The 55,404-nt window shown below is 53.5% G+C and carries 61 protein-coding genes and 1 tRNA gene (1 of these 62 only partly in view); 49 read left to right on the top strand and 13 right to left on the bottom strand.

The window, feature by feature from the left end; genetic code table 11:
• From H7F11_RS00310 to argH, 4 genes are all read right to left on the bottom strand, one after another.
• Positions 1-211, bottom strand: partial view of a YbhB/YbcL family Raf kinase inhibitor-like protein gene (locus tag H7F11_RS00310; protein ID WP_024893208.1) — the start only. 335 nt of this gene lie to the left of the window's left edge; 211 of the gene's 546 nt are visible here — the first part of the coding sequence; the start codon lies at positions 209-211; the stop codon falls past the left edge of the window.
• 178 nt (positions 212-389) lie between these two features.
• Positions 390-1,625 carry a diaminopimelate decarboxylase gene (lysA, locus tag H7F11_RS00305; RefSeq protein WP_193650371.1) on the bottom strand — a complete coding sequence of 412 codons (1,236 nt, stop codon included), beginning with the start codon at positions 1,623-1,625 and terminating at the stop codon, positions 390-392.
• Positions 1,622-1,804 (bottom strand): LPS translocon maturation chaperone LptM, encoded by a 183-nt coding sequence (lptM, locus tag H7F11_RS00300; RefSeq protein ID WP_193650370.1) that lies wholly within the window; start codon positions 1,802-1,804, stop codon positions 1,622-1,624. The genes lysA and lptM overlap by 4 nt, the downstream gene beginning before the upstream one ends.
• Positions 1,801-3,192 carry an argininosuccinate lyase gene (gene argH / locus H7F11_RS00295; RefSeq protein ID WP_193650369.1) on the bottom strand — a complete coding sequence of 464 codons (1,392 nt, stop codon included), beginning with the start codon at positions 3,190-3,192 and terminating at the stop codon, positions 1,801-1,803. The genes lptM and argH overlap by 4 nt, the downstream gene beginning before the upstream one ends.
• A gap of 174 nt (positions 3,193-3,366) precedes the next feature.
• Between argH and H7F11_RS00290 the strand changes: the two genes are divergently transcribed.
• A complete protein-coding gene (locus H7F11_RS00290; RefSeq protein WP_193650368.1) occupies positions 3,367-3,702 on the top strand; it encodes a hypothetical protein in 336 nt (111 codons plus the stop codon).
• Positions 3,703-3,712: 10 nt separating this feature from the next.
• Here H7F11_RS00290 and H7F11_RS00285 read toward each other — a convergent pair whose 3' ends face one another.
• From H7F11_RS00285 to H7F11_RS00275, 3 genes are all read right to left on the bottom strand, one after another.
• Positions 3,713-4,984 (bottom strand): ATP-binding protein, encoded by a 1,272-nt coding sequence (locus H7F11_RS00285; protein ID WP_193650367.1) that lies wholly within the window; start codon positions 4,982-4,984, stop codon positions 3,713-3,715.
• A gap of 330 nt (positions 4,985-5,314) precedes the next feature.
• Positions 5,315-6,052, bottom strand: a complete 738-nt coding sequence (locus H7F11_RS00280) for a response regulator (protein ID WP_031573823.1) — start codon at positions 6,050-6,052, stop codon at positions 5,315-5,317.
• Position 6,053: 1 nt separating this feature from the next.
• A complete protein-coding gene (locus H7F11_RS00275) occupies positions 6,054-6,599 on the bottom strand; it encodes a hypothetical protein (RefSeq protein ID WP_024893203.1) in 546 nt (181 codons plus the stop codon).
• A 216-nt stretch (positions 6,600-6,815) separates the two neighbouring features.
• Between H7F11_RS00275 and H7F11_RS00270 the strand changes: the two genes are divergently transcribed.
• From H7F11_RS00270 to rmuC, 6 genes are all read left to right on the top strand, one after another.
• Complete coding sequence (locus H7F11_RS00270; RefSeq protein WP_193650366.1) at positions 6,816-8,246, top strand: TolC family protein; 1,431 nt, start codon at positions 6,816-6,818, stop codon at positions 8,244-8,246.
• On the top strand, positions 8,246-9,361 hold the full coding sequence (locus H7F11_RS00265) for an efflux RND transporter periplasmic adaptor subunit (protein WP_193650438.1): 1,116 nt from the start codon (positions 8,246-8,248) through the stop codon (positions 9,359-9,361). Before H7F11_RS00270 ends, H7F11_RS00265 begins: the two co-directional genes overlap by 1 nt.
• Complete coding sequence (locus H7F11_RS00260; RefSeq protein WP_193650365.1) at positions 9,358-12,450, top strand: efflux RND transporter permease subunit; 3,093 nt, start codon at positions 9,358-9,360, stop codon at positions 12,448-12,450. Before H7F11_RS00265 ends, H7F11_RS00260 begins: the two co-directional genes overlap by 4 nt.
• Positions 12,451-12,610: 160 nt before the next feature.
• The gene (locus H7F11_RS00255; RefSeq protein WP_193650364.1) at positions 12,611-13,129 is read left to right on the top strand and encodes a hypothetical protein; all 519 of its coding nucleotides are present in this window, start codon (positions 12,611-12,613) and stop codon (positions 13,127-13,129) included.
• A gap of 140 nt (positions 13,130-13,269) precedes the next feature.
• A complete protein-coding gene (gene mscL / locus H7F11_RS00250) occupies positions 13,270-13,725 on the top strand; it encodes a large conductance mechanosensitive channel protein MscL (RefSeq protein ID WP_024893199.1) in 456 nt (151 codons plus the stop codon).
• 102 nt (positions 13,726-13,827) lie between these two features.
• Complete coding sequence (gene rmuC, locus H7F11_RS00245) at positions 13,828-15,327, top strand: DNA recombination protein RmuC (RefSeq protein WP_193650363.1); 1,500 nt, start codon at positions 13,828-13,830, stop codon at positions 15,325-15,327.
• On the opposite strand, the gene ispH is transcribed toward rmuC, so the two are convergent.
• Positions 15,324-16,298: a 4-hydroxy-3-methylbut-2-enyl diphosphate reductase gene (gene ispH, locus H7F11_RS00240; RefSeq protein ID WP_029316446.1), complete on the bottom strand. Its 975-nt coding sequence runs from the start codon at positions 16,296-16,298 to the stop codon at positions 15,324-15,326. The two genes, rmuC and ispH, sit on opposite strands and share 4 nt — an antisense overlap.
• A gap of 201 nt (positions 16,299-16,499) precedes the next feature.
• Here ispH and ppk2 point away from each other — a divergent pair, with 201 nt between their 5' ends.
• From ppk2 to H7F11_RS00225, 3 genes are all read left to right on the top strand, one after another.
• Positions 16,500-17,678, top strand: a complete 1,179-nt coding sequence (ppk2, locus tag H7F11_RS00235; protein ID WP_142088016.1) for a polyphosphate kinase 2 — start codon at positions 16,500-16,502, stop codon at positions 17,676-17,678.
• Positions 17,679-17,702: 24 nt separating this feature from the next.
• Complete coding sequence (locus H7F11_RS00230; protein ID WP_010642483.1) at positions 17,703-19,184, top strand: MFS transporter; 1,482 nt, start codon at positions 17,703-17,705, stop codon at positions 19,182-19,184.
• A 122-nt stretch (positions 19,185-19,306) separates the two neighbouring features.
• Positions 19,307-20,272 (top strand): magnesium and cobalt transport protein CorA, encoded by a 966-nt coding sequence (locus H7F11_RS00225; protein ID WP_193650362.1) that lies wholly within the window; start codon positions 19,307-19,309, stop codon positions 20,270-20,272.
• 3 nt (positions 20,273-20,275) lie between these two features.
• On the opposite strand, the gene H7F11_RS00220 is transcribed toward H7F11_RS00225, so the two are convergent.
• Positions 20,276-21,004, bottom strand: a complete 729-nt coding sequence (locus H7F11_RS00220; protein ID WP_193650437.1) for a 16S rRNA (uracil(1498)-N(3))-methyltransferase — start codon at positions 21,002-21,004, stop codon at positions 20,276-20,278.
• 79 nt (positions 21,005-21,083) lie between these two features.
• Here H7F11_RS00220 and H7F11_RS00215 point away from each other — a divergent pair, with 79 nt between their 5' ends.
• The 17 genes from H7F11_RS00215 to H7F11_RS00135 all read left to right on the top strand — a co-directional run bounded on the left by H7F11_RS00215 (position 21,084) and on the right by H7F11_RS00135 (position 37,133).
• Entirely contained in the window at positions 21,084-21,917 is an 834-nt protein-coding gene (locus H7F11_RS00215; RefSeq protein ID WP_193650361.1) for an inositol monophosphatase family protein, read from the top strand.
• A gap of 58 nt (positions 21,918-21,975) precedes the next feature.
• Positions 21,976-22,920, top strand: a complete 945-nt coding sequence (gene glpX / locus H7F11_RS00210) for a class II fructose-bisphosphatase (protein ID WP_193650360.1) — start codon at positions 21,976-21,978, stop codon at positions 22,918-22,920.
• A gap of 27 nt (positions 22,921-22,947) precedes the next feature.
• Positions 22,948-24,945: a transketolase gene (gene tkt / locus H7F11_RS00205; protein ID WP_193650359.1), complete on the top strand. Its 1,998-nt coding sequence runs from the start codon at positions 22,948-22,950 to the stop codon at positions 24,943-24,945.
• A gap of 30 nt (positions 24,946-24,975) precedes the next feature.
• On the top strand, positions 24,976-25,983 hold the full coding sequence (gene gap / locus H7F11_RS00200; protein ID WP_193650358.1) for a type I glyceraldehyde-3-phosphate dehydrogenase: 1,008 nt from the start codon (positions 24,976-24,978) through the stop codon (positions 25,981-25,983).
• A gap of 27 nt (positions 25,984-26,010) precedes the next feature.
• Complete coding sequence (locus H7F11_RS00195) at positions 26,011-27,216, top strand: phosphoglycerate kinase (protein ID WP_193650357.1); 1,206 nt, start codon at positions 26,011-26,013, stop codon at positions 27,214-27,216.
• Positions 27,213-28,652: a pyruvate kinase gene (gene pyk, locus H7F11_RS00190; RefSeq protein ID WP_193650356.1), complete on the top strand. Its 1,440-nt coding sequence runs from the start codon at positions 27,213-27,215 to the stop codon at positions 28,650-28,652. Before H7F11_RS00195 ends, pyk begins: the two co-directional genes overlap by 4 nt.
• 106 nt (positions 28,653-28,758) lie before the next feature.
• Complete coding sequence (fba, locus tag H7F11_RS00185) at positions 28,759-29,829, top strand: class II fructose-bisphosphate aldolase (protein ID WP_010642497.1); 1,071 nt, start codon at positions 28,759-28,761, stop codon at positions 29,827-29,829.
• 63 nt (positions 29,830-29,892) lie between these two features.
• The gene (gene rpe / locus H7F11_RS00180) at positions 29,893-30,555 is read left to right on the top strand and encodes a ribulose-phosphate 3-epimerase (RefSeq protein ID WP_193650355.1); all 663 of its coding nucleotides are present in this window, start codon (positions 29,893-29,895) and stop codon (positions 30,553-30,555) included.
• On the top strand, positions 30,556-31,242 hold the full coding sequence (locus H7F11_RS00175; protein WP_193650354.1) for a phosphoglycolate phosphatase: 687 nt from the start codon (positions 30,556-30,558) through the stop codon (positions 31,240-31,242).
• Between the two features lie 105 nt (positions 31,243-31,347).
• On the top strand, positions 31,348-32,868 hold the full coding sequence (gene trpE, locus H7F11_RS00170; RefSeq protein ID WP_193650353.1) for an anthranilate synthase component I: 1,521 nt from the start codon (positions 31,348-31,350) through the stop codon (positions 32,866-32,868).
• Positions 32,869-33,021: 153 nt separating this feature from the next.
• Complete coding sequence (locus H7F11_RS00165) at positions 33,022-33,279, top strand: AbrB/MazE/SpoVT family DNA-binding domain-containing protein (RefSeq protein ID WP_193650352.1); 258 nt, start codon at positions 33,022-33,024, stop codon at positions 33,277-33,279.
• Entirely contained in the window at positions 33,266-33,685 is a 420-nt protein-coding gene (locus tag H7F11_RS00160) for a type II toxin-antitoxin system VapC family toxin (protein WP_193650351.1), read from the top strand. The genes H7F11_RS00165 and H7F11_RS00160 overlap by 14 nt, the downstream gene beginning before the upstream one ends.
• 84 nt (positions 33,686-33,769) lie before the next feature.
• Positions 33,770-34,345: an anthranilate synthase component II gene (locus H7F11_RS00155; protein ID WP_193650350.1), complete on the top strand. Its 576-nt coding sequence runs from the start codon at positions 33,770-33,772 to the stop codon at positions 34,343-34,345.
• Positions 34,342-35,352 carry an anthranilate phosphoribosyltransferase gene (trpD, locus tag H7F11_RS00150; RefSeq protein WP_193650349.1) on the top strand — a complete coding sequence of 337 codons (1,011 nt, stop codon included), beginning with the start codon at positions 34,342-34,344 and terminating at the stop codon, positions 35,350-35,352. Before H7F11_RS00155 ends, trpD begins: the two co-directional genes overlap by 4 nt.
• A gap of 9 nt (positions 35,353-35,361) precedes the next feature.
• Positions 35,362-36,174 carry an indole-3-glycerol phosphate synthase TrpC gene (trpC, locus tag H7F11_RS00145; RefSeq protein WP_193650348.1) on the top strand — a complete coding sequence of 271 codons (813 nt, stop codon included), beginning with the start codon at positions 35,362-35,364 and terminating at the stop codon, positions 36,172-36,174.
• A 37-nt stretch (positions 36,175-36,211) separates the two neighbouring features.
• Positions 36,212-36,637 carry an OsmC family protein gene (locus H7F11_RS00140; protein WP_193650347.1) on the top strand — a complete coding sequence of 142 codons (426 nt, stop codon included), beginning with the start codon at positions 36,212-36,214 and terminating at the stop codon, positions 36,635-36,637.
• A 10-nt stretch (positions 36,638-36,647) separates the two neighbouring features.
• Positions 36,648-37,133: an RrF2 family transcriptional regulator gene (locus tag H7F11_RS00135; protein WP_193650346.1), complete on the top strand. Its 486-nt coding sequence runs from the start codon at positions 36,648-36,650 to the stop codon at positions 37,131-37,133.
• A gap of 13 nt (positions 37,134-37,146) precedes the next feature.
• Here H7F11_RS00135 and coq7 read toward each other — a convergent pair whose 3' ends face one another.
• On the bottom strand, positions 37,147-37,773 hold the full coding sequence (gene coq7, locus H7F11_RS00130) for a 2-polyprenyl-3-methyl-6-methoxy-1,4-benzoquinone monooxygenase (RefSeq protein ID WP_193650345.1): 627 nt from the start codon (positions 37,771-37,773) through the stop codon (positions 37,147-37,149).
• Positions 37,774-37,845: 72 nt separating this feature from the next.
• On the opposite strand from coq7, the gene H7F11_RS00125 reads away from it, so the two are divergent.
• The 12 genes from H7F11_RS00125 to H7F11_RS00070 all read left to right on the top strand — a co-directional run bounded on the left by H7F11_RS00125 (position 37,846) and on the right by H7F11_RS00070 (position 45,076).
• Positions 37,846-38,163: a (2Fe-2S) ferredoxin domain-containing protein gene (locus H7F11_RS00125; RefSeq protein ID WP_193650344.1), complete on the top strand. Its 318-nt coding sequence runs from the start codon at positions 37,846-37,848 to the stop codon at positions 38,161-38,163.
• On the top strand, positions 38,163-38,897 hold the full coding sequence (locus H7F11_RS00120; protein WP_193650343.1) for an alpha/beta hydrolase: 735 nt from the start codon (positions 38,163-38,165) through the stop codon (positions 38,895-38,897). The genes H7F11_RS00125 and H7F11_RS00120 overlap by 1 nt, the downstream gene beginning before the upstream one ends.
• Complete coding sequence (locus H7F11_RS00115; protein WP_319803350.1) at positions 38,875-39,807, top strand: ATP-binding cassette domain-containing protein; 933 nt, start codon at positions 38,875-38,877, stop codon at positions 39,805-39,807. Before H7F11_RS00120 ends, H7F11_RS00115 begins: the two co-directional genes overlap by 23 nt.
• Entirely contained in the window at positions 39,807-40,583 is a 777-nt protein-coding gene (locus H7F11_RS00110; RefSeq protein WP_193650342.1) for an ABC transporter permease, read from the top strand. The genes H7F11_RS00115 and H7F11_RS00110 overlap by 1 nt, the downstream gene beginning before the upstream one ends.
• A 103-nt stretch (positions 40,584-40,686) precedes the next feature.
• Complete coding sequence (locus H7F11_RS00105; protein WP_193650341.1) at positions 40,687-41,550, top strand: MBL fold metallo-hydrolase; 864 nt, start codon at positions 40,687-40,689, stop codon at positions 41,548-41,550.
• A 75-nt stretch (positions 41,551-41,625) separates the two neighbouring features.
• Positions 41,626-41,702, top strand: a tRNA-Met gene (locus H7F11_RS00100).
• Positions 41,703-41,826: 124 nt separating this feature from the next.
• A complete protein-coding gene (locus H7F11_RS00095) occupies positions 41,827-42,825 on the top strand; it encodes a site-specific integrase (protein ID WP_193650340.1) in 999 nt (332 codons plus the stop codon).
• 221 nt (positions 42,826-43,046) lie between these two features.
• Positions 43,047-43,322: an HU family DNA-binding protein gene (locus tag H7F11_RS00090; protein ID WP_142087081.1), complete on the top strand. Its 276-nt coding sequence runs from the start codon at positions 43,047-43,049 to the stop codon at positions 43,320-43,322.
• A gap of 11 nt (positions 43,323-43,333) precedes the next feature.
• Entirely contained in the window at positions 43,334-43,687 is a 354-nt protein-coding gene (locus H7F11_RS00085; protein ID WP_193650339.1) for a hypothetical protein, read from the top strand.
• A gap of 66 nt (positions 43,688-43,753) precedes the next feature.
• Positions 43,754-44,044, top strand: coding sequence for a TraR/DksA C4-type zinc finger protein (locus H7F11_RS00080; protein ID WP_193650338.1), 291 nt, complete (start codon positions 43,754-43,756; stop codon positions 44,042-44,044).
• Positions 44,028-44,381: a YbjQ family protein gene (locus H7F11_RS00075; protein WP_193650337.1), complete on the top strand. Its 354-nt coding sequence runs from the start codon at positions 44,028-44,030 to the stop codon at positions 44,379-44,381. Before H7F11_RS00080 ends, H7F11_RS00075 begins: the two co-directional genes overlap by 17 nt.
• Positions 44,378-45,076, top strand: a complete 699-nt coding sequence (locus H7F11_RS00070) for a hypothetical protein (RefSeq protein WP_193650336.1) — start codon at positions 44,378-44,380, stop codon at positions 45,074-45,076. Before H7F11_RS00075 ends, H7F11_RS00070 begins: the two co-directional genes overlap by 4 nt.
• 200 nt (positions 45,077-45,276) lie before the next feature.
• On the opposite strand, the gene H7F11_RS00065 is transcribed toward H7F11_RS00070, so the two are convergent.
• A complete protein-coding gene (locus H7F11_RS00065; protein WP_193650335.1) occupies positions 45,277-45,828 on the bottom strand; it encodes a hypothetical protein in 552 nt (183 codons plus the stop codon).
• Between the two features lie 503 nt (positions 45,829-46,331).
• On the opposite strand from H7F11_RS00065, the gene H7F11_RS00060 reads away from it, so the two are divergent.
• The 3 genes from H7F11_RS00060 to H7F11_RS00050 all read left to right on the top strand — a co-directional run bounded on the left by H7F11_RS00060 (position 46,332) and on the right by H7F11_RS00050 (position 48,573).
• Positions 46,332-47,165: a lysozyme inhibitor LprI family protein gene (locus tag H7F11_RS00060; RefSeq protein ID WP_193650334.1), complete on the top strand. Its 834-nt coding sequence runs from the start codon at positions 46,332-46,334 to the stop codon at positions 47,163-47,165.
• Positions 47,166-47,242: 77 nt separating this feature from the next.
• The gene (locus H7F11_RS00055) at positions 47,243-48,364 is read left to right on the top strand and encodes a tetratricopeptide repeat protein (RefSeq protein WP_193650333.1); all 1,122 of its coding nucleotides are present in this window, start codon (positions 47,243-47,245) and stop codon (positions 48,362-48,364) included.
• 41 nt (positions 48,365-48,405) lie between these two features.
• On the top strand, positions 48,406-48,573 hold the full coding sequence (locus tag H7F11_RS00050) for a hypothetical protein (RefSeq protein WP_193650332.1): 168 nt from the start codon (positions 48,406-48,408) through the stop codon (positions 48,571-48,573).
• Here H7F11_RS00050 and H7F11_RS00045 read toward each other — a convergent pair.
• Positions 48,540-48,980, bottom strand: coding sequence for a type I restriction-modification system subunit M N-terminal domain-containing protein (locus H7F11_RS00045; protein ID WP_227485137.1), 441 nt, complete (start codon positions 48,978-48,980; stop codon positions 48,540-48,542). The two genes, H7F11_RS00050 and H7F11_RS00045, sit on opposite strands and share 34 nt — an antisense overlap.
• A gap of 140 nt (positions 48,981-49,120) precedes the next feature.
• Between H7F11_RS00045 and H7F11_RS00040 the strand changes: the two genes are divergently transcribed.
• From H7F11_RS00040 to H7F11_RS00010, 7 genes are all read left to right on the top strand, one after another.
• On the top strand, positions 49,121-49,954 hold the full coding sequence (locus tag H7F11_RS00040; protein ID WP_193650331.1) for a TIGR04255 family protein: 834 nt from the start codon (positions 49,121-49,123) through the stop codon (positions 49,952-49,954).
• Between the two features lie 11 nt (positions 49,955-49,965).
• The gene (locus H7F11_RS00035; RefSeq protein WP_193650330.1) at positions 49,966-50,547 is read left to right on the top strand and encodes a hypothetical protein; all 582 of its coding nucleotides are present in this window, start codon (positions 49,966-49,968) and stop codon (positions 50,545-50,547) included.
• A 632-nt stretch (positions 50,548-51,179) separates the two neighbouring features.
• Positions 51,180-51,830 (top strand): hypothetical protein, encoded by a 651-nt coding sequence (locus H7F11_RS00030; RefSeq protein ID WP_193650329.1) that lies wholly within the window; start codon positions 51,180-51,182, stop codon positions 51,828-51,830.
• The gene (locus H7F11_RS00025; RefSeq protein ID WP_193650328.1) at positions 51,827-52,120 is read left to right on the top strand and encodes an integration host factor subunit alpha; all 294 of its coding nucleotides are present in this window, start codon (positions 51,827-51,829) and stop codon (positions 52,118-52,120) included. Before H7F11_RS00030 ends, H7F11_RS00025 begins: the two co-directional genes overlap by 4 nt.
• A gap of 455 nt (positions 52,121-52,575) precedes the next feature.
• Complete coding sequence (locus tag H7F11_RS00020) at positions 52,576-53,118, top strand: hypothetical protein (protein ID WP_193650327.1); 543 nt, start codon at positions 52,576-52,578, stop codon at positions 53,116-53,118.
• A gap of 425 nt (positions 53,119-53,543) precedes the next feature.
• Positions 53,544-54,305 carry a hypothetical protein gene (locus tag H7F11_RS00015; protein ID WP_193650326.1) on the top strand — a complete coding sequence of 254 codons (762 nt, stop codon included), beginning with the start codon at positions 53,544-53,546 and terminating at the stop codon, positions 54,303-54,305.
• 1 nt (position 54,306) lies between these two features.
• A complete protein-coding gene (locus H7F11_RS00010; RefSeq protein ID WP_193650325.1) occupies positions 54,307-55,167 on the top strand; it encodes a DUF3854 domain-containing protein in 861 nt (286 codons plus the stop codon).
• On the opposite strand, the gene H7F11_RS00005 is transcribed toward H7F11_RS00010, so the two are convergent.
• Positions 55,148-55,404, bottom strand: a 257-nt coding sequence (locus H7F11_RS00005) for an ATP-binding protein (RefSeq protein WP_193657961.1), incomplete at its 5' end; no start/stop codon positions are given. The genes H7F11_RS00010 and H7F11_RS00005 overlap by 20 nt on opposite strands.

Here is a 55,404-nt window from a genome sequence, read left to right as displayed (position 1 = left end):
TCGTTGGAGAAATATCGTAGAGCAACCAATGTACCCGTTGCCCCGATTCCGCTTCCCGATGTTCCATGAGCAACACCAGACTCTTGGTGTTGGGGGGAAGATGTTGCCAAAAAATGGACGGGGTCCTGCCTTCACCGGGATGGGCGAAACGTTTGGGAATCCAGTCTTCTGGATCAATTCCGGTACTGAATACTTTCATTTCTGCTGCCATGTCTGCCTCCTCACTGACGTGCGGGCTGCTGGCCAAAACATCGACAAACGGTGCAAGCACTACGCCCGCAAAAAACAACCAATCTCTACAAGGTTAGCAGAAAAAGAGTCTTCGGGATGGCCGCAGGGCAAATCATACTGCCCAGATCAACAGCCAAGCCCTGGACAATGAATTGGGGTCAGGGGAGCTCCATGCCCATCAGATCATCCCAGTTTTCCCGTCGCCGAATGAGGCGATGCTGGTGACCATGGACCAGCACCTCAGGGGGCCGGGGCCGGGTATTGTAGTTGCTGCTCATGGCAAAACCATACGCACCGGCACCCATAATGGCCAGCAACTGCCCAGCCTCCGCCCGAACGGGGCGGTCCTTGGCGATGAAGTCGCCGCTTTCGCAGATCGGCCCAACCACATCCATGACCTGCCCGGCTGCCGCATCCTGGCGGAGTGGCAAAATATCGTGCCAGGCGCCATAAAGAGCGGGGCGCAACAAATCATTCATGGCAGCATCCACCACACAAAATTGCTTGCTGCCATTATCCTTGAGGTATTCCACCCGGGTCAGCAGAACGCCTGCATTCCCCACCAGGGCCCGGCCCAGCTCTACCGCCCTTTTGACGGCCAGGCCCTGTAAGGCCTGGTTGAGAACCTCCGCATAATCCGCAGGACTGGGCGGGTTCTCATCGTGATAACGAATACCCACCCCACCCCCGAGATCCAGATGCTCCAGGGTAAGGCCCTGGGCAGAGAGGTCTTCATAGAGGGCACGCACCCGCGTCACCGCTTCGCCGAGGGGCGCAAGATTGAGTAATTGGGACCCGATATGACAGGCTATGCCCTTGAGCTCCAGAGCAGGATGTTTTGCGGCCTCCAGGTAGAGAGTCCGCGCAGCATCCATGGGGATTCCGAATTTGCTTTCCTTAAGGCCGGTAGCAATGTACGCATGAGTGCCGGGGTCCACATCCGGATTCACCCGCAGGGCAATGGGCGCGCGCAGGCCCATATCAGCAGCAATATCGGCAATTCGCCACAACTCTGCAGCAGACTCCACATTGAGACAGGCAATGCCGGCAGACAGGGCGGCACGAATTTCATCGGCAGACTTACCTACGCCCGAAAAAATGATTTTCTCCGCTGCACCTCCGGCACGCAGCACCCGTTCCAGTTCTCCACCCGAAACAATGTCAAAACCGGCACCCATTTCAGCAAATAAACGCAGCACCGCCAGATTGCTGTTGGCCTTGACGGCATAACACACCTGCGTGCCGTCACCCAGTGCGTTACTGAAGGAATGGTAGCGTTCGCGTAGCGCCGCCCCGGAATACACGTAGCAGGGCGTATCATAATGCCGGGCGAGGGTGGCGAGAGATAAATCCTCGCAGTACAAGTCTCCCTGATGGTAATGGAAGGGATTCATGGCCGCGCAGCACTCTCCGTGGCACTGCTGGTCGGGCTGATTGGTGCTGGCGCGACAGCAGTATTGGCGGCAGGATGTGCCGGGGGAGCTGGCGGCAGGCTCAGTGGCGTCTTCCGTCCACAGCCCGCCAGACCGAGGACCAACACCCAGACGAAGACCACAGCGGCCAGGGATTTCATGCAGACTGCTCCTCAGCAAGACGTGCACGGGCACGGGCGATGGCCGCCCGCACCTGATCAGGGGCGGTTCCGCCGAGATGATTACGGGCCGCGAGTGAACCTTCCAGGGTCAGCACCTGATAAACCTCTTCGGTAATAAGCGGGGACAGGGCCTGCAAGTCAGGCAAGGGCATGGCTTCCAGGCCTATATTGCGGTCCTGGGCGAGACGCACGGCTTTACCCACCACCGCATGCGCATCACGGAAAGGCAAACCTTTACGCACCAGGTAATCGGCCAGATCCGTAGCCGTGGCATAACCGCGTTCTGCCTGGGCGCGCATGACTGCGGGGCGGGTTTGCAGGCCCGGCAACATGCGACCCATGATTTCGACGCTGGCCCGCACCTGATCCAGCGCATCAAAAAAAGTTTCCTTGTCTTCCTGATTATCCCGATTGTAAGTCAGGGGCTGGCCCTTCATCAGCACCAGCATGGCGACCAGATCACCGACCACCCGACCGCTTTTGCCGCGAATGATTTCCGCCACATCCGGATTTTTCTTCTGGGGCATGATGCTGGAACCCGTACAAAAACTGTCCGGGAGATCAATGAAGCCAAAAGGTGCGGACATCCACAAAATCAATTCTTCGGATAAACGCGATAAATGGACGGCAATCATGGCCAGATCAGCCAGCACTTCCATGACAAAATCCCGGTCGGAAACGGCGTCCAGGCTGTTTTCCGCGACGGCATCAAAACCCAGTTGCCGTGCCACATCCCAACGATCAATCGGGAAAGTGGTACCTGCCAGAGCCGCTGCACCCAGAGGCAGCACATTCACCCGTTTACGGGCGTCCTGGAGACGCTGGGCATCGCGCTGAAACATTTCAACATAGGCCATGCAATGGTGGCCGAAACTGACCGGCTGCGCCACCTGCATATGGGTCAGGCCGGGCAGGATGGTTTCCACCTCGCGCTCGGCCAGGTCCACAAATACCTCCTGCAGATGGCGCAAAGCGGCGACCAGATCATCCACACAGGACCGGGTATAGAGGCGCAGGTCGGTGGCCACCTGATCATTGCGGGAACGGCCCGTGTGCAGCTTCTTCCCCACGTCCCCGATGATTTCGGTCAAACGGGATTCAACATGCATGTGAATATCTTCGAGGCTGTCGACAAAGGGCAGGCGCTGTTCGGCAATTTCCTGTCCCACCTGCTGCAGTCCGGCGACAATGGCTTCCACCTCGCTCGCGGTCAGCACGCCAACCCGCCCCAACATGCGGGCATGGGCTTGCGAACCACGGATATCCTCTGCATATAACCGGCTGTCTACCTGAATGGATGCCGTGAAGGCTTCCACCAAACTATCCGTAGCTGCGGCGAAGCGCCCGCCCCACATTTTTTCACTCATGCCTGCACCTCCTTTCTGCCCGCGACTATAACGAAAACACCAGCTCTTACGCCAGCATTGCCCCATGCTTCCCGCTAAAAACAGCAGTTGGCCCGGGGGCTTTGCAGCAACTTTGGCAAAACAGCCGATGCCTTGCTACAGTTAGTCTGCTGAACACCGGGAGGGACCGAAGCAATGAAGCAAGAGCAATCATCCCAAAGCTGGCGCTGGCTGATCGTGGTCATTATTGTGCTGCTGATCGCCGTTTTGGCTTTTTTCTTTTGGCAGCATAAGCAATCGGTCCGACAGACCCAAAAAGCAGCTGAAGCGGCCGCCGCCGTAAAACTCGCGGCACCGACAGTGTCTACAGTGTCCGTGGCCAACTTTCCGGTGGGAAAAACCATTTCTCAGGAAGGCTCTCTGCAAGGCCCCCTCAGTGGCAAATGCGGCAATATTGCCTGGCACGATCTCAGCCCTGCCGCTGAAGCCAATCTCCGCAAGTTGTGCCCGGCGCAAAAGCCGACACCCTGAACGGATCGGTTCAGTAAGGCTGACGCAAGGGCAGGACGAGTTCGGCAACCAGACCGCCATCAGGGGCATTATACAAATTCAACTGCCCGTTATGGTAGGCCATAACCCGTTCGACAATGGCCAAGCCCAGACCAATCCCACCGCCCTTGCCCGCCTGGGCAAAAGGAGCGCGTACGGTTTGTAACTGGGATTCAGCAATCCCTGAACCATGATCCCGCACCCGGATCAGCATCTGCTGACCGACTTTTTCGGCATAAATATCTACGGGTCCCACGCCGTGCACCTGGGCATTATCAATCAGATTTTGCAGGGCGCGCGCCAAACCGACCTCCTGGATGGCCAATTTCGGCAAAGGACCAGGCGCAGGATGCCAGCGCACTTCAGCCTGCTGACGCAGCACCAGTTGCTGCAACCAGCTCCCGATATCGGTTTCCACCAGCAGCTCGCGTTCGCCGCTACGCGCATACCCCATGAACTGATGGATGACTTTGTCCATTTCCTGAATATTGTCGATGATTTCCTGCCGGGCTTCTTCCTCAGCTGGCAGAAACTCCGCGCTTAAACGCATCCGCGTCAGAGGCGTCCGCAAATCATGGGAAACTCCCACCAGAACCATTTCCCGCTCTCGCCACAAACGCTGCAGGTCCCGCAGGGTCTGATTGAATCTTTCCGCCAGACGCCGTAAATCCGCAGGCCCGGCTTCCGGCAAATCCCCTAGGGTATCCCCGCTGCGCAAGCGATCTACGCCCTGCATCAAACGCGTCAGGGGGCGGGTAACCTGGCGTACCACCAAATACGCGCCCAACCAGGACAAGAGCAGAATAGCGGCAAGCTTGAACCAGGGCAGAGGTAAGCCTGCCGGACGTGGCATCGGCATGGCCAGGGCCAGGGCCGCACCGGGGTGCGTCTGCAACCACAAGGTCCCGGAGCGCGGATCAAAACGCAACTGGGCGTCCGGCCAGCCCATCTGCCGGAGTTGCTGCAGGGCATTGACCAAGGGAGGAATGCGGGGATTGCGCCCGCTCATCGCGCTGGCCGGCAACACCTGCAAACCTTGCCGGGACAAAATCGGCTGAATGGCGGTCCGCTGGGCAGGGCTGAGGGTTTCGCTGAGGGTCAGAACCTGCGCCCAATTCTGAGCCATATGCTCGGCCTGAGGATTAGCCTGATAAATATTAAAAAACCAGTAAACTGCCAGCTGACTCAGAAAGAGCAATCCGGCAATAATCAGAAACATCCGGTTAAACAGAGTATCCGGCCACCAGAATTGATTTTTTTTCATAATCCTTCACCCCAATGCGCTTTTTGACGAGGACATTCTGAACCGACCGAGCGCGATGTCGGAGAAGCACCGCCCCGACCTTGCCCAAAATGCCCTCGTCAAAAAGAACCCTTCAACCTAAAAACGGCAGTTGCCGTGGGTGCTTTGCAGCGACTTTTGTTTCGAGCCGTTGTTGTTCTTGGCGAAATCCAGCGCCCGTCAGGAGAGCTGTTTGAGCCCGTAGGGCGAGTTCTCTCCTGACAGCAGGATGAGCCTTAGAACAACAGGCGAGGAACAACGGAGCAAAAAGCACCCACGGCAACTGCCGTTTTTAGGTTTAACCTGGGGGTGCTAGGTTTCATCCGGCTCCGCAGCAGCATTGCCACCATCGGGCACCAGCACATAGCCGCGTCCCCACACGGTTTGTATATAACGCGGATCACCCGGATCTGTTTCGACAATGCGCCGCAACCGGGAAATAAACACATCGACGCCCCGCGATCCCGCAGTGACTTCTTCATTCCCATGACTCATGGCCAGCAGACGCTCTCTGGACAAGGGTTGCCAGGCGTGACTGGCGAGGGCATGTAAAATGGAAAACTCGCTATCGGTCAGGGAGATTTTTTCCGCTCCCCGCCACAAGCTGCGCGTATCCAGAGCCAGACGAAAGGGGCCGAATTCTATGGCCCCAGGCGCCGGATCCACCGTCCGGATTTCCTGACTACGCCGCAACACCGCCCGAATACGGGCCGTCAGTTCACGGGGTTCAAAAGGCTTGGGCAAATAATCATCGGCGCCCACATCCAGCCCCTCTACCCGGTCACTGAGGTCGCCCCGTGCCGTGAGCATGATAATTGGCAGATGAGGTTCCTGCGCACGCAGGCGACGACAGATGCTGAAACCATCTTCGCCGGGCATCATGACATCCAGAAGCAGCAAATCGTAATATTCCCGCTCCAGATGCCGGTCCATCTGTACCCCGGACCCCACTGCCTGAACGGCAAAACCCTGCCCTTCCAAATAGCGGACCAGCATGGTCCGCACTCTGGGATCATCATCGACCAGCAGTATCTTGCCGTTCTCAGCCATTTTATTTACCCCAGGGTCCTGGACGATGGCCCTTGTGCTCCGCCATCTTCACGACGGTCTGCCATTGTACCGGGGTCAGGATTTTGTGCAGGTACTGGACCTGCGCAATACCCCGATCCAGCATCATTTCATGATCCTTGACCACAGCCGCTTTCAGGGGGGCCAGTGCGGCCCCCGATTCACCGTTGAGGAGAGCATCGCGCAATGCCTTATTATGCGCCATCATGCCCTGACGCCAGGCCGGAAAATCCTTACGCTGGGTATTCCGCCAATTTTTCAGATCACTCTCCTGTGCCGGGGTCAATTTCAGGTCAATCGCGTGTCGCCAGACAATAGGCATCAACATGGGAACGGGCATATTCTGCATCCAGGGGCCACGCATGGGTCCATGCTGCCAGGGTCCGTGATGGCCATGCATCATCCCCGGTTCCATGGGGCCATGTCCGGCCATGGGCGGCGGGGGTGCATCTTCGGCAAATGCCGGCAAAGCAGTCATACCGAATGCGGCAATCATCAAACCGGATACTGCATATTTCAGTTTCGACATTCTATTGCTCCTCGTCTCTCAGGGGGAAAAGGTTCGTCCCTTTCCGTGGAAAACACGTTAACGGCTTGCCCCCTCTGTTGCCAGCGAAAAATTGTCAATAATTGTGAATAAGGCACCGAATCCATTCACACTTTGCAACAATTTTGCACAAAAACCTACTTCCCTCCCTGACGCTTTTTCAGGAGAATGCAGGCTCCACGAATGAGGAGCTTGAGCGTGCCCCATAAAGTGCTAAGCGCCGTCACTGGCGTCTTGGTGGCGGTCACCGGACTGACTCAGGCCGATGCCGGGGTGATGGGCTGGTTGGCAGATCCATTTGATACCGATGGCGGAATCAGCCAGCAACCCGGACAGCCGTGGACCGGCCCCAGTAAACTGCCGACCATACCCGATGCCCATACGCTTGCTCAGGCTGAACAGGAGCAGGTCTGGAGCCTGCCGCAACTGACCGCCTATGCCCTTGCCCACAATCCGCAAACAGCGGCCGCCTGGGACTCCCTGCGTGCCGAAGCAGCAGGAGTGGGTGCAGCAGAAAGTGCCTGGTTGCCGACTCTAACCCTCAGCACTTCGGCTTCACGTCGCCAGTCGGCTTCTACGGCGGGCTTTACCGTACCCGCGCGCAACAGCGTCAATCCGAATCTGACCCTCAGCTACACCCTCTGGGATTTTGGCCTGCGCTCCGCCAAAACCGATGCGGCAAAAGCCCAGGAATGGGTAGCTGGCTTCACCCAGAATCAGGAAATCCAGTCTGTGGCCTTCAGCGTGGCCCAGGCCTATTATCAGGTGCTCGGCAACCAGTCCCTGCTCCTTGCCGATGAAAAAACCGTTGCCGAAAATCAGAAAAACCTGGAAGCCGCAGAAGTTATGCACCGCGCCGGTCAAGCGACAGTAGGGGCCTTGTATCAGGCGCGGGCGGCCATGGCTCAGTCACAATCCACCCTTGCCGCCCAACAGCAGACCCTGCGTAGCAGTCAGGGCGTATTGGCCAGCACCCTCGGCCTGAGCCCCAAAACCGTTCTGAAAATTCACCCGCTGCAACTCAATCAGACACCCCCGCAACTGCACGATGCGGCAGACACCCTGATGCAATCTGCACTAAGCGCCAACCCGGCCTTGCAGGAAGCACGAGCCCAGGTGGCTGTAGCCCAGGCCAATCTGCGGAGTGCTGAGGCCAGCGGCTTGCCCACTCTGGGGGCCAGCAGTTCCTATGGCTACCTGTTTCAGGGTGGCTTTCGGCCCGGCGACACCTGGACCGTTGGTTTTACTCTGACCGTTCCATTGTTTACGGGCTTCAATAACCACTATCAGGTTCGCCAGAACGAGGCCTTGCGTGATCAGGCTGAAGCCAACCTTGCCAGCAGCCGTAACAGCACCGAAAGCACAGTCTGGCAGGATTATCATAATTTTCAGGGGGCTACGGCAGCATGGCCAGGAGCTCGCAGTGGTCTGAAAAACGCCGACAAAGCTCTGGAAGTAGTACAGGCACAATATCGCGTTGGGCAAGCCACCATCCAGGATGTGTTGCTGGCAGAATCCACCCTGGCGCAGGCGCGTTACACCCTCATTCAAAATCTGGTCAGCAGTTACGTGGCACTGGCGCAACTCAGTCAGGCCGTGGGCATGCCTTTGGGAGCACAAAAACCGTGATGCGTTATTCCCTTATTTTCCTCCTGAGCGCCCTTACCTTGGGTCTGACGGGGTGTCAAGACAAAGCCCGACATGAAATGCCCCCGCTTCAGGTACAACTGACCAGTCCGACCCGGGAGGATATGACCCACTACGTCGGCTATCTTGGAACCGTGACGCCTATCCAGACTGTCACCGTCATTCCCCAGACTTCGGGACTGCTACAAAATATCTCTTTCACACAGGGCGCCATGGTCAGCAAGGGTCAAACCCTGTTTACCATTGATCCGGCCCAGACCCGGGCGGCGCTTGCCCAGGCTCAGGCCAAACTGGCTGCCGATCAGGCTACTGCCCGCTACAACCGTAACTTGGTCAATCAGGATCGGCCCCTGGCCGAAAAGGACTTTATTACCCGCCAGAGCTTTGACCAGGCGGTTTCTCAGGCACAAGCGGCGGCGGCTCAGGTGGCCGAGGATCAGGCTGCTGTGCAGCAGGCTCAGATTAATCTGTCTTACACCAGGATTACCGCACCTATCAATGGTCGCATCGGCTTGGCACTGGTCAAAGCCGGAAATCTGGTGGTCGCCAATCAAACCCAATTAACCACCATCAATGAAATCAACCCCATCACCGTCAACTTCAGTGTTCCACAAGCACAACTGGGGGCCGCCAGACTGGCGCAATCCCAAAACACCGACCTGCCCATCCAGGACGAAAAAGGCGGGACTCTTCTGGCACAAGGCAAGCTGACTTTTATTGATAACACCGTCAGCGCCAGCACCGCCACGGTCAGCCTGCAGGTCACGGTCCCCAATACCAACCATAAACTCTGGCCGGGTCAGTACGTGCTGGTGCAAATGCCGGTCCAGCACATCGCTAATGCTCTGGTTCTGCCCGTAGGAGCTGTGCAGCAGGGCAGTTCCGGTCCTTTCGTTTATACCGTCGAACAGGGCAAAGCAACGGACAAGGCCATTCAGGTTCTCTGGGAAACGGGAGCGAAGGCCGTGATCAGCGGCATTACGACCCATACCCGGGTCATTTTCCCGCTCCCGGCCCGACTTTATCCCGGTGCTGCCGTACGAACAGGTGAGGCCAAGCATCCTACCAAGCAGCACCATCAAGGTAGCCCCTCGTGAATTTCTCGGCGTTATTCATCCGGCGCCCGGTGATGACCGTCATCATCATCCTCGGGCTGGTGATTTACGGCATTTTTGCCTTTACCAATCTGCCCGTCGCCCTCCTGCCCAGCGTCGATTTCCCAACCGTCATGGTCTCGGCCAGCCTGCCTGGCGCCAGCCCTCAGACCATGGCCAGTGCCGTCGCCACACCTCTCGAAAAACAGTTTTCTTCCATCCCCGGACTGTCTTCGATGAGTTCCGTGAATAATCAGGGTTCCACACGCATCATTCTGCAGTTTGATCTCAGCCAGAATATCGACGTAGCCACCCAGAATGTATCCAATGCCGTCACCCAGGCCAGTCATCTGTTGCCACCCGGCATGACCAGTCTACCTTTTGTCAAACAGCTGAATCCTTCTGCGGCGCCCATCGAATTCATCGCCCTTTCCGCACCCAACATGCCTATCTACAAACTCAATGCGTACGCAGTAGATAAGGTGGTACCAGCCATTTCCGGAATTCCCGGGGTCGCACAGGTGCAAATATTTGGTGAGCAGAATTACGCCGTACGCATTCATGCCAATCCATTTGCCATGCAGGCGCATGGTATTTCCCTGCAGGATCTCAGCACGGCCATCAACAATCACAATGTGAATTTACCCCAGGGAACGGTTCTGGGCGCCGTCCGTAATTACGCGGTCAATGTGCATGGTCAGTTACAGGACGCCCAGGCTTTCGCCAACATGCCGGTGACTTTTGCCAACGGCGCTGTAGTCCCCCTTTCCGCCATCGCCCAGGTGCGCAACGGGGTGGATAATGACCAGATTGCCAGCTGGATTGGCAACCAGCGCGCCCTGATTCTGGCGGTCGTCCGTCAGCCCGATGCCGATACGGTCGCCATTTCCGATGCTATCGGCAAGCGCCTGCCGACGCTTGCTGCCAGCCTGCCCGGCGGGGCCAAAATGACGGTAGTTTATGACAAGGCGGACTATATCCGCTCCGCCGTGGAAGAAGTGGAAATCACCTTGCTTCTGGCTTCCCTGCTGGTAGCGGGCGTGCTCTGGCTGTTCCTGCGCCGGGGAAGCCCCACCCTGATTGGGGCAGTAGCCATTCCAACCTCCATTTTGGCCACTTTCGCCATTATCTACGAGCTGGGCTACACCCTGAACACCCTGACGCTGCTGGCCCTGACTTTGGCCGTCGGATTTGTGGTGGATGACGCCGTGGTCATGCTCGAAAATATTACCCGCCACGAAGAAAATGGTGAAGAACCTTTTCAGGCGGCCATTACCGGCAGCCGGGAAATTGGTTTTACCGTCATTTCCATGACGCTTTCGCTGGCTGTGGTGTTCCTGCCCTTTCTGGTGATGGGCGGCATTATTGGTCGTCTGTTTCGGGAGTTTGGAGTCACCATTGCCATCGTCATCCTCATGTCCGGACTGGTCTCGCTGACTTTGACCCCCATGCTCTGCGCCCGTTATTTGCGGGTAAAACATCATAGTCCCAGCCGCTTTGAGTCGGGTTTCTCGCGGCTACGCAACTGGTATGGACGCAGTTTACGCACAACCCTGCGGCATCGCGGCTGGGTGTATATGGCTGCGCTGCTCAGCCTGCTGGGCATGATCGGCCTGTTCGTCATTCTGCCTAAAGGGTTTATTCCCAGCGAAGACAGCGGCATGATCATGGGCAATCTGGAGTACCCTCAGGGTATTTCCTTCAGTCAACTGGAAGATACCCAGCAACGCATCGCCACGGCCGTGGGGCACAACCAGGCCGTACAGGCAGTCATGTCCAGTGCCGGACAGGGAGCGGGCGCTTTCGGGTCCGCCAATACCGGACGCCTGATTATCCGTCTGAAACCGCTGGGGCAAAGAGCTTCCGGAGAGCAGGTCATCACCCAGTTGCGCCAGATAGTCAGTCGCTTCAATGGCGTCGAGGCCAGCTTCCAGTTACCCCCTGCCATTCAGATGGGGCCGGTGTCGTCGCAGTCTCACTACCAATACATTCTCCAGAGCGAAGATCAGGACAGTCTCAACGAAACAGTCCCCCAATTGGTAAAAGCCCTGCGCAAAGTGCCGGGACTCCAGGCCGTCAATAGTGATCTGCAGCTAGCCAATCCCGAAATCGAGGTCCATGTACTGCACCAACGTGCCCAGGCCCTCGGGGTAACGCCCCAGGGTATTGAACAGGCCCTCAACTTTGCCTTCGGCGGCACCCAGGTCGGCACCATTTATGCCTCCACCAACCAGTACGAGGTCATTCTGGATCTAGAGAGAAAGTTTCAGGAAAATCTGGGAGCCCTTTCGGCAATTACCATTCCCGGTACTGCCGGTCTGGTCCCCCTGGCAGCCATTGCCCATTTTGCCTATGGCGTAGGGCCCTTGAGTATCAGTCATTATGATGGCCTGCCCAGTGTCACCATTTCCTTCAATCTGGCCCCCGGTGTCTCCCTGGGAGAGGCCACCCAACGGGTGCAAAAAGCTGCCGCACAAATTCTTCCCGCCAACGTGCAGGGTGAGTTTGGCGGCTCTGCAGCAGCCTTTTCTCAATCCACGAACACACTGCCCTTGCTGCTTCTTGCCACGGTCGCCCTGATTTATGCGATTCTGGCCATTCTCTACGAAGACTTCATCCACCCGTTGACCATTCTGACCGCCTTGCCACTGGCAGGTTTCGGTGCGCTGCTGGCTTTGTGGATATTTCATCAGGAACTGGATCTGTTCAGCTTTGTGGGCATTATCATGCTCGTGGGTCTGGTCAAGAAAAATGGCATTATCATGGTGGATTTTGCCGTCCATCGGCGGCGCGAGGGTGCCAGTGCAGAAGATGCCATTGTCGATGCCTGCATTACCCGTTTCCGCCCGATCATGATGACCAACCTTGCGGCGGTATTGGGCATTTTGCCTATCGCCATCGGCATTGGCGCTGGTGCAGAATCGCGGGTTCCGCTGGGTGTTGCGGTGGCCGGGGGCATTGTTGTTTCACAATTTTTGACCCTTTATATCACTCCCGCTTTTTATGTACTTTTTGAAAACTGGAAAGGACGCTGGCGACGCCAGCCTCAGCCGGCACAGAGCAGCCCGGCGATTTCCGGGGATCACCCATGAACCTCAAAACGGCAGTTGGCCGGGAAGTTTTGCAGCGACTTTGGTCCGCGCCGCAGGCGGCGCGGACCTGTTCAGGTATGGCACCTGAATGGATAAGTTCTGCATTATCACTGAATTGTGATATATAACGAACAACTATCCGTAGAATAGCGAGTCCGTAATGCCTGCAAAAATCCTGTTATTACTGGTCCTTGCCAGCCTGGCCGGCTGCGCCACTGTAACGCCCTCCGGGCCCAACCAACAAACGAGCAGCGCCGCCACCCAAAGCGCCCGACTCGCGCAACAAAAAGCTGAACTGGCCGAACAGCACCTGGCAGCCATTGCCAGCCAACGGGCTACTGCAGAACGGCAGTTTTGTCCCAACTGGCAACAGGCACTTCTTCACGCCCGTAATAATGCCATCGGCTGCGCCCGAATGCCGATCAATGCCCAATCCGCCTGCTGGCAGGCGGTTACCCAATGGGCCAACGAAGAAAGCCAATATTTTCATGCCCTGCATCCTTTATTCACCCACAGCCCCTTCGCGGAACCCGCAGGGCATGCCGCACACTTTTTCGATTTGGCCCAAAGCTGGGCCATGACCTGCGAAGATGGCGGTGCTGCATGCACCCAAGCCTCAGGACATCAGCAAATGGATCAGGAGAAAAAGCAGGTGAATCAGTTTTGCACGCGCCAATAAATAATGACCCAGGCCACTTTTTAAGGCGAAGCTCTATAGGCATCTCTGGAGGAATTGAGCAGGATAAAAACCAGTAGAAAATACTTATATTACAATTAACTATAAGATTTACCCACCCACAACTCAATAAGGGAGAAACCATGTTCCAGGATTTCATAAGAGACTTCAAAACATTTCTGCAGCGTGGAAATGTGATTGATCTGGCCGTCGCTTTTGTTATTGGTACGGCTTTTTCTGCCATAGTCACCGCTTTGGTAGGAGACATCATCATGCCGCCCATTGGCCTGTTGCTCGACAAGGTCGATTTTTCCAACTTGTACGTCATTCTGAAAGAAGGCAGCACTCCCGGGCCTTACCTGACCCTCGCAGCGGCAAAAAAAGCAGGTGCAGTCACCCTCAATTATGGCCTGTTCATCATGTCACTGATCAGCTTTTTCATCATTGCTCTGGTCATATTTTCCATTGTCCGCGTCATCAACAAACTCTACCCCAAGCCTGCTGCACCGGTTTCCACCAAAAGCTGCCCCTATTGCTTTTCCTCCATCCCCCTGGCGGCTACACGCTGCCCCAGTTGTACCTCCCAACTGGAATCCTGATCAGGTGATTACTTTGGCGAAGCCCGCTCACTGAGAGTCCCTTCGCCTTTACTGCGTACTTGCCGTATGCTCCTGACACTTTATGTGCATGGGACGGGTCATATGATCTGGGAGCTTTTTCTGGTTTTCCTGGTCGGGCTGCTGCTCGGCCTGGGTATTCTGTTTTTTTTGAGTCGGCAAAACTTAGGTCGGCAGCAGGACGAGGCAGCAGCTGTCCAGGCACGTCAGGAACAAGTCATCAGCGAACTGCGTGCCCATATTCAGGCGCAACAATCCGAGCTGCTGAAACAAAATGAAAGCCGGGTCCGGGCAGAGACGGAAAACCAGCAGATTCCCTTGCTGAATGAAGCACTCAAAAATTCACATGATGAAATCAATCAGTTACAGCATAATCTCAATCAGATACGCGGTCAGCAGGCAGAACTGCAGGAACGCCTGGAACAGGAGCGCTTGCGCAGTAATGAGAAACTGACTTTGCTGGAAGAAGCCCGGCAGCGCCTCACTGAAACTTTTCAGTCCCTCTCTGCCGATGCCCTGCGCCGCAATAATCAATCTTTTCTGGATCTCGCCAGGGAAAACCTCGAACGCTTTCAGGAAAATGCCAAAACTGACTGGGATGGCCGCCAGAAAGCCGTGGGACAACTCATCGAGCCCATTCGTGAATCCATGGAAAAAGTGGGCCAGCGCATGGATGCCATGGAAAAAACGCGCATTGATGCTTATGGCGCTTTAAATGAACAACTGCGTGGCCTCGTTCAGGACCATCTGCCCCGCCTGCATCAGGAAACAGCAGCTTTGGTAAAGGCACTGCGCCAACCTGCCGCGCGCGGACGCTGGGGCGAAATGCAGCTCAAACGCGTCGTGGAAATGGCAGGAATGCTGGCCTACTGTGATTTTGCTGAACAGGAAAGCGTGCAGACGGAAACCGGGCAGCAACGCCCCGATCTGGTTGTCCGATTGCCCGGAGGCAAACGCCTGATTGTAGATGCCAAGGCGCCCCTTAACGCTTACCTGGAAGCCATGGAAAGCGAGGACGAGCAAAAACGTCAGCAGTTCCTGCTCAAACATGCCCAGGAACTGCGCACGCACATGACCCAACTCGGCAAAAAGTCCTATTGGGAACAATTTCAGCCCACCCCTGAATTCGTGGTGCTTTTTGTCCCCGGAGAAGTATTTTTCAGCGCGGCGCTCCAGGCCGATCCTGCGCTGATTGAATTTGGCGTCGAACAAAAGGTCATTGTTGCCAGCCCAACTACGCTCATTGCCCTGCTGCGCGCGGTTTCTTACGGATGGCGGCAGGAGTCTCTGGCAGAAAATGCCAGAGCCATCAGCGAGCTTGGCAAAGAACTTTATGATCGTCTTCATACGCTTGCCGGACACTGGAGCAGGGTAGGGAAAAATCTGGGACAGGCCGTTGATGCCTATAACAAGGCCACCGGCTCACTGGAAGGTCGTGTTCTCAGTTCTGCCAGAAAGTTCCGGGACCTCAAGGCGATAGCAGACAACAAGGAATTATCTGTCTCGGAGCCGGTAGAACTCAATCCGCGTCAATTACAGGCAGACGAACTGATCGGCGAAAAGCTGCCTGACTCCAGCGATTAGGCGGAGTCCCCGGTCACCTGCCCGGCATCCTGCCGACGGGATTGTGCCTGCACGAGCGCCAGAGGCAAGCTGAAAATGACCTTTTCTTCAACCCCCGCCGTTTCCTGCGGCGCTGTAGCACCCCATTCCTGTAACTGGTCGATAATACCTTTCACCAGACTTTCCGGTGCCGACGCACCGGCACTAATCCCGATTTTGCCGACATCAGCAAACCATTCCCGACGCAATTGGCTCGAATCTTCAATCAGATGCGTTGGGGTATCCAGCCTTCCGCCCAGCTCGGCCAGACGACTGGAGTTGGAACTGTTGGGCGCACCGACCACCAGCAAAATATCTACCTCGGGAGCCAGGGTTTTGACGGCATCCTGACGATTTTGCGTGGCATAACAAATGTCATCTTTTTTGGGGCCCTGAATATGGGGAAAACGCGCACGCAAGGCCTGAATCACCTCGGCAGTATCATCCATACTCAGGGTGGTCTGGGTAATATAAGCCAGCTTTTCCGGGTTGCGCGGGGTCAGGCTGGCCACATCAGTCACATTGGAGACCAGATACATCATTCCTTCTTCCACCTGCCCCATGGTGCCTTCCACTTCCGGATGCCCGGCATGACCAATCAGCACCATTTCCATCCCGTCCCGACTGTATTTCTTGACCTCCATATGGACCTTGGTGACCAACGGGCAAGTCGCGTCAAATACGCTCAGCCCCCGGGCAGCCGCATGCTGACGTACCGCAATGGGTACCCCATGGGCACTGAAAATCACCGTTGCCGCATCGGGAACTTCGTCCAGTTCCTCCACAAAAACCGCCCCACGGGCACGCAGGTCCTCGACGACATGGCGGTTATGCACGACTTCATGCCGCACATAAATCGGTGCCCCGAAAAGCTCCAGGGCGCGGTCCACAATTTGAATGGCACGATTGACCCCGGCACAAAAACCGCGCGGATTGGCTAACAGAATTTCCATATTGAAGTTCTCTAAACGATTTAAGGGAATGGTCCATCCTGCCGCAGGCGCTGTCAACCCAGGCGGCACCGTCTGACCAAGGCTCAAATTCATCTCACCGGAATTTCATCCGGGCCGAAAAAACTCAAACGATTGTCATAAAAGCGTCATATTCGCCTGATATTATCCTTTTGCAATTCCAATCACTTATCAGGAGTCATCATGCCAGAAAGCTCCAAACCCACCCAAAATCTGCACGAGCAACCGCTTTCCCCAGACAGCAGCGTGCATAGCCTCACCAGCTCGGGAGATGTTGCCCCGGATTTAAGTCCTGAAGGCATTCGTGATTTCGTCATTCATGAGGCCGTAGAAGCAGCCCAGGCTCAGCAAAGTGCCATCGTCACCGACTATGTCAACAGCCATCCCCAGGCCGTCCAGTCTCTGGATGACGCCATTCAGGTGATTCATTCGGATGTCAGCCCGGAAGACCTGGAGCATCTGCATGAAAGTGGAGCCATCCATCCGCGCAAGCACGTCGCCAACACGGATGATGCCCTCAATGACGACTGGCGTACCGGCGGTTATCCCTACAAGTTCCGGATGACCCGCCGGGACTATGAACACGATAAATATGGCCTGCAGGTAGAACTGCTCAAGTTACAGGCCTGGGTAAAATCCAGCGGACAGAAAGTTGTCGTCATCTTTGAAGGGCGGGATGCGGCAGGCAAGGGTGGCACCATCAAGCGCTTCATGGAACATCTCAATCCACGTGGCGCCAGAGTGGTTGCGCTGGATAAACCCTCTGAAAGAGAAAAGGGACAGTGGTACTTCCAACGTTATGTGGAACAACTGCCTACTGCTGGTGAAATGGTATTTTTCGATCGCTCCTGGTACAACCGCGCGGGCGTCGAGCGGGTCATGGGTTTCTGCAATGAAGCTGATTATCAGGAATTCATGCGCCAGGTTCCGGAATTTGAGCGACACCTGATTTACAGCGGCATCTATCTGGTCAAGTTCTGGTTTTCGGTGACCCGTGACGAGCAGCACCGGCGTTTTGAAGAACGCAAAGTGCATCCCCTCAAGCAATGGAAGCTATCTCCCATGGATCTCGCCTCCCTGGATCGTTGGGAAGATTATACCCGCGCCAAGGAAACCATGTTTTTTCATACAGATACAGCTTATGCGCCGTGGACGGTGGTCAAGTCCAATGACAAAAAAAGGGCTCGACTGAATGCCTTGCGGCACCTGCTCCAGGTCATTCCCTACGACAATAAGGACCTCCATGCCATTGGTCCCGTCGACGGACTGGTGGTAAGCCGCGCCCACGTCATGTACGGCGAGACCAATTCTCAGGAACTCAATCCCTTTAATGGCAACCATTCACCGGAATCCGCTGGCTAAATCCACTCCAAGGAGCACCTGACCGTGAGCACAGAAAAAATTCACACCCCGCCTTCGGGGAAAAGTATCCAGCAATATATTGACGAAACTCCTGTCTGGTCCGATGGCACGTCCCTCAAGGGAACCCCCATGACGGCCATGCAGTGGCGCATCTGGAGCCTTGCCGTGGCCGGCAAGTTTTTTGAGGGCCTGGTGATTTTCATGACGGGTATTGCCTTACCCCTCATCGTCCGGGACTTTACCCTGCAGGCAGCCCAAAAAGGGGTAGTCACTGCCGTAGCACTTTTCGGTATCCTGATTGGCGCCACCATGCTGGGCGGATTGTCCGACATATTCGGACGTAAACGCATGTTTATTGCCGAAATGGTGATTTTTGTAGTGTTTCTCATCGGACTCACCCTGAGCCCCAGTTATCTCTGGATGGTAATCTGCCTCTTCGGGATTGGGCTGGCCCTGGGTTGTGACTACCCCACCGCCCATCTGGTCATTTCTGAAGCGGTTCCCAGCAAGGGACGCGGCGGCCTGGTGCTTGGCGCCTTTGCCTTTCAGGCGGTAGGTGCAATTGTCGGTGCCGGCTTGGGCATTATCATTCTCGATGTTTATCCCGAAGTGGATGCCTGGCGCTGGATGTACGCGGCAGCGGTTATCCCGGCCATTCTGGTGATTGTCGGCCGGTTTTTTATCACCGACAGCCCCCACTGGCTGGCCAGCAAGGGGCGTATGGAAGAAGCGGAAAAGGAAACCCGCCGCCTGCTCAAGCGGGTTCCCCAATACCCCAAGGAAGTGGTCCTCAACAGGGAGCACGCCCATCACCACCAGAAAGTCAGTCCTGCTGTGCTTTTCAACAACAAAAACCGGCGCGCCACTTTCCTCGCCGCCATCCCCTGGTTCATTCAGGATTTAGGTACTTACGGTATCGGTATTTTTACCCCGATCATTCTGGCCACTACTCTGGGTGCATCCAGGGATGTACATAGCGTTGCTGACCTGGCACAAAACGTGATGCTCTCTGCCAAGGGAACAGCCCTGCTCGATGTGCTGTTGATTCTGGGGGTACTTGCTGCCATTTTCTTCGTGGAAGGGACCGGCCGCATCAAGTTGCAGATCATCGGCTTTATCGGCTGTGCAGTCGGTCTGGGTCTGGCCGCCATTTCTCTGAATCTGCCCGATGGGGACAAAACCATTCTGCTTTTTGCCGGATTCATGCTTTTCAACTTCATGACCAATCTCGGCCCCAACGCCCAGACCTACCTGCTGGCCGGTGAAGTGTTTCCGACCTCCATTCGCGGCTATGGTGCCGGCTTTGCGGCTTCTTTCGCCAAAATTGGGGCGGTCATGACGGCCTTTTTGTTCCCCATCCTGCTCCACACCATTGGTACCCAAACCCTGTTGATCATTCTGGTGGGCACGTCAATACTGGGGGCCGTATTGACTTGGGTTTTCCGGGTCGAAACCCGTGGTAGCCTCGAAAAAATTGAAGAGGCGCGCGTGCAACCCCAGGTCTGAGGGTTTTGCTTATGGGTCCGCGCAGCTTGCGGGCCTGTTTTTCCGCCGGAAATGGCTGTTAGCGTTTCCGGCGGAACCGTTTATGAGGTAAACGACCACAACTTCCGCAAAGGAGTAAATATATGCTGGTCAACTGTGTGGTATATAACGATGGACATAAAGTTGCAGACAGCACACTGGAGGACGTTCCTCAGTACTTGCTGCAAGCCGGTAACTTTGTCTGGGTTGCCCTGCAGGATGCGACGGAACCGGAACTGCGCATTCTGCAAAAGCAGTTCAATTTGCATGAACTGGCCGTGGAAGATGTATTTAATGGCTTGCAAAGGCCTAAGGTGGAAGAGTACGACGAACATCTTTTCGTCATACTTCAGGCTCCGGCCTACCACGGCAAAGATCTGCATATGGGGCAGATCAATATTTTTGTCGGCAGCAATTTTGTGCTTTCCGTCCGTCAGGAGTGTGAGCAAACCCTGCTGGGCGTCCGTGCCCGGGCCGAACGCGAACCGCATCTGCTCAAATATGGCTCTGCTTATGTGCTTTATGCCCTGTCTGACGCCATTGTCGACCTGTTTTTCCCGGTCGTAGATATGCTGGATGATGAACTGGAACAACTGGAAACCGTGATGTTTCACAATCAGGATGCGCGCCAGAACATGGAGCGTCTATATGATTTCAAATACAAAAGCAATGTGTTACGCCATGCATTACTGCCTCTGGCAGACGGCTTCAGCAAACTGTTTGGCGGACGGGTCCCCGCCCAGATAGATGGTGCAGAAAACTACTTCCGGGATGTTCATGATCACATCATGTTGCTCAACAGCCAACTGGATACCATCCGCGACACCATTTCCACCGCCATTCAGGTCAATCTTTCCCTGATTGCCATCGACCACGGCGAGGTCAATAAAAAACTGGCAGGATGGGGTGCCATTCTGGTGCTGATTACCATTTTTACGGGCATCTGGGGCATGAACTTTGAGTACATGCCGGAATTGCACTGGAAGTTCGGATACCCCATGGCCCTGACCGTCATGGCCGGCTCCTCCTACTACCTTTACCGTCGCTTCAAGAAAGCCGGCTGGATCTAGTTTTCAGAGATCCCCCCACAACGCCTGCAACACCGCGACCGCTGCAACTGCAGCGGTTTCCGCCCGCAGAATGCGTGGCCCCATACCCACCTTTTGAAAACCATGCGCACTTGCCGCTGCCAGCTCAGAACTGCTCAGCCCACCTTCGGGCCCGCTTAACAGCGTCACTTCCGGCTCGGGGTGAGGCAGTTCACGCATTTTCGCATTCTCCGGCGCAGGGTCCAGAACCAGACCCCGACCCCGGCACAGGGACCAGGCATCACTCAGCGCCATGGGCGGCAGCACCTTCGGAATGCTCGTCGCGCCACTCTGCTCACAGGCCGCGATCACCATATCCTGCCAACGCTGGAGGCGTTTTTCGCCGCGCGTTTCTTTCATCTGTACCACGGCATGCTGGCACGCCACTGGCTGAATCGTCTGCACGCCCAGTTCTACGGCTTTTTGCAGGCTCCAGTCCCAACGTTCCCCGCGCATCAAGGGCAACCACAGATGAATCATGAGCGGAGAACGTGTTTGCCGCACAAAACGCCCGCTGATCAGGATTTCGGCGCGATTACCGGAAATGCCTTTCAATGTGCCAGCATAGACGCAACCATCCCCATTGAAGAGGGTCACATCCTGAGCAATGCGCGCACGCAGCACTTTCAATAAATGATGGCTGGGCTCCGTGGGCAAAAGAAAAGCGCCGCTTTCGGGCAATTCGGAATCAGCGTATAAATGAATGCGCGGCATCACTGTAGACTTTCAGCAAGAAATAACCCGCATATCATCGCAGCGCCGTAGTAGTGGGTCAAAATTCACGGAGACGGGCATGTCCAGAATCAACCAAATCGACCAGCAATGGGTGGGGAAATTGCTGCGTACCAGTGCCGAGCGTTTTGTTCTGCCGCGTTTTCATACCGTAGTCAGCAGTCGCAAGCCTGACGGCAGTATCGTCACCAGCGCCGACATAGACAGCCAGAATTTTCTTCAGGATATGCTGGCCGCCCGCTATCCCGATATTCCCTTGCTGGGTGAAGAGATGCCCCGCGCAGAACAACAATCCCTTCTGGAAAACAGTGATGCACTCTGGTGCCTGGACCCTCTGGACGGCACCAGTAATTTTGCCGCCGGGGTGCCGGTTTTTGGCGTCTCTCTGGCCCTTCTGGAAAAGGGGCATTCGGTTATGGGCTGGATTTATGATCCGGTACGCGCTGAACTTTTTTCTGCCGTACAGGGTAAAGGGGCTAAAATTGACGGCACATTGCTCCAGACTCGCGAAGCGCCAACGCTGAAACACTGCGTAGGGGTGGTGGACTACAAACGACTGGATCGAAATCTGGCCCTGCGCATCATTGATGAACGCCCCTTTCATAGCCAACGTAATTTCGGTTCATCCGTATTGGAATGGTGCTGGCTGGCGGCGGGTCGCTACCATTTTTATTTGCATGGTGCCCAGCAACTCTGGGATCGCGCCGCAGGCGCATTGATTCTCCAGGAAGCCGGAGGTCAAATTTCCCAGTTCAATGGTCAAGCTCTTCAGGAAAAAGACCTGAAGCCACGCTCCGTTCTGGCCACACTGGATCCGAATTTGCACCAGACCTGGCGAAACTGGCTGGAGCATGCCGCCGATAAGGCCTCCGAGTTCCCAAACGCGGTCCTTTGATTTATGCTAAAACGAATTATGTCTTCTATCTAATTCCGCCACTGAAGGGAACAAGCTTATGTCATCCGTAGGTAGTCTTGCGCTGTCTCTACTCCCCGTTACCGAATCCGCCGCCCGCGCTGCCAGCGACTGGATTGGGCGAGGCGAAAAAGAACTGGGAGATGGGGCCGCTGTGGATGCCATGCGCGCTGCCATTGCTCAAGTCCCCATGCGCGGCGTGGTCATCATCGGCGAAGGCGAAAAAGACGAAGCGCCCATGCTCTACAACGGTGAGCAGGTCGGATCGGGCACGGGTCCGGAAGTGGAAATCGCCGTGGATCCCGTCGAAGGCACCACTTTTTTAGCCCAGGGCATGCCCGGTTCCATTTGTGTACTGGCTGCAGCCCCCAAAGGCAGCATGTTCCAGCCCGGCCCCGCCTATTACATGGACAAGTTGATTGTTCCCGCCCCGGCACGCGGCAAAATTGATCCCGAAGCACCCATGAAAGCCAAACTGCAGGCACTGGCCAAATCTCTCGGCAAAGATGTCAAAGAATTGCGCATTTTCCTTCTGAAAAAGCCTCGTCATGACGCCATGATCCGGGAAATTCAGGCTGCAGGCGCGACGGTTCGCCTGCAGACAGACGGTGACGTCAGTGGTGGCATCATGGCAGCCCTGGGTACCAAAGTGGACGCGATGATGGGCATAGGCGGCACACCCGAAGGCGTCATCTCGGCCTGCGCCGCCCGTGCCATGGGCGCAGATATGTTTGGCTGCCTGGCCCCGCAAAAACCCGGCGAAGCCGAAGCGATTGCCGAAGCAGGCCTGAAAGTAGGCCAATGGCTGAGCCGTGATGAACTGGTTTCCAGTGACGACGTGCTTTTCGTCGCGACTGGCCTGACTTCCGGCGACATTCTTGATGGCGTTACCCGTTCCCACTACTTTGTAGAGAGCGAAACCCTGGTCATTTCCGGTCACGACGGTATTTTACGTCGGGTCCGCACCCACCAGCGCGCCGACTGACATTTTCATTTATCCAAGGAGTGAGTTATGACTGTAACCCGTACTGATCTGGCCAATGCCATTCGCGTTCTGGCCATGGATGCCGTCGAAAAAGCGAACTCCGGCCATCCCGGAATGCCCATGGGCATGGCGGACATTGCCGAAGTCTTGTGGAATGATTTTCTGGTGCACAACCCGGCCAATCCGCATTGGGCCGGACGTGACCGCTTCATTCTTTCCAACGGCCACGGTTCGATGTTGCAGTATGCGCTCCTCCACCTGAGCGGTTACGATTTGTCTATTGATGATCTCCAGCAATTCCGTCAGTGGCACAGCAAAACCCCCGGCCATCCCGAATATCGCGATGCGCCCGGCGTCGAGACTACCACAGGCCCCTTGGGTCAGGGCGTTGCCAACGGAGTGGGTATGGCCCTGGCGGAACGTATGCTGGCTGCCCAGTTCAACCGCCCCGACCATGAAATCGTCAGCAACTACACTTATGTGTTTCTCGGCGACGGCTGCCTCATGGAAGGGGTTTCCCATGAAGCCTGCTCTTTGGCCGGGGTCTGGGGTCTGAACAAGCTTGTCTGTTTTTACGATGACAATAATATCTCCATTGATGGTCATGTGGATGACTGGTTCGGGGACGATACCCCGGCGCGTTTTGAAGCCTACGGCTGGCATGTCGTTCGTCATGTGGATGGTCATGATCCTGAAGCCATCAAAAAGGCCATTGCTCAGGCCCACAAACAGACCACCAAGCCGACGCTGATTTGCTGCAAGACCGTCATTGGTCATGGCTCACCCAACAAAGCCGGCACCCACGATGTACATGGAGCCGCGCTGGGCGCTGAAGAAGTCGCCCTGACGCGCAAGAATCTCGGCTGGAGTGGTGCACCCTTTGAAATTCCGGAAGCGGTTTACCACGGCTTTAACGCCAAGGCCAAGGGTGAAAAAGCGGAGAGCGACTGGAAGGAAAAGTTTGCCAGATACAAGGCCAACTTCCCCCAGGAAGCAGCCGAATTTGAACGGCGTCTGAGCGGTGAAGCCAGCCCCGAATTTGACGCCGCCATTGCCCGGATGATCAGTGAGTTCCGCAAGGAAAATCCGAAAATTGCGACCCGTGTTGCCTCGGGTAAAACCATTCAGGGTATTGCTGCCTCCCTACCCGAGTTTCTCGGTGGCTCCGCCGATTTGACGCCTTCCAACAATACCCGCTGGAAAGAAGCCATCGACATCGGCAAGCACCGTTTGATGGGTAACTACATTCACTACGGTGTGCGTGAATTTGGCATGTCGGCCATCATGAACGGTGTGTCCCTGTATGGCGGCTTCCTGCCCTTTGGTGGCACCTTCCTGATTTTCTCGGATTACAGCCGCAACGCGATTCGCATGTCAGCCCTGATGGGTATTCGCGTCGTCTATGTCATGACTCATGATTCCATTGGGCTGGGTGAAGATGGCCCCACCCATCAGCCGGTCGAGCAGGTCAACAGCTTGCGGCTGATCCCCAACCTCAACGTCTGGCGCCCTGCGGACGCCGTGGAAACAACCATTGCCTGGGAATCTTCCGTCAAGCTCCAGCGTACGCCTTCCCTGCTCGCGCTCAGCCGTCAGAACCTGCCGGCACTGCCCCATACGGATGAAACCGTAGCCAATGCCCGTCGTGGTGGCTATGTCATCAAGGATGCCGAGGGTGGTAAGGCGCAAGGCATTTTGATTGCTACTGGTTCTGAAGTTGAACTGGCCCTGGCGGCCCAGGCGAAACTGGCTGAACAGGGTCACGCCGTTCGCGTGGTTTCCATGCCTTGTATGGACATCTTCGCCGCTCAGGATGCCGCCTATCAGGAAAGCGTTTTGCCTGCCAGCATCAGCAAGCGGGTCGCCATTGAAGCAGGCACCACGGGACTCTGGTACAAATACGTCGGATTGCACGGAGCCGTCGTCGGTATTGATCATTTCGGGGCTTCCGCTCCGGCACCGATGCTCTTCGCCAAATTCGGCTTCACTGTGGACAACGTTGTTGCTCAGTTCCAGTCGCTTTGAATTCATTTGCAATTTTGAGGAGTAAATATAATGACCATTCGCGTAGGTATTAATGGTTTCGGCCGTATCGGCCGCATGGCTTTTCGCGCCATCGCCAAGGAAGCAGAGTTCAACAACATTGAAGTCGTTGCCATCAATGACCTGCTTGAGCCTGCCTATCTGGCCTACATGCTGCAGTATGATTCAGTTCATGGCCGCTTTCAGGGTGAAGTCAAGGTTGAGGGCAATGATCTCGTCGTCAACGGCAAGAGCATCCGCCTGACCGCCGAACGCGATCCTGCCAATCTCAAGTGGGGCGATGTAAACGTAGATGTAGTCATTGAGTCTACCGGCTTTTTCCTGACGGGCGAGACCTGTCAGAAGCATCTGGATGCCGGCGCCAAAAAAGTGGTGCAGTCTGCGCCCTCCAAGGATGACACCCCGATGTTTGTTTACGGGGTAAATCACAGCAAATATGCCGGTGAAAAAATCGTATCAGCAGCTTCCTGCACCACCAACTGCCTGGCGCCCATCGCCAAGGTGCTGAATGATCACTTCGGCATCAAACGCGGCCTGATGAGTACAGTGCATGCTACTACCGCGACCCAGAAAACCGTTGATGGTCCTTCTTCCAAGGACTGGCGCGGTGGCCGTGGCATTCTCGAAAACATCATCCCTTCTTCCACGGGTGCTGCCAAGGCCGTGGGCAAGGTGATTCCGGAGTTGAACAAAAAACTGACCGGCATGTCTTTCCGGGTGCCCACTTCTGACGTCTCGGTGGTTGACCTCACCGCCGAGCTGAACAAGGAAACCAGCTACGAAGAAATCTGCAAGGCCATGAAAGCCGCCAGTGAAGGTCCGCTCAAAGGCGTTCTCGGCTACACGGAAGCCTCAGTAGTTTCCACCGACTTCCGTGGCTATCCGACCCCGTCCATTTTTGACGCTGGCGCCGGTCTGCAACTGGATCCGACTTTCGTCAAAGTAGTGTCCTGGTATGACAATGAATATGGTTATACCTGCAACATGATGCGCTTCGTCAAGCACGTCGCCAGTCACTGATGATCACTGCAAACTGGAGATGCCATCATGCAAGTTCTGACCTTTGAAGACCTGTGCAAACGTGGCCTTGCACAAGGCAAACGGGTTTTTATCCGCGCTGATCTCAATGTTCCCCTGAGTAAGGAAGGGGCAATTGCCGACGACACCCGGGTACGGGCTTCTGCACCTGCGGTCCAAATGGCTCTGGATGCCGGTGCCGGCGTCATGATCACCTCGCACCTGGGTCGCCCCACGGAAGGAGAATTCAAACCCGAAGACTCTCTGGCACCGGTGGCCAAGCGACTTTCCGAGTTGCTCGGTCGTCCAGTGCGTCTGCAGGCGGACTGGGTGGACGGAGGCTTTGAAGTCAAGCCCGGTGATGTGGTTATGCTCGAAAACTGCCGCATCAACAAGGGCGAAAAGAAAGATGACGATGCTTTGGCGCAGAAATACGGAAAACTCTGCGACATTTTCGTCAATGACGCTTTTGGTACCGCCCATCGCGCCGAAGCCAGTACCCATGGTATTGCCAGGTATGCACCGACTGCCTGTGCCGGTCCCCTGCTGGTGGGTGAACTGGATGCGCTCGGCAAGGCCCTGCAGAATCCCAAACGACCATTGGTCGCCATTGTTGCGGGATCAAAAGTATCCACCAAACTCACCATTCTCAAATCACTGGCCGATAAGGTAGATCAGCTGGTGGTAGGCGGTGGTATTGCCAATACCTTCATTCTTGCCGAAGGCCATGGAGTGGGTAAGTCGCTCTGCGAGGCCGATCTGGTTCCCGAGGCAAAAGCCATTATTGCCGGCGCCAAAACCAAGGGTGGCGCAGTTCCCCTGCCTACGGACGTGGTCGTTGCCAAGGAATTTTCGGCCACGGCACCGGCTCGGACCTGTGCGGTGGCCGACATTGCCGAAGATGACATGGTTCTGGATATCGGACCTGATACCGCCAGGGCGTTGGGCGAGATTCTCAGAAAAGCGGGGACCATCGTCTGGAACGGCCCGGTAGGCGTCTTTGAGTTTGAAAATTTTGCGGGTGGAACCAGGGCCATTGCCCAGGCTGTCGCCGAAAGCACGGCATTTTCCATTGCCGGTGGTGGCGATACCATCGCGGCCATCAACCAGTTCCACATTGAAGACAAAGTTTCTTACATCAGTACCGGTGGTGGTGCCTTTCTGGAATTTCTGGAAGGCAAAAGCTTACCGGCCGTTGCCATACTTGAAGAACGTGCACGAGGTAACAACACTTGATACGCCGGACGAAAATCGTCGCAACCCTGGGCCCTGCAAGTTCTGATGTGCAGGTCATCGATCGTCTGATCGAGGCGGGCGTCGATGTCGTCCGCCTCAATTTTTCTCATGGGTCTCCCGAAGACCATGTGCAAAGAGCGGAAATGGTACGCGAGCGGGCACGGGCCCATGGTCGCGCCATTGGGGTCCTGGCCGATTTGCAGGGCCCGAAAATCCGCATCGGCAAATTTGCCGATGGCAAAATTCATCTGAAAGAAGGCGAACCCTTTATTCTGGATATTCACTGCAGCGTAGGAGATCAAACCCGGGTAGGGGTGACTTATCCGCAACTGATCAGCGATGTGGATCGTGGTGCCACACTGCTGCTCAATGATGGCATGATTGTGCTCTGGGTCGAGAAGGTTCAGGGTGGCGAAATTCATACCCGGGTAGTACAGGGTGGTGAATTGTCCAACAGCAAGGGGATCAACCGCGCCGGTGGTGGCCTGACCGCGCCGGCCCTGACCGATAAGGATCGGGCCGACATCATTACGGCCGCCCGACTGGAAGCTGATTATCTGGCAGTTTCCTTTCCACGCAGTGCGGCAGATATGGATGAAGCACGTCGCCTGTTCCGGGAAGCCGGAGGACATGGTGCCCTGGTTGCCAAAATCGAGCGCGCCGAAGCAGTCGATGCCATTGAAGAAATTTTGGCGGTATCCGAGGCCATCATGGTGGCCCGGGGAGATCTGGGGGTGGAAATTGGCGATGCGGCCGTTCCTACAGTGCAGAAGCGCATTATCGCTTTGGCCCAAAAACATAATCGCCTGAGTATCACCGCCACCCAAATGATGGAGTCCATGATTCATCAGCCCATACCCACGCGTGCCGAAGTTTCCGATGTGGCGAATGCGGTTCTGGATGGTACCGATGCGGTCATGTTGTCGGCAGAAACGGCGAGCGGCGCTTATCCCGTAGAGGCCGTGGCAGCGATGGACCGTACCTGCCGCGAAGTCGAACGACATGCCCCCAGCACCAACACCCTGCAGATTATTGATCGCCCGCTTGCCGGAGTGGATGAAACCATCGCAGCCGCCGCACTTCTGGCTACCCTGCGCTCATCAATTGCCGCCATTGCCGCCTTTACCGAAAGTGGCGCTACGGCATTGTGGTTATCGCGGGCTAATCCCAGAGTGCCCATTTATGCCTTGACGCCCCAGGTATATACCCGCCGTAAGGTGACTTTGTACCGGGGTGTTCATCCGGTGAATTTCCCCCAAAACCGTCATGATGATCCTGTGCAGGTAATGCGCGCGGCCGAAGATGAGCTGCGCCGTCGTGGTGCAGTGCGCGACGGCGACCTGATGTTGATTACCATTGGTGAGCCCATTGGCTCTCCGGGCGGAACCAATACCCTGAAACTGGTCCGTGTGGGAGATATCTCCCATCGCGGCTAGACAGAAACAGACGAACCGGACTGACGGGCGGCTTGCAGTTTGCCTATCCCGTCTATAGGATTGATTAAAAACCAACCATTTTTCATTCACGTTTAGGAGAAGTGCTATGGCCCTCGTTTCACTGCGCCAGCTATTGGATCACGCTGCAGAACACAGCTACGGAATCCCCGCATTTAATGTCAACAACCTGGAACAGGTTCGTGCCATCATGGAAGCCGCCGCTGCTGTGGATGCGCCGGTTATCCTGCAGGCATCTGCGGGTGCCCGCAAATATGCGGGTGAACCCTTCCTGCGCCACCTTATTTTGGCGGCCATTGAAGAATATCCCGATATTCCCGTCGTCCTCCATCAGGATCACGGTGCCAGCCCGGCCGTTTGTATTCAGGCCATCCGCTCCGGATTCTCCAGCGTCATGATGGACGGCTCCCTGATGGAAGATGCCAAAACCCCGGCCAGCTACGATTACAACACCGCCGTCACTGCCAAAGTGGTTGAAATGGCCCATGCTGTAGGCGTTTCTGTGGAAGGTGAACTGGGTTGTCTGGGATCCCTGGAAACCGGCATGGCTGGTGAAGAAGACGGCGTCGGCGCCGAAGGCTGCCTGACCCACGACCAGATGCTGACCGATCCGGAAGAAGCCGCCCAATTTGTGAAGGCCACCAAACTGGATGCCCTGGCTATCGCCATTGGTACCAGTCATGGCGCCTACAAGTTTACCCAGCCGCCAACCGGCAAGGTACTGCGTATTGACCGGATCAAGGAAATTCACGCCCGTATTCCCGATACCCACCTGGTCATGCATGGCTCCAGTTCCGTGCCCCAGGAATGGCTGAAAATCATCCACGAATTTGGTGGTGACATTGGCGAAACCTATGGCGTGCCCGTCGAAGAAATTCAGGAAGGCATCAAAAACGGGGTGCGCAAGGTCAATATCGACACCGACCTGCGTCTGGCTGCCACGGGTGCTGTGCGCCAGAGCCTTTACAAAAACCCGAAGAACTTCGATCCCCGCAAGTTCCTCACCGCTTCTCTGGATGCCATGCGCGACATCTGCCGTCAGCGTTTCGAAGCCTTCGGTACGGCTGGCAATGCCAGCAAGATCAAGGTCGTTCAGCTGGACGACATGTTCAAGCGTTACAAGAAAGGTGAACTGGATCCCCGCGTCACTGGTCTCTGAAGCGATTCCAGTATTTGCAAACGACGAGGGCGCACAGCGCTCTCGCCCTGTTTTGGAGGCCGTATGACACAATTCAAGATTTCACCCTCCATTCTCTCCGCTGACTTTGCCCGCCTGGGTGAAGAAGTGCGTGCAGTGGATGAAGCCGGCGCCGACTATATTCATATCGACGTCATGGACAACCATTTTGTACCCAACCTGACTATTGGACCGCTGGTCGCTGCGGCCATCAAACCCCATACCCAGAAGCCTCTGGATGTGCATTTGATGATTGCCCCGGTGGACGCCATCATTCCCGAGTTTGCCAAGGCCGGTGCCAACATCATCACCGTGCATCCGGAAGCCACCATTCATCTGGATCGCACCATTCAGTTGATCCACAGCCTCGGTTGCAAGGCTGGCGTATCCCTCAATCCCGGAACGCCCCTCGATGTGCTGGACTACGTCCTGGAAAACCTGGACCTGGTACTGGTCATGAGCGTCAACCCCGGTTTTGGCGGTCAGAGTTTCATTGACTACACCCTGCGCAAGATCGAAGCCATCCGCAAGCGCATAGACGCGACCGGCAAGCCTATTGAACTGGAAGTAGATGGTGGCGTTAAAGTCGATAACGTACGCCGGGTCGCCGATGCTGGTGCCGATGTATTTGTCGCCGGCAGCGCCATTTATAACACTCCAGACTATAAAGCTACCATTGCGGCTTTCCGCAAGGCACTGGCGGGTTAAATGACGGTGCAACTGAACGTCAGCGCACCCTTCACGGCGCGGGTGGTACTGCTGGATCTGGACGGTACGCTCATTGATACCGCTCCGGATCTGGCCGGAGCCGCCAACCATGCTCTCCACAAGCTCGGGCGTCAACCTGCCGGGATGCCGGTCATTCGCGGCTTCATCGGCAATGGCGTACGTGAACTGATGCGTCGGGCACTGAGTATTCAGCAGGAACCCAGCGAAACAGAACTGGACGCCGCCATGGTCGATTTCAGTCAGTACTACGGAGAGCATCTGCTGGATCACAGTCAGATTTATCCGGGCGTAAGCGATACCCTCAAAGCCCTTCAGGCGCAAGGCCGGGAGCTGGTCTGCATCACCAACAAGGCCAAGGCTTTTACCGAACCCCTGTTAAAACGTCTGGAGTTATATGACTTTTTTGGCCTGGTCCTGTCGGGTGACAGCCTTCCCAAAAAGAAGCCGGATCCATTGCAACTCCTGCATGCTGCCGCCCACTTTCATCAACCGGTAGGTGACTGTTTGTTGGTTGGGGATTCCTGCAATGATACCCAGGCAGCCCGCGCAGCAAATATGCCCATCGCCTGTGTAACCTATGGATATCATGGTGACGAACCCGTACACACGCTCAATCCCGATGCTGTACTGGACAATATGAGTGAATTATTGGATATTCTCGCCTGACACAGGAGCAACGGAAATCATGCGGAAATTGGAACGTGCGGGAAAACGATGGCGTCGCTGCTGAAAAGCAGTGCCCTTCTTTTCATCGTTCCAACGAGGTGATCCGTGATTTCTGAAGCCACTTTTGCTGCTCTGGCAAGCCAGGGCTATAACCGCATTCCCCTTTCCCGCGAGGTCATTGCCGACCTCGACACTCCCCTTTCCGCCTATCTGAAACTGGTGGATGGTCCCTATGCCTATCTGCTCGAATCCGTGCAGGGTGGAGAAAAATGGGGGCGCTACTCCATCATCGGACTCCCTGCCCGGCTGATCATCCGCGTGCATCACGGGTTGGTGACTGTCCACAATCAGGGTATCGAAACGGAACGCGCCCAGCCGCAGGACCCGCTCGAATGGATCAGCGCGTTTCGCGCGCGCTTTCGGGTCGCCCCCCTGGAAGACGCCATTGATGACCGCTTCAGTGGCGGGCTGGTCGGTTATTTCGGATACGATATTGTTCGCTATATTGAGCCGCGTCTGGCCCGTAACGCAACCCTGCCTGACCCTCTCGATCTGCCGGAAATCCAGTTGCTGGTGGCCGATGAGCTGCTGATTTTTGACAACTTGCGCGGAACCATCCGGCTTCTGGTTCATGTGGACCCCAGTCACAACAATGCCTATCACCAAGGCCTTCAGCGCCTGGATGCGCTTCAGAAGGGGCTGCGACAAAGCGCCATGCCGCCGCCCCCCCCCGTGCAAACCCGCAGGGTGAGGGAAGAAGACTTCACGGCCAGTTTCAGCCGTGAGGGATACATGGCCGCAGTGGATCACATCAAGGATTACATTGCTGCTGGCGACGTCATGCAAGTTGTGCCTTCGCAACGCCTGTCCACCGAACTGGGTGCCCATCCTCTGGACCTTTACCGGGCCCTGCGTGGCGTCAATCCTTCTCCCTACATGTTTTATGTAGATCTGGACGACACTTATCTGGTGGGCTCTTCGCCGGAAATTCTGGTCCGGGTGGAAGACCGGCAAGTCACGGTACGCCCCATTGCCGGAACCCGTCCCCGGGGCAAAAACCGGGCAGAAGATGAAGCTCTGGAAAAGGAGCTTCTGGCAGACCCCAAAGAACGTGCCGAACATCTCATGCTGATTGATCTGGCCCGCAATGATGTGGGCCGAATTGCCGAAGTCGGTTCGGTCACGCTGACAGATTCCTTTGGCATTGAACGCTACTCCCATGTCATGCACATTGTTTCCCAGGTCACGGGTCGGCTGCGCCCGGAGCTGGATGCCATGGATGCCCTGCGCGCCAGCTTTCCGGCGGGCACCGTATCGGGAGCGCCGAAAATTCGTGCCATGGAAATCATCCGGGAAATCGAACCGGTATCCCGGGCCGTATATGCCGGGGCCGTGGGCTACTGGGGCTGGAATGGCAACATGGATACCTGCATCGCCATCCGTACGGCCGTTATCAAAAACGGCACCCTGCATATTCAGGCCGGAGGGGGCATTGTGGCCGACTCCGAACCCGCAGCAGAGTGGGAAGAAACCATGAACAAGCGCCGCGCCATGTTCCGGGCTGTAGCACTGGCCGAAAACGGCCTCGACCCCGAAGGGAGGGCAGATCATGCTGCTCATGATTGATGACTGCAGACAAAGCTTTCTGAAGATCGAGCAAGCCAGGCCCAATCGCCAGATCATCCCAGTTACCGATGGATCTCCCCGGCATTTACATTCTGCTGCCGGAGGAATGCCTTGTGCTAAAATATTCTTACCAGGTAAGAGGAGAATGTTGTCATGTTAACAACCGTTTCCGATAAAGGCCAAGTTGTCATTCCGGTGGAAATCCGTCGCCGCCTGGGCATCACCCCCGGCTGTCAACTCGATTTCAGCCTGGAAGGTCATGTCATCCACGCCGAGGTGAAGCGCCAAGTCACTCCAACCACTGCCGAAGACGGCTTTGGCATGCTGGTTTGCACGCGGCCGGGAAAACGCCGTCTTGCCGATTTCGATGTCGCCCTCGCCATGCGTGAAAGCAAAGATGATCGCCCTTGATACCAACATTCTGGCACGTTTCTATGTGGCTGACCCGGCTGACCCTGAGGCAGCCAGACAGCGACCGATTGCCCACAGACTCCTGACCGAATCCCCCCAGGTGTTCGTACCCCTGACCGTAATCCTTGAGCTCGAATGGGTCTTGCGCGCCTTTTATGGCTTTGCGGACGAAGATTTCGTCAGGGTCGTCAAACATCTGCTTGGTCTGCCCAACGTCCATGTCGAAGAATGGTCGCGCATCGCCGATGCCTTGGCCTGGCACACAGAGGGGCTCGACTTCGCCGATGCCCTGCACTTGCTGGCCAGCAGCCATTGCACGGAATTCATAAGCTTCGATGACCGTCGATTTGCACGCCGCGCCAAACGCCTTGGTGTTGCACCTGCAGTCGTTGTACCTGCCTGGTAGCCGTCGCCAAAGAGGTTATGGAAGGGACATGATTCGCGAGTATTTTATGGTAGAGTACATACAAATCAACAGGATGGAGCAATTATGCTGCTCATGATCGATAATTACGATAGCTTCACCTACAACCTGGTGCAGTATTTTGGCGAGCTTGGTGCGGAAGTACGGGTAGAACGCAATGACGCCATTGATATTGCCCGCATTGCCGAGCTGGCCCCCAGCCATATCTGCATCTCGCCCGGTCCCTGCACCCCCAATGAAGCGGGCATTTCCATTGCCACCATCCAGCACTTTGCCGGCAAAATCCCGCTGCTGGGCGTTTGTCTCGGGCATCAGGCCATCGGACAGGCCTTTGGTGGCAAGGTGATCCGCGCCGATCAGGTGATGCATGGCAAGACCTCACCCATCCATCACCATGGTCAGGGGATCTTCCACGACCTGCCCGACCCCTTTCCCGCCACCCGTTATCATTCCCTGATTGTCGAACGCGACAGCCTGCCAGAGAGTCTGGAAATCACGGCCTGGACGGAGGCGGGAGAAATCATGGGGTTACGTCACCGCGCACTGGCCGTGGAAGGGGTGCAGTTCCATCCTGAGTCCATTCTCAGCGAATGTGGCAAAACCCTCCTCCAGCACTTCTTACAGGGAGAAGCAACCCGATGATGGTCCGCGACATTCTTGAACAAATTGCCGCCGGGCAGGATTTGTCCCGAGAGCAGGCCCAGCATGTATTTGCCGGAATCATGGCCGGTGACTGGACGCCGGCGCAAATTGGCGCCCTCCTCATGGGCCTGCGCATGAAGGGACAACGGGTCGAAGAACTGGTTGGCGCCACCTTGGCGCTGCGCGCCTGCATGACCCGGGTGGAAGTTTCCACCGACCATCTGCTCGACACCTGCGGGACCGGCGGAGATGCCCTGAGCACCTTCAATATTTCCACGGTATCTGCCGTCGTCGCAGCAGCGGGGGGCGCCCGGGTAGCCAAACACGGCAACCGTTCCATGGTCAGTCGCAGTGGCAGTGCAGATGTTCTGGAAGCTGCGGGCCTGCCCATGGATATGAGCCCCGAAGCGGTGGCGCAAAGCATCGAAAAAATCGGCATCGGCTTCCTGTTCGCTCCGGCGCATCACGGTGCCATGCGCCATGCCGTCGGCCCGCGCAAAGAACTGGCGATTCGCTCATTGTTCAATCTGATGGGTCCCCTGAGTAACCCGGCGGGGGCCCCGCATCAGGTGCTCGGCGTGTACGCCGAACGCTGGCTGATCCCACTGGCCGAAGCGGCCCGGGAACTGGGCTCCCGTCACGTACTGGTGGTTCATGGTCATGACGGTCTGGATGAAATCAGTCTTTCTGCCCCCACGGACATGGCCGAACTGAAGGATGGGGTGATTTCGCGCAGTCGGATTCAGCCGGAGGACTTCGGTATTGCGCGCGCGCCGCTGGCCAGCCTGCAAATCAGCAGCGTAGCAGAAGCACTGTCGGCTGCCGAAGAAGTCCTGCAAAACCGGGCGGGACCGCGCCTGGATGTGGTTTTACTGAACGCCGGGGCCGCGCTTTATGCTGCAGATGTGGTACCCGATATGGCGGTTGGTGTGGTGTTGGCAAGAGACATTTTGAAGTCAGGCGCTGCCTGGAGTAAATGGCAGGAATTACTGGGCAAAAACCAATAAAGGATCCGTATGACGGACATACTCCAGGAAATCATTACCCGCAAACACGCTGAAGTCATTGAACGCAAGGCCCGTCTTGGTTTGGCTGAATTGCAGGAATCTGTAGCCCTGAGCGGGCCAGCCCGTGATTTCATCGGCTCTATCCGCAGTAAAATCAGTGCCGGGCAAGCCGCAGTCATCGCCGAAATCAAAAAGGCCTCCCCTTCCGCAGGCATTATTCGGGAAGATTTCAATCCTGTCAGCATAGCCCAGGATTACGCAGCCCACGACGCGGCCTGCCTGTCGGTGCTGACGGATGAGCATTATTTTCAGGGCGCCGACATTTACCTGACGGCTGCCCGGGAAGCCTGCTCCATTCCGGTGCTGAGAAAGGATTTCTGCATTGATCCCTATCAGGTCTGGGAAGCACGCGCCATTGGCGCCGATGCCATCCTCCTCATTGTCGCGGCATTGTCGGATGAACAACTGCAAACCCTGGAAGAATCTGCCCACTGCCTGGGTATGGCCGTACTGGTCGAAGTACACAACAGTGCAGAACTCCAGCGTGCCCTAAAATTGCGTACTCCATTGATTGGCATCAACAACCGCGATCTGCATCGCTTCGTGACCGATATTGAAACCACCCTGCAGTTACTTCCGCAGGTACCCGAAGACCGCATTGTGGTCACCGAAAGCGGTATTCGCAGCCCTGAGGAAGTCCAGAAACTGCGTGCGGCAGACGTCAACGCTTTCCTCGTCGGCGAGGCCTTCATGCGCGAAGCGCAACCCGGTGCGGCTTTGAGTAAGCTGTTTGGTTTACATGGCCCGCATATTGTCATCTAATGATAGGTTGTTGTTCAAAAGCAAAAGGGGGCGACGCATGCAGACACGCGTACAATGGATGGGCCCGGGTCAAATGAGTTTTGTGGCCAATGCTGACAGTGGTCATGCTTTGGTCATGGATGGCTCCGCAGAAATTGGTGGACAGAATCTTGGCGCACGGCCCATGGAAATGTTGCTCATGGGCCTTGGTGGTTGTGCGAGCATTGATGTGGTCATGATCCTGCAAAAATCCCGGCAGGCCATCCAGCAATGTGTGGTTGACATCCAGGCCGAACGGGCTGACACCGACCCCAAGGTATTCACAAAAATACACCTGCATTTTATGGTATCCGGCAAAGCACTGGATCCCAAGCGAGTAGCACACGCCATCAGCCTGTCGGCGGAAAAATACTGTTCAGCCAGCGTCATGCTGGGGAAAACAGCGGAAATCACCCACGACTTTACAGTCGTCGACGAATCCTGAGGATGTTTTCATGCTACTGAGTAAAACCAGCGAATATGCTTTACAAGCATTGATTTATCTTGCCGCCCAACCGGAGGGCGAACCGGTGCTGAGCCGGGATATTTCCGATTATCTGCGGGTCCCGGCCCAATATCTGGCAAAAATCCTTCAGGATCTGGCCAAACGCGGGGTACTGGATTCTTTCAAGGGCCGTGGTGGTGGCTTTGTGCTGAGGCCGGGAGCAGACCAGATGAACATTCTGGATATTGTCGAAGTAGTGGAAGGTCAACCCTTCGGCCAGGGTTGCGTGCTGGGACTCAAGGCCTGTGCCGACGAAACCGCCTGCCCGGTCCACTATCAGTGGAAGCCCCTGAAGGCCGAAGTCATGGGTCTGCTCGGCAGGCAAACCATTGGCAGCATGGCTGAAGCCGTGCGTGCCGGTCGTTATCGCATCCATTTACCGGGGGGTTCAGAACTCCATATCCGGCCAATGGCCACCAAACACCCGGTATCCTGAGCACACGGGGCGCTTAAATCCAGAGTGCCCCCTGTGTCAGCATCCTGGAAAACACCCCCATGGCCATCCGCACCGGCATGGGCAGTTTTCCGGCACCCAGAGATTCTGCCGTCTCGGCATGTCCCACTTCATCATCCCGCATCTGCGCCACCACGGCCCGGCTGCGATCATCATCGGCCGGCAAGGCATCCAGGTGCCCGTTCAGATGCTCTTCCACCTGATTTTCCACAGCCACCACCAGACCAAGATTGGCTGCCCGACCCTGACGGGCGGCCAGAAAGCCCATGCTCCAGCCTGCTCCATACCAAAGGGGGGATAAAAGACTGGGACGACTGTTGAGTTCCTGCAGCCGGGTCTGGCACCAGCGCAGATGATCTTCTTCTTCGCTGCGGGCGCGTTCCAGTTGCGCGCGTAATTCCGGATCAGGGGTACCTGCCGCCTGTCCCATATACAGGGCCTGGGCCATCACCTCACCGGCATGATTGACCCGCATCATCCGTCCTGCCGCCTGACGTTCCCAGGGTCGCAGCAAGGTATCGGGCACTGCCCGGCCGGGATAGGGACGACGACTCCCGACATGCTGACCGGTCAGGGTCCGCAGGGCATTATCCAGATTGGCGACAAGCAAATCGCTGAGCATGATTTCTCCGTACGCTGTTTGTAAAAGCTGATTCGGGTATGATGTCCCTGAGCAGAGAAAGGGTCAACGCTTATGGAAGAAGGTTTCTATCAACGGCATATGTTTATCTGCCTGAATCATCGCGACAATGGTGAACAGTCCTGCAACAACAGCGGACTGGCCGACGAAATGTTTCATCTGGCCAAGAAACATGCCAAATCCCTGGGAATTCATGGTGATCATCAGGTCCGCGTCAATCGCTGCGGCTGCCTGGGACGCTGCCAGGAAGGTCCGGTAGCCGTCGTTTATCCGGAAGCCGTCTGGTACACCTTTGTCGATGGTGATGATGTGCGGGAAATTGTCGAATCGCATCTGCGTGACGGGGTTCCCGTAGACAGGTTACGCATCTGATGCTGCCCATAGACCGCAGTCATCTGTATGACGGGGGCGAGCTGGCGGGCCTGGAGTGCGTCGGCCAGAAAGTCCTCATCCCCGGTCCGGCAGGTGATCTGGAAGGCCTCACGGCCTGTCCTGAAAAGGAAACCCGGGGGGCAGTGGCCGTCATTCTCCACCCGCACCCGCTCTATGGCGGCACCCTGCACAACAAGGTGGTGCACTATCTCAGCAGAACCTTCAATCTGCTGGGTATCCCCTCCCTGCGCTTCAATTTTCGGGGCGTCGGAGAAAGCGCCGGCAGTTATGACGACGGCCGGGGGGAAACAGAAGACTGTCTGGCGGTTCTGGACTGGGTGCAGGAAAGACGTCCGGGTTTTGATATCTGGCTGTCCGGCTTTTCTTTTGGCGCTTACGTGGCCTATCGGGCCGTACATCACCATCCCCATATCACGCGCCTGCTGACGGTGGCCCCGCCCGTCAATCTGTTCGACTTCCAGCATCTGTCGCCACCCCGCTGTCCCTGGACCCTGATTCAGGGTGAGCAGGACGAGTTGGTACCGGCAGCCAACGTCAAACAGTGGCTGGCAGGCTTACCCGTCAACCCCACAACCCTGCTGCTGCCAGCGGATCATTTTTTTCATGGTCAACTCAACACCCTGCAGACAGCGCTGCTGCAATCCCTTGCAGACGACGTAGCCAAAATGCGCTATACGGGAACAAGCCCCTGTGCTGAAACCCGCTTTTCTTGAACTGAAACATCTGCACAAGCAGTACGCCAAGCGCGAAGTTTTGCAGGGGGTAGAGTTTTCCATTCCTGCGGGCAGTTGTTATGCCCTGGTAGGGCCTAATGGCGCGGGCAAAAGCACCACCATACGGGCTATCCAGGGCCTGACTCCCCTGGACGGTGGAGAAATCCGTATGGATGGACAGGCGCTTTCCACATTGGGAGCAGCGGGTCGCGCCAGAATCGGCGTAGTCCCGCAAATGGACAACCTCGACCCGGATTTTACTGTAGAAGAGAACCTCTGGACCTACGGACGCTATTTTCGTCTTCCCAAGACCAGAATCCGTCAACGCAGTGCGGAATTGCTGGATTTCATGGCCCTGAGCAGCTACGCCCGGCAACCTATTTCCGCCCTGTCCGGCGGCATGCAACGCCGCCTCACCATTGCCCGCGCGCTCATCAACGCCCCGCAGCTCCTGCTGCTGGATGAACCCACCACCGGGCTCGACCCGCAGGCACGGCACCTGATCTGGCAACGCCTGCGCGACTTACGCCGTCAGGGAACCACCCTGTTGCTCACCACCCATTATATGGACGAGGCGGAGCGACTGGCTGATCAGGTCGGCATTATTGATCAGGGTCGCATTCTGGCGCAGGACACCCCCAGAGGTCTGATTGAATCCCATATTCCCGGTGAAGTGCTGGAGTTGCGCCGCCTGGATGGCAGCATTCCGGATCCCGAAAACTGGCATCAACAGCAGGTAGCGCTCAGTGAAAGAGTCGGTGACACTCTTATTTGTTATGGGCAGAACCTGCAGCAGGTGATGGCGCATTTTATCCATAACCCGGATTACCGATGGTTGCAGCGTCCCGCCAGCCTCGAAGATGTATTTTTAAGACTCACAGGCCGCAATTTGCGAGAGGACGGGCACTGATGTCCTGGCAAGATGCCATTCCCAATCCCGGAGCCCTGGCTGTGGTGCAGCGCAATTTCGGGGTATGGCGGAAACTCCTGCTCCCCAGCATGTTTGGCAATTTCGGTGATCCATTACTGTATTTGCTGGCTTTGGGTTACGGGCTCGGGCATTTTGTCGGACATATGGACGGCATGCCCTATATCACCTTCATTGCCTCGGGCATTGTCGCCAGCAGCGTCATGAATACGGCGAGTTTTGAGGGATTGTATTCGGCTTTTACCCGGATGAGCGCCCAACACACCTATGCCGCCATGCTGGCCACCCCCTTACGGGTCAGTGACATTCTTGCCGGCGAGGTGCTCTGGGCCGCCATCAAAGGCCTGATCAGCGCTGTGGCCATTATCATTGTGGCCAGCTTTTTCGGAGCCATTCAGGGGCCCTGGGTATGGCTGAGCATTCCGGTCATTCTGCTGTCGGGATTAAGCTTCGGCAGCCTCGCCCTGGTCATCACCGCCATGGCCCGCAGTTATGACTTTTTCATGTACTACTTCACCCTGGCTGTCACCCCCATGTTTTTATTTTGCGGGGTATTTTATCCTTTGCACTCACTCCCCGCCTTTGCCCGGGATATTGCCCAGGTATTGCCGCTGACCCATGCAGTAGCCTTGTTGCGCCCACTGTTGACCGGACAACTCCCCCGGCACGTGCCTTACCATCTCGGCGTTCTGCTGCTGTATACCGTAATTCCCTACCTGATCGCCTGGCGTTTACTGGTCCGACGCCTGTTGCGCTGAACAGTTAACTTGCTCATTGGCAACAGCTTGTGGACTCGCTACCATATTGACTATAGAATTAGAATAATTAAATATACGAATGCTATCTAAATAAGGAGAGCGTATGAAACCCATAGTCGAATGCTTTTTTGATGAAGCCACTTTCACTGCCAGCTATCTGGTCAAAGAGCCCGAAGGTCGCTCTTGCGCCATTATTGATCCGGTCCTGGATTTTGATTATGCCAGCGGGCGCACTTCGCACAGCTCGGCTGACAAACTCCTGGCGCGCGTTCGCGAGGAAAATCTGCAGGTTGAGTGGATACTCGATACCCATGCCCACGCCGACCACCTCAGTGCGGCGGACTTTCTCCGCAAGAAACTCGGCTGCAAAATAGGCATTGGAGCGCACATCACCCAGGTGCAAAAAACTTTCGCCCAGCTCTATGACGAGTCCGATCAGGTTCCTCAGGATGGCAGACAGTTTGACTCTCTATTTGCCGATGGCGAGACTTTCAGCATCGGCAAACTGTCCGTGCAGGTCATGCATACGCCCGGCCACACCCCTGCTTGCCTGACTTACGTCATCGGCGACGCCGCCTTTGTCGGCGACACCCTGTTCATGCCGGATTACGGCTCTGCCCGCTGTGATTTTCCGGGTGGCAGTGCCGAAACGCTTTACCATTCAGTCCAGCGTATTTTCGCGCTACCTGAAGAAACGCGCCTGTTTGTCGGCCACGATTACAAGGCCCCGGGACGTGACGAATACCGCTGGGAGAGCACGGTCGCCGAGGAAAAAGCCCACAACATTCATCTGGGCAATCATCGGCGTCTGGCCGATTTTGTCGCACTCCGCCAAAAAAGGGATGCAACCCTGGCCATGCCCAAACTGATTTTGCCGGCACTTCAGATCAACATCCGCGCCGGCGAACTCCCCCCGAAGGCGGATAATGGCGTAGCCTACCTCCGCATTCCTCTCAATGCGGTTTAATCCCCCAGCCAAATGCAGCTTAAACCCGCTATGGCTTGACATCAGCGACTGTAAACGCTTTAATTTGCCGCTCTTGGCGCTTTAGCTCAGTCGGTTAGAGCAGCGGAATCATAATCCGCGTGTCCGGGGTTCGAATCCCTGAAGCGCCACCAATAAAATCAAGATGTTAGACTTACGTCTAGCATCTTTTTCTTTGCCTGCTTGAATTTGCACCGTATTTGCACCGCAGTCCGGTCTGGTTTACTCTCTCGTTAGGCATTCATTGTGGGGGGCTTTATGGCATCCATCACACCGAGTTATAACCGGGAAGGCGAACATATCGGCTGGCAGGTTGCCATTCGCAAAAAGGGGTTCCCTGCACAGTACAAGACCTTTCGGACAAGGAAGGAAGCAGACGCCTGGGCGACGGTGGCGGAAAGTGAGATGCTGCGGGGCGTCTGGCGCGACCGCTCGGAAAGCGAAAGCACGACCCTAATGGAAGCCCTTGACCGTTATGCGGAAGAAATAGTCCCATCCAAGAAAGCCCCTCGACAAGAACTGGTCCGACTACGCCAATGGCAGGCCAAACCTATTGCTAAGATGTTTCTGGCGTCTATCCGAGGTAAGGATGTTGCTGCGGTCATAAGGGATATGGAAGCCGAAGGAAAAGCCCCAAACACCATCCGACTGAATCTGGCCTTGTTATCCCATCTGTTCACCATCGCCCGCAAGGAATGGGGCATGGAAGCCCTCAGCAATCCGGTGGAATTGGTTCGCAAGCCTAGATTGCCCCAAGGACGTGATCGGCGGCTTGTGGGCGATGAAGAAACCCGATTGCTGGACACTTGCCAAGCCATGAACCCCGAATTGGCATCCATTGTGGGTATCGCCATAGAAACCGCCATGCGCCAAGGGGAAATTATGGGCATGACTTGGGACAAGGTGGACCTGAAGCGCCAGACTGTTACCTTGGAAGATACCAAGAACGGCGAAAAGCGCGTTGTACCGCTGACCACCAAAGCCACTCAGATATTACGTGATTTGCCACGCAACTTGGATGGCAAGGTATGGACCTACACACAGGAAGGCTTACGCGCCAGCTACATCAAAGCCGTCAAAAAGGCTGGCATCGAGGGCCTGACCTTTCATGACCTACGCCATGAAGGTACAAGCCGCCTTTTTGAGAAAGGACTTGGCCTCATGCAGGTTTCGGCCATCACCGGCCACAAGGACATGCAAATGCTGAAAAGGTACACTCACCTGAAACCGGAAGATTTGGTTAAGCTGTTGGGGTGACGGATAAGCCATCATGACTATGAAGGCGATTACGGGGCATAAATCCACCCAGATGATGAAGCGGTACACGCATATTTCGGGCAAAGTATTAGTCGATGCCGTGCGGGGCTAGTGGTTTATCCTCTTAAAAAAGTCTTGGGCCTGTGTAAAAACCACGAATTGAAGACTAGGCTTTTATCGTCTAAGTTGTTTCTACTGATTACATCCAAAGGATGGTATCCATGAACAAATCCGAATTTATATCCGCCCTGTCACGTCACGGCGAAATGTCCAAAACAGATGCCGAGAAGTTTTTTCAGGCTTTTCGGCATACGCTGGAAGCGGAATTGCCGTCAGCCGGAAAGATTGTCTTTCCGGGTTTCTGTACTTTTGAGGTCGTGGAAAAACCCGCTCGTAAAGGCCGCAATCCGGCGACTGGACAGGAAATCGATATTCCCGCTAAAAAGAGTGTAAAGTTTAAGGCAGGTAAAGAATTTGCAGACAAAGTGAACATTTAGAGGAATAGGCCATGACAGAAGTGAAAAAACGTATTCGTCGTACCGCAGAGCAAAGGCTGGCGGATTTGGAAAAGAAACAGGCGGAAATTCTTGAACGGCAGCGGGCCGCGCTCGCCAAGATCGAGGCCGCCAAGAAAAAGATCATGCAAACCCCTACCGCGCAGAAAAGAAACCTTGAGCTTGAAAAACGCTTTGGACGGGCTGCGAAGGTCATCGCCCCTGAATGGGACCATCGGCATTACATAGCGGCCATTGAGAAGGTGCTGGCAGATTCCGCTGATGCAGCCGACCTTTCAGTGCGTGGTGAAGCCTTACTGGAAGAGCACGGAAAAGCCAGACGGGGACGACGACCCAAAGTTGGGTAAACACGATTTTCAGTAAAACCGCCCATTCTCATTCGATAAAGGTCGACCATGATTCAGGGGGAACGTTTGGCCGATGAGGCAGATGTAGGCGCAAAGAATACGGAAGAACACCTGATGGACGCCTTGACGAGACAGCGTGACGCCTTGGTGCCCCACGAAGAACCTGACGAAGACGCTCAGGGGAATCGCTACTGTCTGGATTGTGCCGATATCATTCCCTCGGAACGGATACAGGCAGTACAGGCTGTTCGCTGCGTAAGATGTGCGGCCAAAAGGGAACGCTTTAACAAATTGACGCAAGGTCGGGGTGGCGCTGGCCGTGTGATGAACGATGAAGGAAATGATGGTGGAAAATAATGTCCTCATCCTAACCATCAACGACTGCCCCGGTATGCGCGTGGTTCGGGTCATCGGGCCGGTCTACGGTACGGGTGTCCGGTCCCGCAATATCGTCGGCAATCTTCTGGGCGGTATCCGTGCCGTCTTCGGCGGTAAACAGTCTGGCTACTTAAAAATGATTGCCCAAACCCGTGATGATGCTCTGGAACAACTGGCGGAACATGCCCGTTCCCTTGGGGCCAATGCTGTATTGGGGATGCGTTTTGATTCCGGTGAGTTTGACGCCGGACAGGGACAGGCCATGAATGAGGTTACGGCCTATGGAACGGCGGTGGTAGTCGTGGAAGCGCTGTGAGCAACCATACAAATTTGTTGCAGACGTGGTTATTACCGGGGGTGACGGTATTGCTGGCAATTTTCACAGGCGTGTTAGCTTACTTCACCTATAGGATGGCAAAATCTACCGAGAATGCACTCAAACAAAACGCGCAACTCGTGGCGGAAACACATGAACTGGTTGACATCAATAAAATTCTTGTCGAAAGCGAAGAGCGGCATCATCAAGAAGAAATGTCACCATTTGTTGCTCTTCAATTTTACCCTGAATGGAATCATATAAACATTGACGATCTCATAGATTTATCGCGCATTGAAGAGCATATAATCTATCTTAAAGGATCGATCTTTAATCAAGGGCGAGGTTTAAGTAATAATGGATCTTTGTACTTGTTGTGTTGGGAAGACGTTGGGATTGGCCCCTGCATCAAAATAGACCTTCCTATTTTGGCACCAAGAGAAGCTTGGAATAACAAAAAAATTGGTGATATTGAGTGTATTGAAATGCATTTTATTGAGGCTGTGTTCAAACAAGAAATAATTAATTCTGTTGGAAAGAAAGAGTGGGTGGTTTTATTAGTGGTTGAAGATATTTTTAAGAATAAACATTTGACAAAAATAGAGCCTAATCAAAAGAGTAATTGCGTTTACACGAGTTTTGATAAAATCACAGATGAGTTTTACAGAAAATTAAGCAACAGGTTACGGCGCTAAAATTTAAGAAATAGAGATGTGACGCACTGTAACAGTCATATTATTGTTGATATGGTTTGCGTTTGATTCAAGTCTTGCTATTGATAAACCTGCATGTTAAAACGCATCTTATGGAATAAATAGAATTCCTCTTTATCAGCGTGTAATAGTTTAACAAGGAACGAAAAATTATTCCAAGCAGTTGAATAGATTAGTCTGAGCTATTGATTTTTAAAATGAATTTTAAAGTTTTTGCTATCTTTTCTGGTCATTGCAATATCTCGATCTTCTACCGACATACGCTTAATCACAGCTTCTTCGAGTTCGGCACGTGTGTTATAATCATTTCTGTGAGGGTATTCATAGGCAATAGCTTTTACGACGAATTGCGTATAACTGCGTCTGGTAGGGTGAAAATGCTCGTTATCTTTTTTTTGATAAAATGATTCTTTCCGTATGTAGTGCTGAAGCAATGCCGTATGAGTGGCGGTGCCCTGAATACCGGGATGAGTATGTAACCAATATATTTCCTGCTGCTTAGCTTCCATATAAGTAGTAATGGCTGTACGTAGGTTCGCTATTTTTGCTTCACGCATGATTATCTGTTTAGAGTGGAAAGTGTCTTCAATCCAGTTGGCTTCTTTAGCAGGATACTGCTTTATATCGTGAAGCATATATGTCCCAAATCTGTAAATTGGCGCATTAGCCCATGATGCAAACGCCACAGACGGCATGAGAGCCAGCAGAACAGTGAGGATAGTAAATTTTTTCATTTTCACAAGACCTGTGATCACAGAAATGCCTTCGATGGAAGGGTACACCTGGGCTTTTAATATGTCAACATGAATTAGAGACATACTAAATTTGATAATAGAAAAAACAGTTCAACTTATACAGAACAATTTTGGATGTCTGATACTAAAGTTTTTTTACCAACCGGTAGATGTGTTCAATAGGATTATTAATACGGGTAACCTTTACCTTGCGCAGGCCGGTCTTCATGACTGTGCAGGCGATAACCGGACACAAATCCACCACTGCCCAGACGATGAAACAGTACAAGCATATTTCGATCATAGCGCTGGTGTCTGCCGTGAGAGGTTAAACTCTAAAAATCCGGTCTGAAAGATTTTCCTGTTACCCGCAACGTGATAGATTACAATGATCAACATCTACTCAGCCCAGTCCTGAGCCGTAAAGAAGCAGACGCCGTTTAAGTTTATCCTCTGAAGAGGATGCAAGGATCGTAGAAAAGGGTATAAGGAAAGCATACGTTATGCGCAATATAACAGCCGCTTTGTTGCTACTAGGTTTTGTGTCTGAGCCATGCCTTGCCATGGGTAAAACATCAAATCAAAACGCATCTTTTGAAACCAAGCAGAATTCCTCTTTATCAGAGGAAAAAGTTTTAACAAGGAACGAGAATCATATAAACAGCAAAATACAATTCTACCAAGATAAATATTGCGGTCCGATCCATCCTATAGCAAGCGGTTCTGTCTTCTCATATAATCCTTATGTTGTTAAAGGCCAATGTTTTCTTATGCGTAATCTTGTGGTTTATCAGATAATTGATCAGCATAAAGTTCTTGTGCGGCCAAGATATGGAAATGGCGAACTCAATAGGACTGCAATTATTTATTTCAAAAACAATCCGCCAGAACTTGGGGCCATCTTATCTGGGCCTATGGTTGACATGGGAACTTTGAGATACACATCCGTCTTAGGTGAAATGGTCGTTGCCCCATTATTGAGATGGACTCATTACGTTTCTTTTAGAAATTTAATCAGACTTCAAAATAACGATAACTTTATAAAGTCTGAACATCCTTATCAGGTTAAGCAAAATTATAATAGAAATCGGAATAGAAACAAGACACTCGCTGACGAGTATAAAAATACCACTGCCATACTGACGAAAATCTACGAAAGAAAAATCGCACATTCAACCCCTTTGGCTGCGAGCGAGCTTAAAAGGAATGAAATAGACTGGATAATTAAAAAACGAGCATCTTGTGGAACCGTCGCAAATGCATTCATGTCAGGGCATGAATCAGACCTAGGATGCCTTATTAAAATAACTAAAATTAGAATCAAAGAATTGGAATAAATAAATGAGATTAGATTATAAATTTTATTTTACATATTCTCAATAAATATGCCCTTTCTTTAATAGAGGAAATGATCATGAATAAATTGATGCACAATACACAAACTAAAGTCATCATCCGCGTTTCTTTCTTTATATCATTATTTATTGTTTTGTCTGCTTGTTCTACGACTGAACATGAAAGGCTTATGAACAGGAAAGAGGCTCAACACTTAAAAAAAGAGGCATATAACGGAAATCTACACGCCTTGGATCGTTTGAAAAGACAGGCAGATGCAGGAAATATATACGGTGAACTTGAATTGAGTGAGTATTACTGGCATAATACGTTCGATGATAACTATAACGCCATACATAAGTATTTATCCGACTTTAGATTTTGGAACAAAAAATTAATAAACAATGCGATAGAGCATAGCAATGCAAAAATGGAAAATATGATTGCCGATTCTTACTATACTGGTATAGATGAGAATCAAAATCCAATAATGGCTCTGAAATTGTGGAATAAATCCGCCGATCTTGGCTACGGTAAAGCCCAAAATAACCTTGGTAAAGCCTATTGGTATGGTACCTTAGGCATTAAACAAAATTATTCTAAAGCTAACTATTGGTATAGAATGGTTGCGGCGCATGGTAATCCAGACGCAGAGACTATGTTGTCACTTGAATATTGGCACGGTTACAGTGTGAAGAAAAGCTGGAAAAAAACAATCTATTGGTTAAATAAAGCACTAAAAAATAATTATAGCAGAGCTCAATATTATATGGGGGATGCTTACTATTTAGGCGGTTGTATGCCGAAAAACAAAGAAAAAGCAGTGGGTTATTGGAAAATGGCCACAAAAAGACTTGGCATGCATCGTTATACCGCAGAAGAAAAAATAAAGGCAATTCAAGAGCAGGGTGTCGCTAAAGCACAAGCAGAAACTAATGTTGGCCTTTCCTGTTATTATTCTTCAAAAGTGTTTTCTAAAGCTTTAATGTGGCAAAACAGGAATAAAGAATCGGTATACTGGTTTAGAAAAGCTGCAAAAATGGGGGATTCAAAGGCTGAATTCTACTTGGGTAATGCCTACTATAAAGGCAAAGGGGTTCCGCAAAATTACGAAAAAGCGGCTTTTTGGTGGCGTTTGGCTGCTGAACAAGGGGGAAATTATGGGGCTAAGGCTCAACGTATGATTAACATGCCTGACTGATTTAGAAGTTTAATTCACGGATTAATTATGGGGAATTTACTATGGACATGAAAGAAGACGCAATGATCAAAGCTCTTGATGCAATTCATGATGAAGCTTTAAGGCTTTTGTCTTTAACAAAAGCCGAGGATAAAAAGATTTCTGAAGGTCTTGAGTTGATCGTTTCTATTGCTCGTCATAGGGTTGACGTTAGACAGGAAAGTGAATAACACAAATAATTTGGCTTTGCGAAGGGTGGCAACCTGACCACGATATCCAGTATGCGGGTATCAAAGACAAAGCGACTGCACGTGACGTCATCAATACGCTTGCCGATGTCGGTCTGTTTGGCGGCGGCCTGAATCACCGGCCAGCGTGCCGAAGCCGGTACCCAGAACACGCCTTCTGCCGTGTACTCGTCGCGGTCTTCAGGATCGGCACCCGGTCCATCCCCTAAGATTTCCGAATGGCGTTGTGCAAAACGGTCTGAGATGTATTTCAGGAAGATGAGGCCCAGCACGACATGCTTGTAGTCAGCGGCATCCAGATGGCCGCGTAGCTTGTCGGCAGTGGCCCAGAGTTTGGATTCGAGGCTGCTGGTGTCTTCGGTTTTTTTCTTGGCTGGTCCGCGCGGCATGGTGTCCCCTTTGCTTTTGTGGTGTTATATCACGCTGAGATAACGGGCGTAAGGCGGTTAACAAGGCAAACTACCACTCATGGCAAAAATTGCGGTATGCTGTAGTCAGAGTTGGCTCGCCTTTACTATGGAAAAGGTCCATGTCAGAAGAAATAGTTATCACACCTGTATCCGGCAAGCATGCCATAGTGGTCATGGCGTTCGGCCTTGAATTTGACCGACAGCTTGATAGTAAACTCATTGACCAAATTTCAAAATACTATGAACAAGCTGACGATCTAAAAGCGATGCTTCCTACAATAGAGAAGCTGAATGGGGCTTCTATAACCGTTAATGGAAACTCACAATCTGTGAGTTTTGGTAATAATGGTTTGCGGTTGTTAAAAAAACACGAAAATAACAAACCTTTTTGGACGCTCGAAGTGCGTGGAAATGTACTTTCTTGTAGTTGTTTTTGTTATGAAAAATGGGTAGCAGCACGAGATTTTGCACTTGAGTCTATTCTGCCTGTCTGCAAAAGTATTATGGCTGAGGGGATTTCCATTCAAGCGATAGGACTTCAATATCAAGATGAATTCCGTGTGAATACTATTGATTTGGTGCGCGGAACTAACGAATTGTTTAGGAAGCATGATAACAATATCTGGCTAAATGAGCGCGTATTGTCTGAGTGCCATCCTTGGCACATTCATCAAGGCTGGTTTGCAGATGGCTTGGGAAATAGGCGGACACATAATTTACTCAATATTGATGCTATTGTAGAATATAGTAGTGATAGATGCCTCTTTCGGATAACCGGTCAACACAGATTACTAAACAAGAATATGATAGGCTCAGAAGAAATTACTCTAAGCGCAGAGAATATAGAACAGGCATGGGAAAACTTACATAAAACTAATAAAGATATTTTGTTGAGTCTAATTAGTGAATCCGTAAGCGAACTCATCGGGCTTTCTGATAATTCTACTAAATAAGGACTGTAATTATGAACGTAATAGACACGGTTGGATTCAGTGGCGAAAGGCATAGTCCGGATTGTATATCCACAAAAAATCTACTGCAGAACTATTCCGATATTGGCTCTATTCTTGTAAAAAACACAAGAAAAAAATTATCTGGGTTGTCTTTTTCGCTATTCATTGCGGATAGTGAAGCCTTTGTTGTGGATAATGAAAGCTCTGATATAGAGATTGATTACCTTCCAAAAAAATTATATGAGAGGGCTTACCGACAGGTTGACAATCTTCGTCAGAATCCTGCTAATTATTCTGACAATGATCCGAACGTTCCAAGCCCTGTTCAGGAAACAACTGCAAAGGCAGCGCTTTTTAAGTTAGCTGAGAGCGGGCTACCAGAACCAAAAATTATGTTGTTAGACGATGGAACATTGTCTGCGTATTGGTTTATTGATAATAAAAATTATGCCAGTATCGACTTTGATGCCAGCGAAAACCTTATTTGGGGAATTGACGAAGAAGGCTGCATCACTGTTGGTGAGTTTTCGCTAGATGACACTATCCCACATGAGATCATTTCCTTGTTGACCAAAACCAAAACGATTAAATGAATTGTAGCGAGCTAAAATGCTGTGAAGACAGTAAAGATGAATTTGCGCGATGTGTTTTCACGCATGATGTTGACGGGGGATGTCAATTTGAAAGTGTCAGTGAAAATTCACCTGGGCCAGTGGAAAATAATGAGGTTTTGCTACGGTTTGTGTTTAAGCCTCACCATTTTGACGATGATGAATTAAATGAGACATTGTTTTCTGATTGCTTTAAATGTGGCGCTTCGTGCAATAGAGGGTTATTTCTTGACGTTGATCATCTGCATAAATTAGGGTACGACTGTCAAAATGAAAAGAGGAAGTACATTGGTTTCGTAAGGTTAAATGTAGGTTTTATGCGAGACTCTTGCGACAATGGTATAAGGGTTTATGATACAGCATTACCGTATAATAAATGTCATGCTGATGTTGTGTCTTTGCCTAGCCTTCCAAAGACTCAGAGAAAAAAGGTTCGCATGACCTTGCTTAACCATGTACGAACAAACGGTGGCGTGTTCTCACCAGATTGCCCCCTCTAGCAAACATATAACGGCCACACATAGGCACCTCAGAAATGCGGTTTAATTGGATTATGGTACATGATTTTGATCATCAGAATTTTCTGGGAAGCTGCATCGTGTTAAATTCTACCGATGACAAACGTTCACCCATTCCCCGCAGGCGGTAAATCCGCCAAAACCTTGCGCAAGAAAAGCCGCCGACCGAAAAACAGTAATAGCGTCTATGGTCCGGCGCTACTGCTGCAAGGCATAGATGACCAACCCATAGATGTGCTCGACGCCATTATTCAGGCGGGTAGCCTATACCTCGCACAGGCCGGTCAGGAACCTACAGCGGATGAATTAGCTTCCCTCTGTGCCCAGTTCCTGCGGACCATTCACGGCATGAATGTCCTGACAGAAGCGGCCAATGTGCTGACCTATCAAGCCCAAAGGCACCCGGAACTGACGGATCAGGAAAAGGTAAACTGGCTGGTTCAACGTGCCAAGACCACGCACAAGGTGCTTCGCAAACTGGATAGAATGCTTCCAACGGATGAATTTATTCTTTCTTCGGACAGTTTTGGACCGGTCTTCATGGCAGAATATGCCACTAATGCCGCTATGCTGATGGTCAGTTATTTTGCTGAAGACCTTCTGGTGTACTATGACGAAAATTTCATCCAGACCAAGAAGGATCGGCGCAAAGTGATGATGATCGACTTTCGGGATGCCTATCGGGAAGTGATTCAGGATTGCCAGATACACATAGGTGCCCACGGTTTTCTGATGAAAGAACTATGACCGTTACAAAAGCAGAAATGGCGCATGCACTGGTGGATGAAACGGGTTTGACCTACCTGACCAGCCTGGAATTGGTGAATAGCCTGTTTGACACGATACGGGAAACACTGGCGTCCGGTGAGGACGTGAAGTTGTCCGGCTTCGGGAATTTCACGTTACGGGAAAAGGTTGCCAGAGAGGGCCGGAACCCCAAGAACGGCGTACCCCATGTCATCACGGCCAGACGGGTGGTGACGTTTAAGCGCAGCCAGAAAATTAAGGAACGTAGTAGCGTCCCTATTGAGGGATGAACCCATTTGGTGGTTCCTGCTGTCCCTGTGGGTGATTCGCACCGATAAAAAGCTACAGCTTTTGATGCGTTACTTTATCTGGCGTTCACCTTATCCCATTAAAACAATAATCACTAAATATATAGTAACGCTAACCAACCATTTTTCATCTACCGCAACCAATTTATTTGGTTACGCCACCCTAATAAATAGTCGGCCACTACTCAATTAAAGCTATGCCTGAATAGTTGGTCTTCACTTAATAAGGCTGCGCAAGAATGGTAAACGATCACCTAATAAGGCCAACCCTGAATAGTAGGCCGCCACCTAATAAGGCCGTGCCTAAATAGTATGCCGCTACCCAATCAAGTCACCTCAAAATAGTCGGCCATCACCCAATAAAGCTATACCCCATATGGTTCGGCTATACCAATCATGACGGAATAAGCCGTAGAAGAACTATGAGGATGTGTGTCATGCAAAAATCTTTATTGGCGGGACTTGGTTTGGATAAACTTGATCTGAAACCCGTAACACGGGAATCCCCGCACAAGCCGGAACAGCCGGTATCAACCCGACCGGAACGTGGCTACCCAGCAAGCCCGCCGGAATCTGTACGTCAGTCAGAACCAGCGCGGCTATCGGAACCTGTACGGCAGCCAGAACCTGCACGCCAGCCAGAATCCACATATCCGCCTGCACCGGTTATGGAACAGCCCTCTTTGGTCCAGCCTGAAGTTGATGCGCCAGCCCCCAAACGCAAAGCGGGCCGCCCAAGGCTGCATGCGGACCATGTGCTAACGCCTACTGAAAAGGCGCGGCGGTATCGGCATAAGCGGAAAATGATGGCACAGAGTGCGTTGGATGGTTCCTTGCTGTCTGTTGATGTGGCATTGATGGGTCATAGGGATTTATGCCTTGCCGTGTCGAGGGTACTGGGTCAGCCCGACAATCTGGAACTGCGTATGAACAGCGCGCCGGTCATCAAGGAACTGAAGCGTCGCCTGAATCACTTGTGATTTGCATTGTGCAAGCTGGAATTTTAAATGTGGTTTTTAATGGAAACCTAAATATATTCACATATTGTATTTTGTGCATTATAAAGTCAAATTAAAATTGGTAAAAATATTTCGAAAAAGTGTTGATAACTTGGAACTTTCGGACTATATATATGTCCATAGGAATGGTGTACGGTTTATCCCATCATGGGCGAGTCTATACCATCCTGTGGATACAAAAATATCCACTCGGCGGTGCCTCAGATGTGTTCTCTGGCCGCCCGGCTGGTCACCGGATTCTTTGCTGCCCAAGCGATGGTTTCCCGGCCAGCACACAGGTGAGTTCCCTTATTAAAGGGGGCACATCTGAGGCACACACCGAGTAATTGACCGTTGTATGAGGAAACCAAATTGAGAGTAATTGACCATCACAGGAGGAAACCATTATGAACAGTAAAAACACGCCCAGCGCATGGGCTAAAATTTGCGCCAAAAATCTCATCCCAGCCTCTATGGCTGCTTTCGTAATGCCTTTGTTAGCCATGGCGGTAAACGGCATCCCCGGTACCGCCGGTCATTACATATCCTTTCTTGCGGATATGGTTGCCGTAGGTGGCATATTGGTTTTTATTGTCGGCATTGTGGGTGAAATGTGGGCTTTCTTTACTGGCGACAAAGCCAAGCAGGCTTCGTACGACAAGGCATGGCGCGAAACCAAGCTATCCTATGTAAAAGCTTTCCGGCGATTCCGACTCTCTGGAAAAATGAAACGCCCTGATTACCTGCGGGAAATGGGGGCCGTTGGTGCAGATTTGGTCGCCCATGCCCACAAGCAACAGGCGGCAGGTCGTCAGTCCGGTCATAGGAAATCTGGTGGACATAAAAAGCCAGCCAGCAGTAGTTCAGACGATAGTGATGGTGGTGAGCCGCCTGCGTCTCTGCCTTTACTCTGCACGGTCCATGATCTGGCTGTACTGCTACAGGTCAGCCCTAAAACTTTACAGAACAAACCCCTGTCTGCACTACCACCCGCCGTCTTCATCCCCGGTTGTCGTGGTCCCCGCTACCATCTTCGGGATGTCATCGCATGGCTGAATAGCTTCCCTGTCGGGGGCGCGAAATCCCTAAGAAAGTCCAAGGGCAGAATAGGCCGCCCAAGGCTTGCCACATCCGCCCAGATAGCCGCTGTTCGCGGTAAGGGGGTGTGACATGGCAGACGAAGTATTGCTCAGTTTTATGCACGATGATTTAGCCCATTCCGGTTTGACCGCAGAGGAATTGAAAGCAGAACCCTTGGGTATGCCTGCATTGAAGCAGCGCATAGGTCTGGAAAACGCCTTGCCTTGCCGTGGTGGCTATTCCATACCGTATTTCAACTACGATGGCAGTCCACTGATTGATTCTGGTATCCCCTACGAACGCTTCCGGTTGCTGGATATTGAACCGGGCAACGAAATCGGCAAATATCTCTCACCTGCAGGTTCCAAAGCCCATTTGTACATTCCAGAACGGTTCCACATGGCTTTGATGAATTCCCGTCTGGACACCAAAGTGGTGGTCATCACGGAAGGCGAAAAGAAAGCAGCAGCGGCCTGCAAAGCGGGTATTCCGTGCGTAGCCATCCCCGGCATTACCATGTATCGGGACTCGGAAGATCGTGACAAGCTATCCAAAGAAATCCGTAATTTTCTGGTGCCTCTGAACGATTCCATGCAGATTTTCTATGTCGTGGTCATGTTTGACTCTGACGGCTACCCTGTGAGCACCAAGCAGATGCCGTCCGACGAAGAAGAAGCCGCCAAGTATGAACCGCTGAACAAGGGCAAGAAGGTTCGTAATCGGGACGTATTCAATCAGGCTTTCCGGTTTGCCAATTTAATCAAGCAATCCATCGCGGGTCTGCGGGTAGCTTATACATGGTGTTATCCTGCCTTTTCCACGACGACCGGACCTAAATGCGCATTCCGGCGATCGTGGGCAGTGATTCCGCTGATCGTGGGCACCCCCGAAAAGCGTACATTCTGGTCACCGCCATTTTATCCCCAGGTGGTCACGATGCGTCAACTTTAGGGGTGTCGCGTCCATCACGGTGACGACGCAGGGAGTCCCCCTTCAGCTCCAGTCGGTGAGCACTCTGCAGCAGTCGGTCCAGTACCGCATCGGCCACGGTAGGCTCGCCCAGATATTCGTGCCAATGATTCACCGGGAGCTGGCTGGTAATCAGCGTGGCCCTTTGGTTTACCCGGTCATCAATGATTTCCAGCAGGTCCCGAACATCCTCGGCATTCATAGGAGCAAGCCCCCAAT

Origin of the sequence: Acidithiobacillus sp. HP-2, assembly GCF_015100155.1 — a bacterium.
Lineage (GTDB): Bacteria > Pseudomonadota > Gammaproteobacteria > Acidithiobacillales > Acidithiobacillaceae > Acidithiobacillus.
This window is presented reverse-complemented; position numbering and strand designations above follow the sequence as displayed.

Excerpts from the sequence above, each read along its gene's own strand:
- H7F11_RS00045 (WP_227485137.1), bottom strand. The coding sequence starts at position 48,980 with ATGCCGCGCGGACCAGCCAAGAAAAAAACCGAAGACACCAGCAGCCTC.
- trpD (WP_193650349.1), top strand. The coding sequence starts at position 34,342 with ATGATGGTCCGCGACATTCTTGAACAAATTGCCGCCGGGCAGGATTTG.
- H7F11_RS00040 (WP_193650331.1), top strand. The coding sequence starts at position 49,121 with ATGTCAGAAGAAATAGTTATCACACCTGTATCCGGCAAGCATGCCATA.
- rmuC (WP_193650363.1), top strand. The coding sequence starts at position 13,828 with ATGATCTGGGAGCTTTTTCTGGTTTTCCTGGTCGGGCTGCTGCTCGGC.
- H7F11_RS00055 (WP_193650333.1), top strand. The coding sequence starts at position 47,243 with ATGAATAAATTGATGCACAATACACAAACTAAAGTCATCATCCGCGTT.
- mscL (WP_024893199.1), top strand. The coding sequence starts at position 13,270 with ATGTTCCAGGATTTCATAAGAGACTTCAAAACATTTCTGCAGCGTGGA.
- H7F11_RS00255 (WP_193650364.1), top strand. The coding sequence starts at position 12,611 with ATGCCTGCAAAAATCCTGTTATTACTGGTCCTTGCCAGCCTGGCCGGC.
- ppk2 (WP_142088016.1), top strand. The coding sequence starts at position 16,500 with ATGCCAGAAAGCTCCAAACCCACCCAAAATCTGCACGAGCAACCGCTT.
- gap (WP_193650358.1), top strand. The coding sequence starts at position 24,976 with ATGACCATTCGCGTAGGTATTAATGGTTTCGGCCGTATCGGCCGCATG.
- H7F11_RS00275 (WP_024893203.1), bottom strand. The coding sequence starts at position 6,599 with ATGTCGAAACTGAAATATGCAGTATCCGGTTTGATGATTGCCGCATTC.
- H7F11_RS00095 (WP_193650340.1), top strand. The coding sequence starts at position 41,827 with ATGGCATCCATCACACCGAGTTATAACCGGGAAGGCGAACATATCGGC.
- H7F11_RS00015 (WP_193650326.1), top strand. The coding sequence starts at position 53,544 with ATGAACAGTAAAAACACGCCCAGCGCATGGGCTAAAATTTGCGCCAAA.
- H7F11_RS00155 (WP_193650350.1), top strand. The coding sequence starts at position 33,770 with ATGCTGCTCATGATCGATAATTACGATAGCTTCACCTACAACCTGGTG.
- H7F11_RS00085 (WP_193650339.1), top strand. The coding sequence starts at position 43,334 with ATGACAGAAGTGAAAAAACGTATTCGTCGTACCGCAGAGCAAAGGCTG.
- H7F11_RS00050 (WP_193650332.1), top strand. The coding sequence starts at position 48,406 with ATGGACATGAAAGAAGACGCAATGATCAAAGCTCTTGATGCAATTCAT.
- H7F11_RS00075 (WP_193650337.1), top strand. The coding sequence starts at position 44,028 with ATGATGGTGGAAAATAATGTCCTCATCCTAACCATCAACGACTGCCCC.
- fba (WP_010642497.1), top strand. The coding sequence starts at position 28,759 with ATGGCCCTCGTTTCACTGCGCCAGCTATTGGATCACGCTGCAGAACAC.
- H7F11_RS00140 (WP_193650347.1), top strand. The coding sequence starts at position 36,212 with ATGCAGACACGCGTACAATGGATGGGCCCGGGTCAAATGAGTTTTGTG.
- H7F11_RS00065 (WP_193650335.1), bottom strand. The coding sequence starts at position 45,828 with ATGAAAAAATTTACTATCCTCACTGTTCTGCTGGCTCTCATGCCGTCT.
- H7F11_RS00060 (WP_193650334.1), top strand. The coding sequence starts at position 46,332 with ATGCGCAATATAACAGCCGCTTTGTTGCTACTAGGTTTTGTGTCTGAG.
- glpX (WP_193650360.1), top strand. The coding sequence starts at position 21,976 with ATGTCATCCGTAGGTAGTCTTGCGCTGTCTCTACTCCCCGTTACCGAA.
- H7F11_RS00175 (WP_193650354.1), top strand. The coding sequence starts at position 30,556 with ATGACGGTGCAACTGAACGTCAGCGCACCCTTCACGGCGCGGGTGGTA.
- lysA (WP_193650371.1), bottom strand. The coding sequence starts at position 1,625 with ATGAATCCCTTCCATTACCATCAGGGAGACTTGTACTGCGAGGATTTA.
- H7F11_RS00195 (WP_193650357.1), top strand. The coding sequence starts at position 26,011 with ATGCAAGTTCTGACCTTTGAAGACCTGTGCAAACGTGGCCTTGCACAA.
- H7F11_RS00120 (WP_193650343.1), top strand. The coding sequence starts at position 38,163 with ATGCTGCCCATAGACCGCAGTCATCTGTATGACGGGGGCGAGCTGGCG.
- H7F11_RS00090 (WP_142087081.1), top strand. The coding sequence starts at position 43,047 with ATGAACAAATCCGAATTTATATCCGCCCTGTCACGTCACGGCGAAATG.
- H7F11_RS00225 (WP_193650362.1), top strand. The coding sequence starts at position 19,307 with ATGCTGGTCAACTGTGTGGTATATAACGATGGACATAAAGTTGCAGAC.
- H7F11_RS00280 (WP_031573823.1), bottom strand. The coding sequence starts at position 6,052 with ATGGCTGAGAACGGCAAGATACTGCTGGTCGATGATGATCCCAGAGTG.
- H7F11_RS00030 (WP_193650329.1), top strand. The coding sequence starts at position 51,180 with ATGACAAACGTTCACCCATTCCCCGCAGGCGGTAAATCCGCCAAAACC.
- H7F11_RS00105 (WP_193650341.1), top strand. The coding sequence starts at position 40,687 with ATGAAACCCATAGTCGAATGCTTTTTTGATGAAGCCACTTTCACTGCC.
- H7F11_RS00160 (WP_193650351.1), top strand. The coding sequence starts at position 33,266 with ATGATCGCCCTTGATACCAACATTCTGGCACGTTTCTATGTGGCTGAC.
- H7F11_RS00220 (WP_193650437.1), bottom strand. The coding sequence starts at position 21,004 with ATGCCGCGCATTCATTTATACGCTGATTCCGAATTGCCCGAAAGCGGC.
- H7F11_RS00215 (WP_193650361.1), top strand. The coding sequence starts at position 21,084 with ATGTCCAGAATCAACCAAATCGACCAGCAATGGGTGGGGAAATTGCTG.
- H7F11_RS00110 (WP_193650342.1), top strand. The coding sequence starts at position 39,807 with ATGTCCTGGCAAGATGCCATTCCCAATCCCGGAGCCCTGGCTGTGGTG.
- H7F11_RS00265 (WP_193650438.1), top strand. The coding sequence starts at position 8,246 with ATGCGTTATTCCCTTATTTTCCTCCTGAGCGCCCTTACCTTGGGTCTG.
- H7F11_RS00125 (WP_193650344.1), top strand. The coding sequence starts at position 37,846 with ATGGAAGAAGGTTTCTATCAACGGCATATGTTTATCTGCCTGAATCAT.
- H7F11_RS00020 (WP_193650327.1), top strand. The coding sequence starts at position 52,576 with ATGCAAAAATCTTTATTGGCGGGACTTGGTTTGGATAAACTTGATCTG.
- H7F11_RS00135 (WP_193650346.1), top strand. The coding sequence starts at position 36,648 with ATGCTACTGAGTAAAACCAGCGAATATGCTTTACAAGCATTGATTTAT.
- H7F11_RS00035 (WP_193650330.1), top strand. The coding sequence starts at position 49,966 with ATGAACGTAATAGACACGGTTGGATTCAGTGGCGAAAGGCATAGTCCG.
- trpC (WP_193650348.1), top strand. The coding sequence starts at position 35,362 with ATGACGGACATACTCCAGGAAATCATTACCCGCAAACACGCTGAAGTC.
- H7F11_RS00165 (WP_193650352.1), top strand. The coding sequence starts at position 33,022 with ATGTTAACAACCGTTTCCGATAAAGGCCAAGTTGTCATTCCGGTGGAA.
- tkt (WP_193650359.1), top strand. The coding sequence starts at position 22,948 with ATGACTGTAACCCGTACTGATCTGGCCAATGCCATTCGCGTTCTGGCC.
- argH (WP_193650369.1), bottom strand. The coding sequence starts at position 3,192 with ATGAGTGAAAAAATGTGGGGCGGGCGCTTCGCCGCAGCTACGGATAGT.
- H7F11_RS00025 (WP_193650328.1), top strand. The coding sequence starts at position 51,827 with ATGACCGTTACAAAAGCAGAAATGGCGCATGCACTGGTGGATGAAACG.
- rpe (WP_193650355.1), top strand. The coding sequence starts at position 29,893 with ATGACACAATTCAAGATTTCACCCTCCATTCTCTCCGCTGACTTTGCC.
- H7F11_RS00285 (WP_193650367.1), bottom strand. The coding sequence starts at position 4,984 with ATGAAAAAAAATCAATTCTGGTGGCCGGATACTCTGTTTAACCGGATG.
- H7F11_RS00010 (WP_193650325.1), top strand. The coding sequence starts at position 54,307 with ATGGCAGACGAAGTATTGCTCAGTTTTATGCACGATGATTTAGCCCAT.
- coq7 (WP_193650345.1), bottom strand. The coding sequence starts at position 37,773 with ATGCTCAGCGATTTGCTTGTCGCCAATCTGGATAATGCCCTGCGGACC.
- ispH (WP_029316446.1), bottom strand. The coding sequence starts at position 16,298 with ATGGAAATTCTGTTAGCCAATCCGCGCGGTTTTTGTGCCGGGGTCAAT.
- H7F11_RS00290 (WP_193650368.1), top strand. The coding sequence starts at position 3,367 with ATGAAGCAAGAGCAATCATCCCAAAGCTGGCGCTGGCTGATCGTGGTC.
- lptM (WP_193650370.1), bottom strand. The coding sequence starts at position 1,804 with ATGAAATCCCTGGCCGCTGTGGTCTTCGTCTGGGTGTTGGTCCTCGGT.